General features: G+C 44.0%; 49 protein-coding genes and 3 pseudogenes (1 of these 52 running past the window's edge). 36 read left to right on the forward strand and 16 right to left on the reverse strand.

The annotated features are described in order from the left end of the window. Positions 1 to 133 precede the first annotated feature (133 nt). The 5 genes and pseudogenes from IEY42_RS05910 to IEY42_RS05925 all read left to right on the forward strand — a co-directional run bounded on the left by IEY42_RS05910 (position 134) and on the right by IEY42_RS05925 (position 3147). Positions 134 to 763 (forward strand): tetratricopeptide repeat protein, encoded by a 630-nt coding sequence (locus IEY42_RS05910; protein WP_188924390.1) that lies wholly within the window; start codon positions 134 to 136, stop codon positions 761 to 763. Between the two features lie 54 nt (positions 764 to 817). Further along, positions 818 to 976, forward strand: a pseudogene (locus tag IEY42_RS22345) (transposase); the annotation flags it as partial. Between the two features lie 90 nt (positions 977 to 1066). Continuing rightward, a pseudogene (locus IEY42_RS05915) lies at positions 1067 to 1513 on the forward strand (transposase); the annotation flags it as partial. A gap of 264 nt (positions 1514 to 1777) precedes the next feature. Then, positions 1778 to 2083, forward strand: a pseudogene (locus tag IEY42_RS05920) (transposase); the annotation flags it as partial. An 86-nt stretch (positions 2084 to 2169) separates the two neighbouring features. Then, positions 2170 to 3147 carry a transposase gene (locus IEY42_RS05925; protein WP_188924391.1) on the forward strand — a complete coding sequence of 326 codons (978 nt, stop codon included), beginning with the start codon at positions 2170 to 2172 and terminating at the stop codon, positions 3145 to 3147. 233 nt (positions 3148 to 3380) lie between these two features. Here the strand turns inward: IEY42_RS05925 and dgcS are convergent, their stop codons facing one another. After that, on the reverse strand, positions 3381 to 4265 hold the full coding sequence (gene dgcS / locus IEY42_RS05930; protein ID WP_188924392.1) for a diguanylate cyclase DgcS: 885 nt from the start codon (positions 4263 to 4265) through the stop codon (positions 3381 to 3383). Positions 4266 to 4426: 161 nt separating this feature from the next. On the opposite strand from dgcS, the gene IEY42_RS05935 reads away from it, so the two are divergent. The 5 genes from IEY42_RS05935 (at position 4427) to IEY42_RS05955 (ending at position 12524) form a co-directional block, all read left to right on the forward strand. Then, on the forward strand, positions 4427 to 6379 hold the full coding sequence (locus tag IEY42_RS05935; RefSeq protein ID WP_188924393.1) for a monovalent cation:proton antiporter family protein: 1953 nt from the start codon (positions 4427 to 4429) through the stop codon (positions 6377 to 6379). A 634-nt stretch (positions 6380 to 7013) separates the two neighbouring features. Further along, on the forward strand, positions 7014 to 8048 hold the full coding sequence (locus IEY42_RS05940) for a HupE/UreJ family protein (RefSeq protein WP_188924466.1): 1035 nt from the start codon (positions 7014 to 7016) through the stop codon (positions 8046 to 8048). Between the two features lie 138 nt (positions 8049 to 8186). Further along, positions 8187 to 8501: a hypothetical protein gene (locus IEY42_RS05945; RefSeq protein WP_188924394.1), complete on the forward strand. Its 315-nt coding sequence runs from the start codon at positions 8187 to 8189 to the stop codon at positions 8499 to 8501. 399 nt (positions 8502 to 8900) lie between these two features. Then, positions 8901 to 12107, forward strand: coding sequence for a DEAD/DEAH box helicase (locus tag IEY42_RS05950; protein WP_188924395.1), 3207 nt, complete (start codon positions 8901 to 8903; stop codon positions 12105 to 12107). Positions 12108 to 12167: 60 nt separating this feature from the next. After that, entirely contained in the window at positions 12168 to 12524 is a 357-nt protein-coding gene (locus IEY42_RS05955; protein WP_373292788.1) for a hypothetical protein, read from the forward strand. Here IEY42_RS05955 and IEY42_RS05960 read toward each other — a convergent pair. Next, positions 12521 to 13519 carry an NADH:flavin oxidoreductase gene (locus IEY42_RS05960; protein ID WP_188924396.1) on the reverse strand — a complete coding sequence of 333 codons (999 nt, stop codon included), beginning with the start codon at positions 13517 to 13519 and terminating at the stop codon, positions 12521 to 12523. The genes IEY42_RS05955 and IEY42_RS05960 overlap by 4 nt on opposite strands. Positions 13520 to 13527: 8 nt before the next feature. Beyond that, a complete protein-coding gene (locus tag IEY42_RS05965) occupies positions 13528 to 14142 on the reverse strand; it encodes a LysE family translocator (protein ID WP_188924397.1) in 615 nt (204 codons plus the stop codon). A 191-nt stretch (positions 14143 to 14333) separates the two neighbouring features. Between IEY42_RS05965 and IEY42_RS05970 the strand changes: the two genes are divergently transcribed. Then, on the forward strand, positions 14334 to 14837 hold the full coding sequence (locus tag IEY42_RS05970) for a DTW domain-containing protein (RefSeq protein WP_188924398.1): 504 nt from the start codon (positions 14334 to 14336) through the stop codon (positions 14835 to 14837). Position 14838: 1 nt separating this feature from the next. Here IEY42_RS05970 and IEY42_RS05975 read toward each other — a convergent pair whose 3' ends face one another. From IEY42_RS05975 to IEY42_RS06015, 9 genes are all read right to left on the reverse strand, one after another. After that, on the reverse strand, positions 14839 to 15561 hold the full coding sequence (locus tag IEY42_RS05975; RefSeq protein ID WP_229779940.1) for a DUF6445 family protein: 723 nt from the start codon (positions 15559 to 15561) through the stop codon (positions 14839 to 14841). 7 nt (positions 15562 to 15568) lie between these two features. After that, entirely contained in the window at positions 15569 to 17062 is a 1494-nt protein-coding gene (locus IEY42_RS05980; protein ID WP_188924399.1) for a tryptophan halogenase family protein, read from the reverse strand. A gap of 45 nt (positions 17063 to 17107) precedes the next feature. Continuing rightward, positions 17108 to 18067, reverse strand: a complete 960-nt coding sequence (locus IEY42_RS05985) for a cupin-like domain-containing protein (RefSeq protein ID WP_373292792.1) — start codon at positions 18065 to 18067, stop codon at positions 17108 to 17110. 72 nt (positions 18068 to 18139) lie between these two features. Then, on the reverse strand, positions 18140 to 18862 hold the full coding sequence (locus tag IEY42_RS05990) for a SapC family protein (RefSeq protein WP_188924401.1): 723 nt from the start codon (positions 18860 to 18862) through the stop codon (positions 18140 to 18142). 82 nt (positions 18863 to 18944) lie between these two features. After that, the gene (locus IEY42_RS05995) at positions 18945 to 20525 is read right to left on the reverse strand and encodes a tryptophan halogenase family protein (protein ID WP_188924402.1); all 1581 of its coding nucleotides are present in this window, start codon (positions 20523 to 20525) and stop codon (positions 18945 to 18947) included. Positions 20526 to 20810: 285 nt separating this feature from the next. Then, positions 20811 to 23714 (reverse strand): TonB-dependent receptor, encoded by a 2904-nt coding sequence (locus IEY42_RS06000; protein ID WP_188924403.1) that lies wholly within the window; start codon positions 23712 to 23714, stop codon positions 20811 to 20813. Between the two features lie 471 nt (positions 23715 to 24185). Next, a complete protein-coding gene (locus tag IEY42_RS06005; protein ID WP_188924404.1) occupies positions 24186 to 25187 on the reverse strand; it encodes a LacI family DNA-binding transcriptional regulator in 1002 nt (333 codons plus the stop codon). 66 nt (positions 25188 to 25253) lie between these two features. Next, entirely contained in the window at positions 25254 to 26582 is a 1329-nt protein-coding gene (locus IEY42_RS06010; protein WP_188924405.1) for a glycoside-pentoside-hexuronide (GPH):cation symporter, read from the reverse strand. Between the two features lie 87 nt (positions 26583 to 26669). Further along, the gene (locus tag IEY42_RS06015; protein WP_188924406.1) at positions 26670 to 28001 is read right to left on the reverse strand and encodes a GH1 family beta-glucosidase; all 1332 of its coding nucleotides are present in this window, start codon (positions 27999 to 28001) and stop codon (positions 26670 to 26672) included. 345 nt (positions 28002 to 28346) lie between these two features. Here IEY42_RS06015 and fucP point away from each other — a divergent pair, with 345 nt between their 5' ends. The 8 genes from fucP to IEY42_RS06055 all read left to right on the forward strand — a co-directional run bounded on the left by fucP (position 28347) and on the right by IEY42_RS06055 (position 37576). Then, complete coding sequence (fucP, locus tag IEY42_RS06020) at positions 28347 to 29660, forward strand: L-fucose:H+ symporter permease (protein WP_188924407.1); 1314 nt, start codon at positions 28347 to 28349, stop codon at positions 29658 to 29660. 9 nt (positions 29661 to 29669) lie between these two features. After that, positions 29670 to 32306, forward strand: coding sequence for a glycoside hydrolase family 3 protein (locus IEY42_RS06025; protein WP_188924408.1), 2637 nt, complete (start codon positions 29670 to 29672; stop codon positions 32304 to 32306). An 87-nt stretch (positions 32307 to 32393) separates the two neighbouring features. Further along, the gene (locus tag IEY42_RS06030) at positions 32394 to 33464 is read left to right on the forward strand and encodes a glycoside hydrolase family 16 protein (RefSeq protein ID WP_188924409.1); all 1071 of its coding nucleotides are present in this window, start codon (positions 32394 to 32396) and stop codon (positions 33462 to 33464) included. A 335-nt stretch (positions 33465 to 33799) separates the two neighbouring features. Then, positions 33800 to 34600 carry a 3'(2'),5'-bisphosphate nucleotidase CysQ gene (cysQ, locus tag IEY42_RS06035; RefSeq protein WP_188924410.1) on the forward strand — a complete coding sequence of 267 codons (801 nt, stop codon included), beginning with the start codon at positions 33800 to 33802 and terminating at the stop codon, positions 34598 to 34600. A gap of 59 nt (positions 34601 to 34659) precedes the next feature. Continuing rightward, entirely contained in the window at positions 34660 to 35565 is a 906-nt protein-coding gene (gene mak / locus IEY42_RS06040) for a fructokinase (RefSeq protein WP_188924411.1), read from the forward strand. A 137-nt stretch (positions 35566 to 35702) separates the two neighbouring features. Then, positions 35703 to 36479, forward strand: a complete 777-nt coding sequence (locus IEY42_RS06045) for an ElyC/SanA/YdcF family protein (protein ID WP_188924412.1) — start codon at positions 35703 to 35705, stop codon at positions 36477 to 36479. Then, a complete protein-coding gene (locus IEY42_RS06050) occupies positions 36480 to 37166 on the forward strand; it encodes a DUF2982 domain-containing protein (protein WP_188924413.1) in 687 nt (228 codons plus the stop codon). Between the two features lie 20 nt (positions 37167 to 37186). Next, the gene (locus IEY42_RS06055; protein ID WP_229779941.1) at positions 37187 to 37576 is read left to right on the forward strand and encodes a GFA family protein; all 390 of its coding nucleotides are present in this window, start codon (positions 37187 to 37189) and stop codon (positions 37574 to 37576) included. Positions 37577 to 37585: 9 nt separating this feature from the next. Here the strand turns inward: IEY42_RS06055 and IEY42_RS06060 are convergent, their stop codons facing one another. The 3 genes from IEY42_RS06060 to galE all read right to left on the reverse strand — a co-directional run bounded on the left by IEY42_RS06060 (position 37586) and on the right by galE (position 39645). Beyond that, the gene (locus IEY42_RS06060) at positions 37586 to 37975 is read right to left on the reverse strand and encodes a bactofilin family protein (protein WP_188924415.1); all 390 of its coding nucleotides are present in this window, start codon (positions 37973 to 37975) and stop codon (positions 37586 to 37588) included. Positions 37976 to 38072: 97 nt separating this feature from the next. Further along, positions 38073 to 38558, reverse strand: a complete 486-nt coding sequence (gene napF, locus IEY42_RS06065) for a ferredoxin-type protein NapF (RefSeq protein ID WP_188924416.1) — start codon at positions 38556 to 38558, stop codon at positions 38073 to 38075. Between the two features lie 64 nt (positions 38559 to 38622). Further along, positions 38623 to 39645 carry a UDP-glucose 4-epimerase GalE gene (galE, locus tag IEY42_RS06070; RefSeq protein ID WP_188924417.1) on the reverse strand — a complete coding sequence of 341 codons (1023 nt, stop codon included), beginning with the start codon at positions 39643 to 39645 and terminating at the stop codon, positions 38623 to 38625. A 295-nt stretch (positions 39646 to 39940) separates the two neighbouring features. Between galE and phhA the strand changes: the two genes are divergently transcribed. From phhA to ompW, 6 genes are all read left to right on the forward strand, one after another. Beyond that, complete coding sequence (gene phhA, locus IEY42_RS06075; protein ID WP_188924418.1) at positions 39941 to 40738, forward strand: phenylalanine 4-monooxygenase; 798 nt, start codon at positions 39941 to 39943, stop codon at positions 40736 to 40738. A gap of 74 nt (positions 40739 to 40812) precedes the next feature. Next, positions 40813 to 41151: a 4a-hydroxytetrahydrobiopterin dehydratase gene (locus tag IEY42_RS06080; RefSeq protein ID WP_188924419.1), complete on the forward strand. Its 339-nt coding sequence runs from the start codon at positions 40813 to 40815 to the stop codon at positions 41149 to 41151. A gap of 161 nt (positions 41152 to 41312) precedes the next feature. Next, complete coding sequence (gene tyrR / locus IEY42_RS06085) at positions 41313 to 42851, forward strand: transcriptional regulator TyrR (RefSeq protein WP_188924420.1); 1539 nt, start codon at positions 41313 to 41315, stop codon at positions 42849 to 42851. Between the two features lie 240 nt (positions 42852 to 43091). Then, positions 43092 to 44078: a fumarylacetoacetate hydrolase family protein gene (locus IEY42_RS06090; protein WP_188924421.1), complete on the forward strand. Its 987-nt coding sequence runs from the start codon at positions 43092 to 43094 to the stop codon at positions 44076 to 44078. Positions 44079 to 44193: 115 nt separating this feature from the next. After that, positions 44194 to 44844: a maleylacetoacetate isomerase gene (gene maiA, locus IEY42_RS06095; RefSeq protein WP_188924422.1), complete on the forward strand. Its 651-nt coding sequence runs from the start codon at positions 44194 to 44196 to the stop codon at positions 44842 to 44844. Positions 44845 to 45321: 477 nt separating this feature from the next. Then, the gene (gene ompW, locus IEY42_RS06100) at positions 45322 to 45969 is read left to right on the forward strand and encodes an outer membrane protein OmpW (RefSeq protein ID WP_188924423.1); all 648 of its coding nucleotides are present in this window, start codon (positions 45322 to 45324) and stop codon (positions 45967 to 45969) included. 65 nt (positions 45970 to 46034) lie between these two features. Here the strand turns inward: ompW and IEY42_RS06105 are convergent, their stop codons facing one another. Continuing rightward, positions 46035 to 46778: an SDR family NAD(P)-dependent oxidoreductase gene (locus IEY42_RS06105; RefSeq protein ID WP_188924424.1), complete on the reverse strand. Its 744-nt coding sequence runs from the start codon at positions 46776 to 46778 to the stop codon at positions 46035 to 46037. A 334-nt stretch (positions 46779 to 47112) separates the two neighbouring features. Between IEY42_RS06105 and metA the strand changes: the two genes are divergently transcribed. The 11 genes from metA to IEY42_RS06160 form a co-directional block, all read left to right on the forward strand. Continuing rightward, a complete protein-coding gene (metA, locus tag IEY42_RS06110; RefSeq protein WP_188924425.1) occupies positions 47113 to 48060 on the forward strand; it encodes a homoserine O-acetyltransferase MetA in 948 nt (315 codons plus the stop codon). Positions 48061 to 48360: 300 nt separating this feature from the next. Continuing rightward, entirely contained in the window at positions 48361 to 49551 is a 1191-nt protein-coding gene (locus IEY42_RS06115) for a thiolase family protein (RefSeq protein WP_188924426.1), read from the forward strand. Between the two features lie 164 nt (positions 49552 to 49715). Then, the gene (locus tag IEY42_RS06120) at positions 49716 to 51209 is read left to right on the forward strand and encodes a CoA-acylating methylmalonate-semialdehyde dehydrogenase (protein ID WP_188924427.1); all 1494 of its coding nucleotides are present in this window, start codon (positions 49716 to 49718) and stop codon (positions 51207 to 51209) included. Between the two features lie 193 nt (positions 51210 to 51402). Further along, positions 51403 to 52560, forward strand: coding sequence for an acyl-CoA dehydrogenase family protein (locus tag IEY42_RS06125; RefSeq protein WP_188924428.1), 1158 nt, complete (start codon positions 51403 to 51405; stop codon positions 52558 to 52560). Between the two features lie 68 nt (positions 52561 to 52628). Continuing rightward, entirely contained in the window at positions 52629 to 53411 is a 783-nt protein-coding gene (locus IEY42_RS06130; protein WP_188924469.1) for an enoyl-CoA hydratase, read from the forward strand. Next, a complete protein-coding gene (locus IEY42_RS06135) occupies positions 53411 to 54529 on the forward strand; it encodes an enoyl-CoA hydratase/isomerase family protein (protein ID WP_188924429.1) in 1119 nt (372 codons plus the stop codon). The genes IEY42_RS06130 and IEY42_RS06135 overlap by 1 nt, the downstream gene beginning before the upstream one ends. Positions 54530 to 54543: 14 nt before the next feature. Next, complete coding sequence (gene mmsB / locus IEY42_RS06140; RefSeq protein WP_188924430.1) at positions 54544 to 55443, forward strand: 3-hydroxyisobutyrate dehydrogenase; 900 nt, start codon at positions 54544 to 54546, stop codon at positions 55441 to 55443. A gap of 12 nt (positions 55444 to 55455) precedes the next feature. Continuing rightward, a complete protein-coding gene (locus IEY42_RS06145; protein WP_188924431.1) occupies positions 55456 to 56214 on the forward strand; it encodes an SDR family oxidoreductase in 759 nt (252 codons plus the stop codon). A 127-nt stretch (positions 56215 to 56341) separates the two neighbouring features. Continuing rightward, a complete protein-coding gene (locus IEY42_RS06150; RefSeq protein ID WP_188924470.1) occupies positions 56342 to 56548 on the forward strand; it encodes a hypothetical protein in 207 nt (68 codons plus the stop codon). Positions 56549 to 56571: 23 nt separating this feature from the next. Further along, entirely contained in the window at positions 56572 to 57570 is a 999-nt protein-coding gene (locus tag IEY42_RS06155; protein WP_188924432.1) for a DMT family transporter, read from the forward strand. A gap of 26 nt (positions 57571 to 57596) precedes the next feature. Continuing rightward, on the forward strand, positions 57597 to 57671 hold the 5' portion of the coding sequence (locus IEY42_RS06160) for a M14 family metallopeptidase (protein WP_188924433.1). 846 nt of this gene lie beyond the right edge of the window; only the first 75 of its 921 coding nucleotides appear in the window; its start codon is at positions 57597 to 57599; its stop codon lies beyond the right edge, outside the window.

Genomic DNA, 57671 nt, shown 5'->3' on the forward strand with positions numbered 1-57671 from the left:
CGGTGACCTTCCTACAGAGGACTTTCACCTCATTAGTTCATGCCCATGCTGGGCGTACACAAAAGTTTTCAAGCGGACACTGCCAAGAGCGGGCAGCGCCGCTTAAAACGGTGTTACATGCAAAGGAATCATCGTGTCATCTGACGATTGGTATAGAAATAAAGATTGGAACGAATCAATCGAAGAGAATTTCTACTCGAAGTTAAAGAGAGCGAGATCGCAAAGGGATCAATACCTGGTAATTCAGGCTCTAACTCTGACTGAAAGGCACCCAGAAATATCACTTCGCTTAGTAGATGAATATTTCGAATCGAGAAAAGATCAATATGATGACGTTAGAGCCTTGTTGGCAAAGGCAGATGCTCTTATCGCGCTAGATAACCTTGAAAAAGGTATTTCCGCCTACCAAGAGATACTAGAGCGAGAAAGAGATTTTCCAAATCACCAAACAGGGGTATATCTTGATTATCCATATTTGGTGGCAACAAAAAAAATTGAAAATGAGTATGCCAACGCGCTCAACGTGTTGAACGAGCACATTGATAGGCTTACTTTCCCATTAGATTATTACAAATGGCATGCTTCCAAAGCACTTATTAATAATGACGGCTCCGAAGCAAAAAAAGCGCTCGACGCAGCCGAGGTTAAAAAATCAGGTTTTAGTTTTCACCAAAACGTTGGTTTAGTAGGTAAAGAGCATGAAAGAACAATCAAGCGCCTGTGCAAAATCAGTAAAACATGGCCACCCACCCCAAGTGGATAAATATCGAACAACCAACTAGGCTTAGTTACCTTTAACTCAGACAGGTTATCTAAGATGGCCAGACCAAGACAAACTATCGTTAGCCTAGAAGATACACCTTACTATCACTGTTGTTCGCGTGTGTTGCGTAAGGCATTTCTTTGTGGAATTGATAATTCAACGGGCGAAAATTTTGAGCATCGGCGCGAATGGGTAGATGCGCGCATTCTTAAAAATAATAAAACATGGCCACCCACCCCAAGTGGATAAATATCGAACAACCAACTAGGCTTAGTTACCTTTAACTCTGACTGGTAATTTAAGATGGCCAGACCAAGACAAACTATCGTTAGCCTAGAAGATACGCCTTACTACCACTGTTGCTCACGGGTGGTACGTAAGGCATTCTTGTGTGGAATAGATAATTCAACGGGCGAAAATTTTGAGCATCGGCGTGAATGGGTAGATTCACGCATACTTGAGTTAGCGACCATCTTTGCCATAGATATTTGTGCTTATGCTGTGATGAGTAACCACTTGCATGTAGTGTTAAAGGTTGGTGCAGACAAAGCGAAACAGTGGTCAGATAAAGAAGTGCTTATACAGTGGCACAAAGGCTTTAAAGGTACGTTACTCACGCACAAATACCTAAAAGAGGAAGACCTTAATCAGTTTGAACTGCAAACGGTTAATGAGTGCATTACTGAATACCGTAAGCGCTTAATTGATATCAGTTGGTTTATGCGTTCACTCAGTGAGCCCATCGCCAGAACAGTAAAACATGGCCACCCACCCCAAGTGGATAAATATCGAACAACCAACTAGGCTTAGTTACCTTTAACTCAGACAGGTTATCTAAGATAAAGGGCCAGACCAAGACAAACTATCGTTTAAAACATGGCCACCCACCCCAAGTGGATAAATATCGAACAACCAACTAGGCTTAGTAAAATAATATGGCCACCCACCCCAAGTGGATAAATATCGAACAACCAACTAGGCTTAGTTACCTTTAACTCAGACAGGTTATCTAAGATGGCCAGACCAAGACAGACAATCGTTAGTTTAGAAGATACGCCTTACTATCACTGTTGTTCGCGTGTGGTGCGTAAGGCATTTCTTTGTGGAATTGATAATTCAACGGGCGAAAATTTTGAGCATCGGCGCGAATGGGTAGATGCGCGCATTCTTGAGTTAGCGACCATCTTTGCTATTGATATCTGTGCTTATGCTGTGATGAGTAACCACTTGCATATAGTGTTAAAGGTTGATGCAGACAAAGCGAAACAGTGGTCAGATAAAGAAGTGCTTATACAGTGGCACAAAGGCTTTAAAGGAGAAAAATAACATGGCCACCCACCCCAAGTGGATAAATATCGAACAACCAACTAGGCTTAGTTACCTTTAACTCAGACAGGTTATCTAAGATGGCCAGACCAAGACAAACTATCGTTAGCCTAGAAGATACACCTTACTATCACTGTTGTTCGCGTGTGGTGCGTAAGGCATTTCTTTGTGGAATTGATAATTCAACAGGTGATAACTTTGAGCATCGGCGCGAGTGGGTTGATTCACGCATTCTTGAATTGGCGACCATTTTTGCTATCGATATCTGTGCTTATGTCGTGATGAGTAACCATTTGCATGTAGTGTTGAAAGTCGATGCTGATAAAGCAAAACAGTGGTCAGATAAAGAAGTGCTCATTCAATGGCACAAGGGCTTTAAGGGCACGTTACTCACGCACAAATACCTTAAAGAGGAAGACCTTAACCAGTTTGAACTTCAAACGGTTAATGAATGCATTACTGAATACCGTAAGCGCTTAATTGATATCAGTTGGTTTATGCGCTCACTCAGTGAACCCATCGCCAGAATGGCCAATAAAGAAGATAAGTGTACAGGCAGATTCTGGGAAGGACGTTTTAAGTCTCAGGCACTGCTTGATGAAGCTGCAGTATTAGCTTGTATGGCTTATGTCGATTTAAACCCTGTCAGAGCCAAAATGGCCGCAACCCCAGAAACCTCTGATTACACCAGTATTCAACGACGTATACACTCCGCAATGAAAGGGGAGCAACCATCAGGACTATTACCGTTTGTGGGTAATGAGCGACTCAATATGCCTAACGGACTCATGTTCAGCGTGAAAGACTACATTGTACTGGTTGAAGATACTGGCCGCATTATTCGAGAAGATAAGCGTGGCGCAATTAGCTCAAGCAGTCAGGGCATTCTGAATAGGCTCAACATCCCTGCAGAGAATTGGCTTAAAATCACTACAGAGTTTGGTGCATTATTTAAAGGTGCTGTCGGTGCATTGCCTGCGTTAACCGAATACTGTGAGCATCTAGAGCGAAAACGACGACAAGGCGCTGCAAATTGTCAGCGCTGGCTGCAAGCTTAAGTAAACAGACTAAAAATATTGTTTATCCACTGCTTGATTGATATCAGGTCCCTAGACGTGCGCTACGTTTAGCGTTTTCCCCCCTGCAGCCTTCGTATAATCTTAAGTGGTCATATTTTTAGATTGAATTTGTCGATTTGAGCAATACGAAATACGTAGATTAGTGCTCAGATGATTAAAAATAAAAGTCGTTATGCTTATCTATACAATCATGGGTGGCAGCTTTAATGTGGTTAGTCACCTACATCGATGCGATATCCATTGCGACCTGCGGCTTTAGCGGCATACATGGCTTTATCGGCGCGGTCGTATAAGTTGTCTGCCAGTTGCTCTGGGATGGATTCGGCAATCCCTAAGCTGCATTTTATGTCGTATTCGGTTAATTGAGCATGTTTTGGCATCATGTCAATAATTCGCTGACAGACTATTTCAGCAGCTTGTGTGTCACCTTGAGTGATAATCACAAACTCGTCACCGCCAATTCTAAATGCCTGGTCGGTATTACGAATGGCTTCGTTAATTAATTCGGCAAAGCCCACTAAAACATAATCGCCAGCTTTATGGCCATGTATGTCGTTAAGTTGCTTAAATTTATCCAGGTCAATCACCACCAATGACACTTGACCTTGGTATCGATTAGCCCGTGCCAATGCTGTCACAATAGCTTGGTTATAATAATAGCGATTGCCTAAGCCTGTTAATGAGTCAAACATGGCTTGTGTAGACATGCTTTGATACTTAAGTGCATTGTTTAAGGGCTGAATCAATATCTCTTCTAATCGACTTAACGTATTTAATTGAGCCGTGCTGAGTGGAGTCGCAAGCTGATAAATCATGTTAAATTGGTCTTGTTTATCTGCAACCGTTCGTTGCAGTTCAATACCGTAATGACGTCCCCAAACAAATTTTTGTTTGTCTAGGGTCAACTGTAATCCTTTAATCGGCAAATGTTGTCCTAGAATTTTGCCGAAACAGGCAAAAACTGTCCTAGGATCTAAACTTCCATGTAGCTGTTGAATAACTTGAATAAGATCTAAATCAGAGTCCATATTCAAGTAAGCGTCTGAACGGTACCAGTAATCTTCAGGATACAACTCTGTAGCGAGTGCAAAATCCATGGTATTTTCTCCAGTACGTGACAACTAATTACTTTGTTTATAGCAATAATCGTGCCTATGAAAAAAATTCTATATTTATTAGTTGTTTGATGATTTACTGTAGAGGTTAGCTATTCGTAAATTCCCTTTCGACATTTTTTTGACAAGGAGCCTATACCGTAATGGAACACAGCATTTTTATTCATATTCTCTCAATGCTTGTGATTGCGATCGTGGCGATTGCATTATTACGCCGTATTGGTTTACCTGCCATATTGGCCTACTTGTTAACGGGTGTGGTGAGCGGCCCTAGTGGCTTTCATTGGTTTACCCAGTTGCAAATGCAGTCAGTTGCCGAACTTGGTGTCGTGTTGTTGATGTTTACCCTCGGGCTTGAGTTTTCGGTGCCGAGGCTATGGGCAATGCGCCGCACTGTGTTTGGTTTGGGTAGCGCGCAAATGATTGTGACTGCATTGGTGGCCGGTGGGGTTGCCATGTTAGTAGGGCAAAACTTAGTGGCAGCTGTGGTCATTGGCTCGGCGATTGCGTTGTCATCAACCGCCATTGTATTAAAACTGATGAATGAACAAGGCTGGTTGCGTCGGCGCCATGGTGAGTTATCGGTCAGTGTGTTGTTATTTCAAGATTTAGCCGTCGTACCCTTGTTAATTTTAATGCCGTTATTGGCCAATGATGGCACCCAAATGAGCTTTAACGCCATAGCCTGGGGGCTGTTGTCCGGTATTTTGGCCTTTTTAGGCTTAATGTCGTTTGGTAAATGGATATTGCCGCGTATTTTTGATGAAGTCGCGCGGTCACGCTCAAATGAGCTGTTTGTACTTTCAACCTTAGTGGTGGCATTAGTTACCGGCGCGTTTACCCAGTGGCTGGGGTTGTCCATGGCGTTAGGGGCATTTATTGCCGGTATGTTGTTAGGTGAGAGTCAATATCGCAGACAGTTAGAAGCCGATATTAGGCCGTTTCGTGATTTGTTGATGGGACTGTTTTTTATCTCTATAGGCATGTTGCTCGACTTTAATTTAGTGATGCAATATTGGTGGCAAGTGCTGCTTATTTTAATCAGTGTGGTGTTGGCTAAAATAGTTATTGTGTATGGTTTACTGAAACTAGTGGGCGAGAAAGCTAAAATAGCATTAAGTACCGCGATTAGTTTGGGCCAGGTGGGTGAGTTTAGCTTTGTGTTATTGGCACTGGCAGTGAATTATCAATTGCTTGAAAACGAAGTCAGTACCGTATTAGTGGCGGTCGCAGTGATCTCAATGTCGATAGCGCCATGGTTAATTCGTCACAGTGTTGATGTTGCCAAAAAGCTCACCGGCGGAAACAACAAACCACAAGATGAACCGGTAGAAATCCGTTTGCCTGTGAGTGATGATAATGATTTAGTGCTGATTTTAGGCTACGGCCGAGTGGGGCAAACCATTGCCCGATTTTTAAAAACCGAAGCCGTACCCTATATGGTGATGGACCTTGATCCAACGCGTGTGACAGAGGCTAGAGCGGCAGGAGAAAACATATACTTTGGTGATGCTTGTCGTATGGCGTTATTAAAGAAAATGGGTATTCGTCAGGCTAGCCTTGTGGTGGTGACATTTTGTGAGCCAAGGCAATCAGAAGAGTGTCTTGCGGTAGCCAGAAAGCTCGCTCCCGAAGTGAAAATTTTAGTGCGCACTCGCGATGATAGTAATTTACATGAGCTTAAAGAGGCTGGGGCGACGCAAGTTATCCCAGAGTCTCTTGAGGGCAGTTTAATGTTGGTGTCGCAGGTATTATTTAAATGCGGCGTACCATTAGCGCGGATTATTAAACGGTTAGAGTCAGAGCGTCGTAACCATTACCAGTATTTACACGGTTTTTTCTCCGGTACCGAAACCGATTTTACCCTCGACTTATTGCACGCAGTATCGTTGGCTAATGGCGCCAGTGCGGTCGGGAAAACGGTGGCGGATATTCCGTGGCAAACCTTAGATGTTGAACTAAGAGCCGTACGTCGGCGTGGTGAAGAAATCGACCCACCACCAGCGGATTGGATTTTAAGGCGTAATGATATTTTGATGCTAGTGGGCAAACCGCGCAGCATTGAAAAAGCCGAAGAGTATTTATTACAAGGCTAGGGGGCGTTCTGCGTCAATGTTTTTTATGGCTCAAAGTGACAACGCAATCCAATTGCAGATGTTATTTTGCCAACAAAGCCCCGATGCAAAACTTATTTTTTGTATGCGCGGGAATTACAGCATCACCATCAATGTCTCTAAATCTATCAATCCATTAATCAACAAGAACCGTTTGAGATAGTGCAATATTGGTCAATATGGTGATGCGATAAGGCTTGCCTGATAATGCGTTAATGCATTTTAATCAAGTGGATTGGCTGTGCGCGCTATTGAGCAGGTGTACAAAATAACCGTAAACAAGTAATTGATAAGCTAGGTGATGTGGTTAACAGAAATCCGCTGCAAGATAATGCACTCTTGCTAGATTTAGCCCCTCGCTGAAAGGCTCTTAATGATTTCTAACTCTGAACGGGTTGGCCAAAGTATACAGGCGTATATCAAGGAAAATTAACGATCGCGCTTTGCTTGAATAAGCACATTTATTGCTCAAACATGAACAAACCAAAGAGACGGTTTAAGCCGTTGCCAGTAAAAGGAATACACTGTGAATCTAACTAAGTGGTTTTTTACCGCAGCTAAAAGTGTGGTGTTGCTAAGCCTATTGATTATCAGTCACGCCAGCATTGCTCATCAAATGAGTACCAGTTATTTGTCGGTAAACTTAGATCAACAAGGGCAATTGCAGGGCGCCTGGCAAGTACGTTTTTTCGATCTTTATCAAGTGATTGATATCGACCAGAATCAAAATGGCCAGTTAACCTGGGGCGAGCTACAGCGCAATCAGCTTGCGGTAACCCAATATTTACAATCAAATTTAATCATAAGTCGCAATCAAGACTGCAAACTGGTGTTTGATGTCGCCCAGCAAGTTGACCAACATGTTAACGAAGATTATTTAGTTACATCATTTAGTGGCCAATGCCAGAGTGGTGGCGCGCTAAAAATCGATTATCAAGCTTTTTTTGATGTCGATACCGACCATAAATCAATTGTGACGATTGATACTCCCGAGTATCAATATACACGGGTTATTAGTAACGATAACCGTACATTACTGATGAATTTGACCGAGAGCTCAACCTACGACACCTTCGCTGAATATGTGTACCAAGGAATGATTCATATTTGGAAAGGCACTGATCATATTTTATTTTTATTGGCCTTATTATTAACTTGCGTGCTTATTCGCGAGCAAACAATTTGGCAAGCAATTGAAAGCCCAATAAAAATATTCAAACAAACTGCATGGATTATTACGGCATTTACCTTGGCTCACTCGGTAACTTTAACGGCCACAGCATTAGGTATTTTAGATTTTAGTAGCCATTGGGTTGAACTTGGCATTGCTTTATCGGTCTTATTTGCAGCGCTTAATAATATTTGGCCGATTGTATTGCGCCTAGGTTGGATAACTTTTGGCTTTGGTTTGTTGCACGGTATGGGTTTTGCCGGTGTGCTTGGTGAGTTGGGATTACCTGAAAATCAAAAGTTATTGGCCATTTTAGCGTTCAATTTGGGTGTTGAAGTGGGCCAATTAGCCATTTTAGCCGTAGTGTTACCCATTCTGATTTTTTGCCGCCATCAACAATGGTATCGTGTGTGGGGCATGCAAATAGGCTCGGTTGCAATTGGTATAATGGCGGTTCAATGGTCGGTAGAGCGTTTTTAAACATGCTCATTCATCTTAACGACAGCCTCATTAGTATCCGTTAAATAATATGGCCATCAGCAAATTAGCATGCAGGTGGCGTTAATATTCAATTAAATAGAGGTAGAAGTTGTATTGGTTACAATTATTGGAACAATAGTGACACTCATAGCAGCGACATTTGCTATTTATCGACTGAATAAGTGTACACACAGTATTTACCTGTATATTCAACAGCATTACCCTGATGAATACCAACACTGTGATGCGCTTGGTCGTAACGCAGGAGGAGGGCGCCACAATACGTCGTTGTTTGTCATGGAGTCTTTTAATTCTGGTAAGCTGGCAAATATTGACGACCCAGCGTTGCAACAAATGCGTCAACGTCTCAGTCGCTTGAAAGCTCTATTAATTTTATCACCAACATTGATCTTTTTAACGGTAACCATCATTGCTGAGCCTTGGACTAATTAAACGCGTCGCAAGAGGTTTAGCCTGTCCTATCGGCAGATACCTTATCATTCTAGGCACTACATTCTGTTTGCGGTGAATGGTGCGTTTACTCAGCGCTATTGATATCAAGACAAATCTCGCTTAAGCCATAACATTTGGCGCACTAGCAGTACAGTCCTGCCCTCTTTGTCAATCAATGCTAAGGCTGGCTTTTGTTAATTAACCGAGCAGAGTCATAAACGGTAAACCCTTGCTCGTTGATATTCGTATCAATCTGCATACGGCTTTTGGATTTATTCGTCGATAATTCATCGATAACCATACGCAAAAGCTAGATATTACATGTTTTCTTCCATAGAATGGTAAGTTAACTTTTTGTCAGCAGTGATAATTTCTGCTGGGTTTTTATTAGGTATATTGATGTCGGCGAAACTGTTTAATCTTCCCATTAAGCTTTCATTAGAGATGATTGCGAAATTGTTTTCGGCCACGCAAATTCAAAAAGCACAAAACTACTTGATCCAGGGTCGAGTACTTGAAGTGACTGCCAGCAGTAATAACCATGATATCGAAGCTTATGTCGAAGGCTCTGCAGATGAGCCTTACCGTCAAGAAATCACCCTCGTTAATGTAAACCACAAAATTGTAATGCGTTCGCATTGTACTTGCCCTGTGCGCACCAACTGCAAACACGTTGCCGCTGCGATGCTGGCGCTGGTGGACAAAAAGCCCGTAGAAGAGCAGCGTATCCACCAGTGGTTACGTCAGCTTGACGAGCAAAAAACGGTGACTGACTTTGAAGATGAGGAAGAAGAGAAAGACCGCATTATTTATGTGCTGTCTAGCGATCCAAACGGTATCTTTGTCGAATTTAAGCGCAGTAAACTCAATAAAAAAGGTCAATATAACAAAGGCAGTAAGCTGGCGTTAACCGATATTCGTTACAGTATGCCGTGGTGGATTGCCCCTGAAGACAAGCAAATTATTAGTTTATTACTTTCATCTAATAATCACGGTTCAAAAATCTATATCGACGGCGAAATATCCTATTTAGCCTTAACCAAAATGCTTGCGGAACAAGTGTGCTTTTGGGAAGAAAATCGTACCCCGTTAACCTGGGCAAAATCAATTGCGCCTGAGTTTATTTGGTGTGAGATGGATAAAAAGCACACACAAATGCAAATGCGCATGCCTGGTCTTGAAAACTGGGAGTTTATTGCCACCGAGCCACCATTATATGCCGAACTCGATTACCTACGCTTAGGCAAAATCGACACTGATTTATCGGCCAAAAAGCTTAGTTTATTGCAACATATGCCGCCTGTACCATTGGCTCAAGTGGACCAAATTAGCCACAAAATGCTGCAACACTTTTCGCCTAAAACTGTGCCTGTGCCAAGCGAAATTGATTTTTGCGAAATCAACGACCCACTCAAAACCAAACTGATTTTTACTCGTGAAATCTATGCCAATAATCCTGTATTGCAACCGGTGATCCGGGTTGAGCAGCATTATGGTGATGTCAGTTTTAATGCCTCATTGAAACCAGAACGTATTAGCCTGGTTAAAAAGGGCAGTGTTCAATATCAAGTGCATCGTCAAGTCGACCAAGAGCTCGCCATTTTACAAGCGTTAACTGAAGCCGGCTTAGTGACGTTTATTCCGAGTGAGTATGGTAAGCAACCTGAATACTTTTTAAGTGTTGGTTTATTGCCTGAATCGATTTTCGAATGGTCTGACTTAACTGAAAACGGCCTTGATGCATTAACGGCGTTGGGTGTAGACATTGAGTTTGAAGATGATTTTGACTTAAAAATTGTCGATGCGCAGTTAGATGTTGATTTGGTTGACGATGACGAGTCTGGCTGGTTTTCGCTGTCGCTAAGCGCCGATATTGAAGGCCAAAATGTACCGTTATTAGCCTTAGTTGCCCGTTGGCTGCAACAAAATGGTGAGCCAGCAGATGACGATGAATTACTGCTACCAGGCCCTAATGGTGGCTTTATTAAAATTAAAGCTAAAACCATTAAGCCGCTGATTTCAATCATTCAAGAGTTGTTTAATCGCAATTCAGGTGACCAAATTGCTATACCACGTAACCGTGCCCACATTCTTAATGATTTATCTGCCAGCGATGTACGTTTACTTAATGGCGAGCGGGTGCGCAACCTTGCGGCAAAACTAGCAGAGTTTAAAGGGGTAACAGAGGTTGAGTTACCAGTGGGGTTAAATGCCACGCTGCGTGATTACCAAAAACAAGGGTTTGATTGGCTGTGCTTTTTAAAAGAGTACCAACTGGGCGGTATTTTAGCCGACGACATGGGCTTAGGTAAAACCATTCAAACGCTGGCCTTTTTACTGAAAGCCAAGCAAGAAGCCAAGACGCATCGCACCAGTTTAATTGTGTGCCCAACCAGTTTGGTGGGTAACTGGCTTAAAGAAGCCAACAAATTTGCCCCGTCACTTAATGTGGTGGTTATTCATGGCAATAAACGCCAACCATTGTTAGAACAAATCGATAACTTTGATGTGGTAGTGACAACGTATCCGTTAATGCTGCGCGATGAAGCCATTTATAGCGATTATGTGTTCGACCATATCATTTTGGATGAAGCCCAGCAGATTAAAAATGCCCAGGCTAAAGTTACCCAAGTGATCAAAACCTTAAAGGGTAAATTCCGTTTGTGTTTGTCTGGCACCCCGCTTGAAAATCACCTTGGCGAACTTAAATCGTTAATGGATTTCTGTTTACCTGGGTTATTAGGTCAACACACTTACTTTAATAAAGAGTTTCGTGGCCCAATTGAAAAACAAGCGGATGTTGAGAAATCAGTATTGCTGAGTAAGCGTATTTCGCCGTTTATGTTGCGCCGCACCAAAAAAGAAGTGGTGTCTGAGCTGCCAGAGAAAACCGAGATTATTCAAACACTCGAACTCGAAAAAGATCAGCGTAATCTTTACGAGTCTATCCGTTTAGTGATGGAGAAAAAGCTGCGCGAACTGTTCGCTAAAAAAGGCGTGTCGAGTAGCCATATTGAGTTTTTAGACGCGTTATTAAAATTACGTCAAGCTTGTTGCGACCCGCGCCTTGTTAAGCTAGAACAGGCGCAGCAAGTGAAAGACAACGCTAAACTCACTTGGTTAATTCAAAACCTGCCCGAGATGATTGAAGAAGGTCGTAAAATCCTTATTTTCAGTCAATTCACCGGCATGCTGGCGCTGATTGAAGATGAGCTCAAAACCTTGAATATTAGTTACAGTAAATTAACCGGCCAAACACTCGACCGCCAACCTCAGATTGATTCTTTCCAAGAAGGTGACAACTCGGTGTTTTTAATCAGCTTAAAAGCGGGCGGCACAGGGCTTAATTTAACTGCGGCAGATACGGTTATTCATTTCGACCCATGGTGGAATCCTGCAGCAGAGCGTCAGGCAACCGATCGCGCCCACCGTATTGGTCAACTCAATCCGGTATTTGTGTACAAATTAATTGCCCAGGGCACGGTTGAAGAGAAAATTCAGGAAATGCAGCAGCATAAACAAGGTTTAGCCGACAGCATTTTATCCGATGGCACTCAAGGGCCATGGCAGGGTAACGCTGAGGATTTATTGGCGCTATTGAGTTAAAGCTTAGTCTTTAGGTGTTGATCATTTTGAGTAAACGCGAGCTAATTTGAGGTTACAGCTTTGCCATCAATGTATTATAAACGCGGTTCTGGTGCACCAAGGTCAAGACGTGGCAATCGTGCTACGCCTGCGCTGCATATGGATTACTTTGAGCAAGTGTTTGCTGAGCTGCGCCGTCATCCTGACAAAATCGCCATTGTTAGACACAACATTGCAGAATTTCAAGCACAGCCTTTTTTGAAAAAGGGGCTACACACCGCCATTGATAGACTGCTACTGGTGTTTGAAGACAGTGATGATATTGAGTTGCTCTACAGGCAGGTGATGAGTGAAGATATTGGTCAGCGGGTAAGACGCTACCCGCTGATTTTTAAAGGCATCATATCGCCGACAGTCAATGCACCAGATAATGACTAGCCTTGCATCACCTTGTGAGCAAACTCCACTGGGCCGGCCAAAATAGCTCGACCTACTGCGACTAAATCCACTTGGCTTGTGGCTAAAATGGTTTCTATGTAATCCACGCTTTCAATGCCGCCAACACCAATAACCGCCGCAGTAGTTTTGCCGGTTAACGGCGCGGCATCTTCGACTAAAAAGCCTTCGCCGCGTTTATCTTTAGGACGATTCCAGCCACCAATACCTGATGATATATTGAGTATTTCAACACCCGCAGTCACTAGCCATTGGCTCACCTGCGCCATGTCTGCATGAGTTAAACCACCAGGATATCCGTCTTGGCCCGGAATGCGAGTCATGACCGCTAACCTCGGCGCGACTTGTTTAATTTGAGTCACTATTTCAATTAATATTCTAGCGCGGTTTTCAAGATTACCGCCGTATTCATCTTCACGTTGATTGGCCAATGGCGATAACCACTGATTAATGCCATAACCGTGAGCACAATGGATTTCAACTAAATCAAAGCCGGCTTTGTCGGCCCGTATTGCAGCTGCTACAAAGTCTTGTTGCCATTGATTAATATCATCTAGTGTCACGGCCCGTGGCGTAGGTAATACACGGTCGTATGCGGGCACCGTAATACCAGAAGGCCCCATGATATCGCAGCTAATGCCAGCGCTGTCTTTACCGCCGCAATGGGTAATTTGTAAGCCGGTTTTAACGCCAGCATTATGCAGTGTACTGGCTATCTGGGTTAACCCTGGTAAACACGCATCATCGTGGGCCCCGAGTTGGTTTTTCTCACTTCGCCCAGCCAGATTCACATGGCTATATTCAACCATCACAAGGCCAGCACCCGATAGAGCTAAATTGTGATAATGGCTAAAGGTTTTGTCGGTTGCCAAACCATTTTCGTTTGCGGTTTGAGATGCCATAGGCGGTACCACTAAACGATTTTTAAAGGTTAATCCGTTGGTTAAGGTTAACGGGGTAAAACGCAGTGCAGTCATTGAAAATCCTATAGGGTAATGGCAACCAAGATGCCTGCAAGCAGCATAATACTGCCCGCAGTGCGATTAATGATGTTGGCAGCTTTGGTTGAGGTAAACACTCGTTTAGCCCCAGATGCCAGGTAAGCATAAGCGAGGTTTACCGAACCAAAAGCAGCTGTGGCGATGGTTAAAATAATGATGACATCCAACAAGTTGACTTGAGACATAGGCACAAATGCGGGGAAAAAACTCACATAAAAAATCAGCGCTTTAGGGTTACCTAAAGTAATTAAAATGCCAGTGAAAACATTTTTAGTTAAACTGGCTTTAGCCGTATCAACAAGTTGAACGCCATGTGCTGTTGCGCGCAGCATACTGATGCCAAGCCAACACAAATATAAGGCGCTGGCATATTTAATCAGTTCAAATGCAGGCCCCATTGCATTGGCTATGGCAGATAAACCAAACAGAGCCAATAAGATATACAGAAAGTCGCCAAGCAGCACTCCAATTGTCATCGCGACCCCATGAGAAAAGCCATTAGAGAATGAGCGCGACACCACTGCAAACACTGCCGGGCCTGGCACAATGGCCAAAACCAGCATGGTAAAAAATAACGCGATAATCTGTTGGTAAGCCATTAATGTTTTTCAGTTCTGTTTTTATTATGGTGGATGGCACCTGTGCCAATTGTTAGTAATTATATCTTAAGTTCATATAGAACATGGCGCGATAAAGCATCAATTATGTAATCCATTATGTCTGAAAATTAGAGGGGAGATATGTTACATTGCGTGATTATTCAGGTGTATAGAATGCGTTAGGAATTGCTGTGCAAATTATCTTATTAACCCACTCAAGAGAGTTACTTCGTGCCAGTAACACCGGCCAATTAGTGCTGCAAGTGTTAGGCGATCGCGCTCGTGTGATTGAGTGGCATCGTAAGCAGCCTGATATGGCATTACTGGCGGCCATTGAGGCTGGACGTGTGGGTTTAGTGTTTCCAACCGATGATGATTCGCTAAACGTGAGTGTAGACTCTGCAAGACTGTTAAATGCGCCTGTAAAAGATTGTGTTCCCCATCTCGACTATTTGTTGTTGCTTGACGCCACCTGGCAAGAAGCCCGTAAAATGTACAATCAAAGCCCCTATCTTAAAAGCGTAGTTAAAGTGGGATTACAGCCAACACATGCCTCTATTTATCCGCTAAGGCGAAATCAACTTGAGGGCGGGTTATGCACCGCAGAGTGCGTGGCATTATTGCTTGAAAAAGCGGGAGAACCAGAGTTAGCGCAACAACTGACTGAATGCTTAAAAGGGTTTATTGAGCGCTAGTTTACTGAAAATCGATAAAGATATTGGCGGTAAGGCGACCGGTTTTCGGGTTGGCATCGATGTCGGTATCTGGATTGACTAGGGTTGAATGCAGCAAGTTGCCGGGATAAATCACCACCCGATTTGGCCGATATGCTACCCGATGATACAAGTTGTAATGCTCATTGCTGGTAACGCAATAACGCGGACTTGATTGGGTTATTTGATCTACAAAAGGCTGTGCCTGGGTAAAGTATGAGTCAATGTTGTCGTTATTAATCCGCTCAAAACCGCTGGCGTTATGCCTAAAAAATCCAGTGTCGCCATGGGGACCGTCATTAAGGTAATGCAAAATGGCAAAGTAATATGGATTAGGTGTGTCAAAGTGGGGTAAACATTGCAGTGGTACCAGGTCTTTTGCTTGGGTGTCGATTAACGAAAATACCCCTTGTTGCGGTTTTAAGCGCCGGGTGGTTGGAATACGATACACATCGTAAATAAGCTGAAATACCGCGTTAAGCACATCGATAATATATTGCCTTGGCAGTGCAGTACGTTGACCAGGATAAAACGAGCTTTTATTCTGGTTAAATTGACTGTCATTAAGTGCGATATCAATCAACTCAGAGATATCGCCTGCAAAATTATCTATCACAATAACTGGTGTTTGTTGTTGGCCAATCAACTGCACTTGCGGCGCAATAGGATTGACCTGTATTAGTGGTTGAGTGGCTTGCGACGACATCGTTAGTTTAGCCTTGCATCGTGGTTGACTTGCAATAGTGTTGCACAAAGTCATGATGCACTGGCAGGGTATCGACTTTGCGTTTAACCGTGGCTTTAATGTTGTTTAAAAAGCTTTGCAACTCAGCGGGCTCCATTAAATCGACAATCGGGTGATATTCTTTAGGTATCAAGCCTTGCCCCATCATCACCTGTATCCACGAGCTTTCGCCAAACAGCTCATTACCGTATTTATAAACTTTGCCAGATTGACTAAACATATCAATACGATGCTGCAATGAGGCGGGAATTGGCATGTTTTTACAGTAGCGCCAAAAACGGCTGTCTTCACGGTCGGTAACCTTATAATGCAAAATAATAAAGTCGCGAATATTGTCCATTTCAATTTTGGTTTGTTGGTTAAATTCATCGACGTCAGCCTGAATGACGTCATGCGCCGGAAACAGTTGCAATAAACGCACGATACTGCGCTGGATCATATGAATGCTGGTGGACTCGAGTGGCTCTAAAAAGCCTGCTGATAAGCCAACCGCAACACAGTTTTTGTGCCAGTGCTGACGACGCGTGCCGGTTTTGAATTTAATCACGCGCGGTTGATTAATCGGTTGGCCTTCAATGTTATTGAGCAGTAACTCGGTGGCGTCGGCATCCGAAATAAATTTGCTGCAAAACACCAAGCCGTTACCTGTACGGGTTTGTAGCGGAATACGCCATTGCCAGCCCGATTGATGCGCGATAGAGCGAGTATAAGGTATAGGCTGTTGTACCGCTTCGGTTTGTACCGCTATGGCGCTGTCGCACGGTAACCAGTGGCTCCAATCTTCAAAGCCTGTATTTAGCGTTTGTTCGATCAGTAAGGCTTTAAATCCGGTGCAGTCGATAAATAAATCGCCGTCAATGATGTCGCCATTTTCAAGCTGTAACGCTTTAATATTGCCTGAATCATCATGCTGTAATACATCGGCAATTTTACCCTCAATGCGCTTCATACCGTGTTGCTCGGCAAATTTGCGTAAGAATTTGGCGTATAAACTGGCGTCCATATGGTATGCATGGTTGTAATCTTGATTGGGTAATACTGCAAAACGACCCTGGCGCGCGGCTAAATGCTCTGTGCAGTAATCGCCGATTTCACTGACCATACTTTGCTGCTTGCCTTTAAGCCAAAAGTGCTGAAAGCCACATGCCCAGCAGTCTTTGCCTAAGAATCCAAACGAGTGCAAATAGTCTTTATTGACGTCATGCCAGTTTTCGAATTGGATCCCCAGTTTAAATGTGGCATTGGTGGCGGCCATGACATCTTGCTCTTTTAAGCCTAATAATCGATGAAAAATGTGCAGGGTAGGGATGGTTGCTTCACCAACGCCGACAGTGCCGATGTCGTCAGACTCAACTAATACAATATCAAGGTTTTTGCCCATGAGTTTACTAAACGCGGCTGCGGCCATCCAACCTGCAGTACCGCCGCCAGCAATGACGACTTTTTTGATTGATTTATTCATCTCGGGCTTCCTGTTTAATATCTTAGTTTCTTGCTGTATTTAGCATTATCGTTTTAATTTATTGATTAAATCTGCACGTAACTTACGCGCATTTAACTCATCTAACGGTTTGGATAACATGCCTTTAGCTGTATCTGGGATATAACTGTCGTCTACATCATCATGATCGAAGATGTAATGGTCGAACATCGCTTTCCACGCCTGGCGCTGCGCCTTTGGTAATGAGCGAAGGCTTAACATGCTATGCAATAATGCGTTATTAGGACGACCTAAATAACCTGGCGTATCACGCCACCAGTGGGTAATGAGCACATTAATATCGTCTATGCCGCGTACATGGTGCCACCACATACTAGGGATAAATAACACATCACCCGGCATTAACTCTGCAGTTAACGCCGTATCTAACGCCTGTTGAAATTGAGGGAAACGTTCAAAATCTGGCTTATCAAAGTCCACCATGCTGATGTCTTGCCCGCCAGGAGCAAACTCCATTGGGCCAACATAAAGATTGCAGATTTGCTCTGGTGGAAACAGGGTGAAAGTGCGCTTACCCACTACGTTGCAGGCCAGGTTTAGCGGAAAGTCAAAATGGGCCGCCACTTTAGTTTTGTTGCCTAACCAAATACTGGTCAGTGGATTAATAGGCTGTAAATTAAGGCTGTTTTGCTCACCAAGCCCAGGCAGGCATTGATGAATATCAGTAGACCCCATGTAAATGCCGGTAGGATTAGCGCTGGCATTTTCTTGCTGTAAGCGGGCGAGTAGCTGATTAAAATCAAGTCGGCCAGCCTGGTAATTAAAACCATCGAGTTGCTGATTGTAAAACACTCGCCCTTGTTGCTCTGGCGCTATGTGGTAGGCGGTAACGGCATAACCTTGATAAAACTGGCGTAAATAGTCTAATGCTTTGTCGGACGATTCAAGCCCTGCTTGCACTAAAGGCCAATGACGACATAACCCTTTAAATACCATGGGTTTGTCGGCCTGTTCTATGTGCGCCATTACTTGCGCTAACGTCCAATCGCTGACGCAGTCGACGGCTGTTAATGTGTCATTGGACATCAGCGCTATTCCTTAGCCTTGAGCATTTTTAAGGTTAAGTAAATCGCGCACTGTGCTTTGTGAAGCCAGCGCCATATAAATGGCTTGCAAGTAACCTTGTTGATGCAAGGTGGCGAGCGTGTCGGCAGACAGTGTGGCTAAGGTATTTTCGTTAATGGTGTAAAAGCCAATCATTTGATGTTTTTTACCGTTGTCGAGTTCGATATCTAAGGTAAATGACTCAAGTAATTCATGCTCAATGAGCGCGTCAATAAAACGCTGGCTGTCGATAAGACCGTGATGAATAATTTCCAGCATTTCACCGACTTCATCTAATAGTGGGGTGTTACCGCCGTAAGGTAAAAATAATGCTTCGCCTTCAGTTTGACTCACTCTTGGATGATCTAAATCCACATGAATCACCCGTTGTTGACGCTCTACGCCATCTTCGCGCACGGTTTGTTGGCCGATTAAAAAGGGCTGGCGGCGCACACTGAGCGGCACATAAGAGGCATTCCAGCCTGAATCGGTTAAAAACAGGTTTTCATTTTGTGCAAACCCAAATAAGGCCACCGAATAAAATTGACCGGTAGCGGCATCTTTATGAAAGAAAATAGGGTAATGAGCCTGAATACTGCGAAACTCTTGCGGAAAAGTGACGCTAAACCACAGGTTGTCGCCTAAGGCGGCAGAGCGGCTGGTATTTACCTTTAAGTCTTTATGGTCGATGCTGTTCAATAATACGTGTTGGCTCATGTTGATGTCCTATCTTATTCGTTCAAATACAGTATGTTGTTATGGTTTTTGTAAGTGATTTTATCTATGTTAATTCTTCTCATTAAAGCTTAGGGAAACCATATTGGGCCACTTTAGCTAATAAAGCACGGTTAGTCGGTAAGCTTTTGCTCAATGCTTGAGTACGTTGTTGGTTATCGTTAAATAATCGCTGTGCAAGTTGCAACTGAGACGGTTTAACATGGCTTGGTAACTGAGTTTGAAAGCCCATCCCATAAAGCACATATTGAAAACTGGCAGCAGGGAAGAGCGCCTCTTTATAGCTAATGTCATGCTGGCTTGGCGCCTGGTAACGCCATAATTCAAGCTGTGCCTGTAAGCGTTCGGGTATTGAGTTGCTGTCACGATGGTCGCGCCAATAAGCATCAGTTTCACGTTGGCTAATAACATAGTGCAGTTTTAAAAAGTCGATAATTTGTTGCCAATGCTGCTGATAACGTAAGTTGACTCTATCTGCAATCGTATCCATTACCTGACGATTGGGCGGTAATTTCTGCGCGAGTGTAGAAGCTGTCCACTCAATTAACGCAAGGGCTGAGGCTTCTAGCGGTTCAATAAACCCTGCTGCCATTCCAATGGCAATACAATTGTTTTGCCAGCATTTAGCATGATAGCCCGGGTTAATATTGAGTTTTCGCGGCTCAAGTTGTGAGGCAAGTTCATTACTGGTGCCGTTGGCGATTACGTAATCCCGTAGCACTTGCTCAGCTTGGCTGTCATTACTGTGGCTTGATGAATACACATAACCGACCCCTTTGCGGGTAGGCAAGCCTATATCCCAAATCCAACCATTTGGCTGTGCGGTTGAGTGAGTACAAGAAGCTATCGCGGTTGCTGGGTCTTCATAAGGCACTTGCATTGCTAAAGCACTGTCGTTAAACAGCACAGATTTTTGGCATAAAAATGGTACTTGAAAATGCTTGCCTAATAGCAATGATTTAACGCCTGTACAGTCAATAAACAATTGGCCGCTTATCTCGCCATGTTGCTGGGTGATAAGCTTTTCAATGTCACCTTGTTCATTATTGACGATATGTTCAACATGATCGCTAACATGAGTCACTCCCAGTTTTTGGGTGCAATGTTCGAGCAGTAGCTGGCTGAATTTGCCCGCATTGAGATGATAACCGTAATTGTTTTGAAAATGATATTGCGCTGATGAGATGTTTTTTGGCGCTAAACCGAGCTGTGATAATACTTCCTGGCTACTGACGGCCTGCGCAAAGCTGACTTGCTCTGAGTGAGGTAACCAAAATGGGCATAAATCGAGTTCTTGATGTCCATGTGGCAGGCTAAAAGGATGCAAGTAGCTGTTTGATTTATCGACCGCGTCGGTGCGCCAATTAATAAAGCGAGAGCCTTGTTTGAAGCTGGCATCACAACGGCGAATAAAGTTATTTTCATCAATGCCTATTTTGCTCAAGGTTGAGCGCATTGAAGGCCAGGTGCCTTCACCTACACCAATGGTGGCCACATCGGGCGATTCAATTAAGGTGATGTTGAGCTTAGGAGAGTGAGCTAATACGCCCCTGTCGACATTATGCTCAGCCGCCAGTAATCCCGCGGTGATCCAACCGGCGGTGCCACCACCAACAATGACGATTTGGGTGATTGGTTTTTGCATTCTCTCTACCTACGCTTTGGACGTTATTGTTATTTTAACGGTTCTATGATGTTTTATTCGCATCAGAAACATCATAAGTAGAATTTGGTAAAATGTAAGTTGTTTCAATTATTTGTTTTACAGGGTAGCGAGTTATCCCTAAAACAAAAATAGTAACATCCTTGTTACTCAATATCTTGCAATAAAAGAGGTGGCAAAGTTTGCTCACCCCAACGACCTAAATAAAACCTTGATGTATCCCGTTCAAACTGGGGTAAGACGGGATAACATCAAGTGGGTTATCACTTAGAAAGTGTATCGTGCACCAATACTGTAGCGTGCGCCCGTTTCGGTTAGATTTAACACTTGATCGTCAGTGTATCCACGAACTCGTGTGTATTCTTCGGTAATGTTAAGTCCTTCGAAAAACACAGTTAAGCCTTCAACTTGCTCAATGTCATAACTCACTGACAAATCGATTTGCGAGTAAGCTTCAGTGTACTGTGGGAATAAACCAGTACCTTGGCTTGTTGCGCTTAAGAACTCATCGCGCCAGTTGTAAGCCACACGAGCCTGGAAACCATAGTTTTCGTACACTAATACTGCGTTAGCTGTATCACTAATACCGACAAGGGCCAAATCACTGTCAACCAAGGTGTAGTTCGCAATTACACCCAAGCCGCTTTCGCCGAAGAAGTGCTGCGCTGCAAATTCCCAACCATCAATAACAGCACTATTGGCGCTATTTGAAGGCGTAGAAATATTGAAGTTTAATAATGCATCGTTGTTATCTGCACTACCGCTAATGATTTGGTTATCAACATCTACCGCAGCATTATCAGCAAAGTTTGCGAAAATATAGTCACGTACTGCACCTGCTTCAGTTGTGCCTGTTGCAGCTACTGCGGCTTTATATAAATCACCCGATGCAGGGTTATAAATGCCGTTAGTGGTTTGGACAATTTCAGAGCTAATAAAGTTTTTAGTGTCTTTACGGAAGTAACCGACTGACACGTAGCTTGATGGCGCGTAATACCACTCAGCCGAGAAGTCGATGTTTTCAGACTCTAGCGGCAATAACGTCGGGTTACCCGCAGAACCACCACCATTAGTACGGTTAGCCAATGTGCTTAAAACGGTACCACCTTGAATCGCAGTATAATCTGGGCGACCAATGGTTTCGCTGTATGCTGCGCGTAAAATGACATCTTCTACCACTTCAATATTGAAGTTAAAGCTTGGTAATAAGTAGTCATAGTCACCTTTTTTAGTTTCAAAGACTTGCTCACCAGTTGCCGATAACGCAATCTCTGTTTCGGCAATCCAATCGGCACCATCATAACCGGCAACTGCAGCGGTTGAGGTGACATCGGTTTGTTCATAACGAAGCCCGAAATGCACATCATATGGCATACCTGCGATTTCATTATCGTAGTTGTACTGTACATAAACCGCTTGCGATTCTTCTTCAGTGTAACGGTCGGTTTCAGACGCATAGTTAGTTGATGGGCAGAAACCATTACCACAATCACCACTCACAGAAGAGGTGTAATTAGCCGCTGCGTAATCACGAACTGAGTCAAAGTCCCACATAAAAATGGTGTTTAGGATGTCAAAGTCGCCATCAGCAAGAGAGAAGTCACCGCCGTTGGCATCAAATTTGTCATGAATGGTGTCAGCTGGGAACCAGGCATCGTCTAAATCACCTGCTGAGCCAACACCGCCCCAGTCGTTACGTTGTACGTTAACAGTTTGAGAGTGGTTATTGACGTTCGTTATCGCAACACCAAAATCAATACTACCCGCATCTTCAAGGTAGTATTCACCGTCAAATTGATACTGGTCAATTTCAGACTTGTTGCGTGAGTTGGTAAATACAGAACCGGTTACCATCATATCTGCCGCGGTCACAGCGTTACCGCCACCCACTGCAAGCACGGGTAAGTCGCCGCTAAAGTCGGTTGCCGCACTGGTACGAACAAAAGCTGCTGTACTGAGTGTGTTACTCGAACCGTAAGGGCTGTTTGGTTTGTTTTCTGCTACTGAGTTGTGCGCGTCGAAAGTCAGTTTTAAGTCATCGGTGGCTTGCCACTCAATGTTGAAACCTAATGAACCACTTTCGTTACGTACGCCAGAATCACCCGCCGCCATTGATAAGTCAGCGGGTGAATCGTAGGTTTCTGAATAAATAAGTGGCGTTGCATACGGGCCGTCAGACCATACGTTTTCAGATGGAACAAAGTTAAACCATGCTGATACGTCATTGAATTGGGTGTCGATATCATTACGCATGTAGGTGTAGTCTAAGCTTGCCACTACACTGTCTACAGGGCTGTATTGCAATACTAACTGGCCGTTAGTACGGGTACGTTGTTGCTCTTCAAAACGATACACTGTGGTTTGTGGTACCGAGTAAAAGTCTTCATCACCAGGGCGGTTGATTTGGCTATCATCATTGGCCACGCCGCCCCATTCACTGTTGTCAGTAGTACCAGGGAATGTGCGCCAGCCTGTACCGACTTGAGCTTGTTGGTTACCGCTTTCACGCTCTTGGTAGCTTGCAGACAATGAAATACCAAAGGTGTCATCGGCAAAGGTATTTGAATACAAGCCAGACAGCTCTGGTGTCACTGAACCGTTATCGGTTGATTTGTCATCAACCGCTTTCACGCCCACAGTCGCTTTAAGACCAGGAGAGTTTAATGGCTTATGAGTCAAAATATTGATAGTTGAGCCGATACCACCTGTAGAATCTGATGCTTGGCTGGTTTTATGGACTTCTACACCGCTGATACTTTCAGAGGCGATGTTAGCAAAGTCAAATGAACGAGTACCGGTAGTCACTGGCATTTGACGACCATTGAGGGTGATCAAGTTGTAGTCTGGACCAAAACCACGCACAGACACTTTACTGCCTTCGCCGTTAGAGCGGTCAATCGATACACCGGTAATACGTTGTAATGACTCAGCTAAGTTGGTGTCTGGAAATTTACCAATATCTTCAGCAGAAATAGAGTCAACGACTCCACTTGATGAACGCTTAACATCCATTGATTTAATCAAACTGCCACGAATACCAGTAACCGAAATCACTTCGATATTTTCTTCGCTGGCCTCATCTGCCGCATAGGCAGGTAACATACTGCCAACACCAAGCACTAGCGATAAACTGGTCGCAAGCTTAGTTTTTGTAAATTTTGTCGTTTTCATCTAGGAAATCCCCATTGACTAGATTTTATTTCTTTCAATATTGCGAGTAGGGCGCAAATCGTTTTTGTAATTCTCCATCTGCGCTTTATTCATTATTTATAATCATTGCCTTATAAAACAGCTAATGTAAGCGCTTACATAAAGCTAGTGTAAAATGTGATAACAGTCAACAAAAACAAGTTTAAATTATTACATTTCATTAACCAACCGTGCTAGGGGAAAGTTACACCTTAAAATTTGCTATTGTTTTTATTAGATTTTATTGTTAGAGAGGTAAGTGTAAATAAATGTAAGCGCTTTCTTTTGTTGCCGCAGTTGTTACAACTTAGGCTCAGGTTTAAATGATAAATGCCAATGACATGCCGGATAGTAAATGACGAGGTTTAGGGCAAGTGCACCAATGATTATAAAAGTAAAAAACCAGCAGATGCTGGTTTTTAGGGGATAACGTATAACGCAATGCCAATCGATTTAGTCGACTTTTTTTGCCGAAGTACGAATAAATAACTCTGGTTTAAACGAACTATCAACTGCAATGTCTTGGTCATTGTAAACCTGCTGTAACACCCAGCGAGCCGCCATTTTACCCATCTCATGAATAGGGTTACTTACGGTAGATAATTTAGGGGAAATATACTGCGGGAAAGGGATGTTATCGTAACCAATAAATGAAATGTCATCGGGTACACTTAAGCCATGCTCTAAGCACACCGCAATTGCTCCAGAGGCCATTTGGTCATTAGCACATACCACAGCGGTAATGGGGTTGTTTAATGACAAAAAATGCTCCATAGCTTCACTGCCGCCAGCCTCTTTAAAATCACTCTCGTAATAAAGTGCTTCGTCAAATGGGACATTATATTGCGCTAAGGCGCGTTTATGGCCTTTTAAACGATCTCTTACATCCAGCTTAAACAGTGGCCCTGAAATATAAGCAACATGGGTATGTCCAAGCGACAAAATGTAATCGGTAGCCATAAAGCCACCGAGTTCATTTTCAAGGTAAACACAGCGCTCTTTAATGGATTCAATATAGCGGTTAATAAAGACTATTGGTGTTGGGCCTTTGCTGAGTTCAATTAAATAATCATCAGACACGGCTTCAACATCTAAAATCAACGCATCACAACCACGACTCATTAAAAATTCGACGCTGTCTTTTTCTTGGGCTTCATCACTGTGGCCAGCGGCAATAATCACGTGTTTATTGGCGCTTCGCAGTGCCGCTTCAATTTCAGTCATCATTGGGCCGTAAAACGGACCATCAAGTTGCGACACTAACACGCCAACACTATTAGAACGATTAGACGCTAAAGACTGAGCAATTGTATTGGGGCGATACCCTAAGGTTTGCATCGCATCCAATACTTTTTGCTTGGTTCTATCACTGACTTTGGTGTTGTTATTCATCACTCTAGACACCGTAGCCAGAGACACTCCCGCCATTACTGATACATCATAAATCGTTGCCATATCGCCTTTTCTTGTTAATTAATGCAAGTTAGCCTTGGAACATTGATTTGCAAGACTAACATGCTTTTATTTTGCATCTCTATTTAATTCTAAGTGAATTGCATCAACCTTTTGGTTGTCCAGTACATACCAGCGCATTACAAACGCCACCAAAATAGAGCCAATGGCAGGGTAAATGGTAAACGACAATAGTATACCTTGCTGGGTGGCTTCTGTTTGTGCGGTATCGGCTTGATAACCATAACCGGCCAACAACCAACCTGCAGCCGCGCCACCAATTGCAACACCTAGTTTGATGAAGAATATCACCGAAGAATAAATCATTCCCGTGATACGTACGCCATTTTTGTATTGACCATAATCGACCACATCGGCCATTTTTGCCCACAGTAATGGGGTTGCCATGTTGAAGGTAAAGCCCCACACGATAAACATAAAGAAGGCCAGTACCACTTGATCGCTTGGCACAAAATAACTGAGTACACATAATGTTGCGGCAAGGATTTGCAAGCTAATATAGGCTTTCACTTTACAGACGCGTTTAGCCAGCGGTTCAGCCAAAATACAACCAAAGATATTACCGACCATGCCCAGGGTGATAAACAGGGTGATGGAGTCTGGCATGTTGAGGTAATACTTAACATAGTAAATGGCTAAGCTAGTGCGTAGTACCATGCCAGATAATAAACACACCGCAGCAACAGAAAGTACCCGCCATTGATCATTTTTAAGCATGTCGCCAAAGTCTTTCTTAAAACTTGATTGCTGATCGACTGGCGGGTGAAGGCGCTCTTTGGTGCCCCAAAAACACACTAAAAACATCGCCACGCCTAAAATGCTCATTGCGGTAATCGTTAGTTGATAACCTTTTGCCTCATCACCCTGACCTAAAAACTCGACTAAAGGTAATGTCAGTCCTGACACCAGCAAGCCACCTAACATGGCGAATACAAAACGGTATGACTGCACTGATACCCGCTCTTTAGGATCAGCGGTTAATACGCCGCCCAAAGCACAGTAAGGAATGTTAATAGCGGTATAGACCATCATCAAGGCTGTGTAAGTCACAAAGGCATAAATCATTTTACCGTCTTCGGTTAAATCGGGTGTGGTAAATGCCAACACACTGATACAGCCAAAGGGCAGGGCAAACCATAACAAGTAAGGTCTGAATTTACCCCAGCGGGTATTGGTTCTGTCGGCCAGTGCGCCCATTAATGGATCGGTTACCGCATCAATTAAACGCACGGCTAAAAACATGGTGCCGACAAATGCAGGTGAAATACCGAAAATGTCGGTATAGAAAAAGGTTAAAAAAAGCATCACCGTTTGGAACACAATGTTACTGGCTGTGTCACCAAGCCCGTAGGCAATTTTCTCTTTAATACTGATCATACGTGCCTCAATAATTGTTGTTATATTTTTTAATTTGATGCGTTAAATACAATAAAGCCGCTCATTAGGAACGGCTTAACTGTAGGGTTATTTTCTGTTAGCTAATAAGTTTTTGTAGGCATAAGCGCTAGACTTAAGCGTACGCTTTTGGGTGTCATAATCAACATAGACAATACCAAAGCGTTTTAAATACCCTTCAGCCCATTCAAAGTTATCCATTAGGCTCCAGGCAAAGTAACCCACAATATTAACGCCTTGTTCTATGGCGTTATTCACAGCATTTAAGTGGGCATCATAATAAGCGAGTCTGTCTTGATCATCCACTTTACCGTCAATCAATTTATCGCCCATTGCGGCACCATTTTCGGTGATGTACATCGGCGGTAACGGATAAAGTGCATGTAATGAGGTCAATAAATCAGTGAATGATTGCGGGTAAATCTCCCAACCAATATCGGTTTTAGGATTATCAACCATATCAATTTGGCTAAAGCCTGTGACTGCATCTGCTTTGTACACAGCACGGGTATAAAAGTTGATGCCTAAAAAGTCGATGGGTTGGGCAATAATATCAAAGTCGCCTTCTTCAATAACCGGCATATCCTCTGTTGCAAAGTCGTTAATAATCTCAGGGTAGCAGCGATCAAACAGCGGCTTAATGTACCACTGATTAAAATACTGGTCAGCTTTACTGGCGGCTTGTACATCTTCGGCTGAGTCTGTGGCACTGTAACAAGGGGTAAAGTTAAGCACGATGCCGTTTTCAGTGTTTGGGCTGTTTTTTTGCAATACTTTCATGGCTAAACCATGGGCTAACAATAAATGATGCGCTGATTGACGACCATAAGATTTTTTAGCCAAACCAGGTGCGTGTACGCCAATTTCATAACCTAGATACGAGCTGCAAAAAGGCTCGTTAAATGTGGCATAAGAGTATACCCGGTCGCCAAAGGCTTGAGTGACTTTGTCGGTATAGTCAGCAAATAAGTAAGCTGTTTCACGGTTTAACCAGCCGCCATTGTCTTCAATGTGTTGTGGTAAATCCCAGTGATATAAGGTGACAAACGGTTTAATGCCGCGACGATTTAGCTCGTCTAATAAGTCAGTATAAAACTGCACGCCTTGAGTGTTTAAGCTGCCATCTTTGTGTAACACGCGAGGCCAAGAAATCGATAAACGGTATGCATCTACACCCAATGATTCAATTAAATCAATATCTTCACGCCATAGTTTTACGTGTTCGCAAGCTTGGTCGCCGTTAGAACCGTCACGTACTTTGCCTGGTGTGGCGCAAAAAGTGTCCCAAATGCACGCTAAACGTGAATCAGCTGCGCCTTCGATTTGAAATGATGCGGTTGCAACACCGTATGTGAACGCTTTTGACTGCATTTTCGAATTGGCTGGTAACATTATTTTCATATTAATTTTCACTTAGTATTGATTAAGTTTGAGTCTTTTTTTGGCAATTTATTGCCCTGAAACACCGATGATTACGCTATTGTGCCACTCACCTGTTAGATGAAAAATTCTGTTTGAACATCTAAAAATCGTTGACATCAGTTATCGATATGTTAAAAATGAAAGCGCTTACATTGAGATTAGTAATTAATGATACAAAGGTCAATATTTGATTTAGCGAATTAATCACAACAGGCCAGTAGGGGATATCGTTTACACGCGTTTATGCTGAGTGAACGATTTATGGTCATGTTTAGCTCGAGTAGTAACTAACCCAATATAACGACTTATAAATCAGGGGATGTCATGGCGACTTCACACAACCAACCAGAGTTAACTCATGTTGATTCTACTCACCAACAAGGGGATTTTCGCTTTGCATTAGTCGCGTTAACCTCGTTGTTTTTTATGTGGGGCTTTTTAACTTGCCTCAACGATATTTTAATTCCTTACTTAAAAAACATGTTTGAGCTTAATTATGCTCAAGCAATGTTAGTGCAGTTTTGTTTCTTTGGTGCTTACTTTATTGTGTCGATTCCTGCGGGCGCATTAGTGGGTAAGATTGGTTATCAAAAGGGGATTATTACCGGTCTGGTTATTGCCTGTGTCGGCTGTCTATTATTTTATCCGTCAGCCAGTTATGGCTCATACAATATGTTCTTGTTTGCTTTTTTTGTTTTAGCATCGGGCATTACCATTTTACAAGTTTCAGCCAATCCATATGTGAGTGTGCTAGGCCCTGCTGAAACCGCATCATCTCGTTTAACCTTAACCCAAGCGTTTAATTCCTTAGGCACTACGGTGGCGCCTTTCTTTGGCAGCTGGTTAATTTTATCGACAGTTGAACACGATGAAAAACTTACTGAAGTCGGTGAGGTGATTGGCCAATTATCGGTACAACAACAAGCCAGTGCTGTGCAAACACCGTATTTGATTTTGGCGGCGTCTTTATTAGCACTTGCGGTCATTTTTATGCTGTTAAAGCTTCCCCTATTGGGCAAGAAGGTGGTGACTAGCCAAAAAACGGCCAAAGGCAGTGCATGGCAATATCCTCATCTCGTATTGGGCGCTGTAGGTATTTTTGTCTATGTGGGTGCCGAAGTGGGTATTGGCAGCTTTTTGATTAGCTTTTTAACACAAGATGATATTGGTGGTTTATCTGAATCCCAAGCCGCGCAATATATTGCTTATTACTTTGGCGGTGCCATGGTGGGACGTTTTATTGGCGCAGGTGTGATGCAAAAAGTTAAAGCCGGTAAAGTGTTAGCCTTTAATGCACTGTGTGCTTGCGTATTAGTGGTCGCGGCGATGTTTAGTGCCGGCAGTGTCGCGATGTGGGCATTATTATTGGTGGGACTATGTAACTCAATTATGTTCCCAACCATTTTCAGCCTAGCGCTACAGGATTTAAAACAACATACCAGCCAAGGCTCAGGTATTTTATGTTTAGCCATTGTCGGCGGCGCGGTTTTACCGTTACTGCAAGGCATTTTGGCCGACAGTTTAGGTATTCAATTAGCGTTTATCGTGCCGTTAGTCTGTTACGGTTTCATTGGTTATTACGGTTTAGTTGGTTGCTACGCTGCGCGCCCTGCCGCTAACGTTGAGCAACAAGGATAAGGACATCACATGACAATCATTTCTATAAAAACTGAACGTAAATCAACCAAGCTCACGACGGTAAGCTACTTAAGTTTTGTTGTTTTATTGGGTCTAGGCGGTTGCGGCGAAGCGCAACAAGCCGCACCTGCTAACACGGTTACACCTGAAGCGACCACAGTAAACACTGACGCAAAAAACAACATTGATTTATGGCCGGCATTAACGCCTGCTATTGCCAAAGATGCTGAGCTTGAAGCTAACATTACCGCCTTGCTGAGCAAGATGACGGTAGAGCAAAAAGTGGCTCAGATGATCCAGCCTGAAATTCGCGATATCACCGTTGAAGATATGCGCAAGTACGGTTTTGGCTCGTATCTCAATGGCGGTGGTGCTTACCCTAATAACGATAAACATGCCACGCCAGCGGATTGGATTGCCTTAGCTGAATCGCTATATCAAGCCTCAGTTGACGACTCTGTCGATGGCATTAATATCCCGACAATGTGGGGAACTGACGCTGTACATGGACACAACAATGTCATTGGTGCCACGCTATTTCCGCACAATATTGGTCTAGGTGCGGCCAATAATCCAAAATTGATCGAACAAATTGCAGCGATAACCGCCAAAGAAGTGATGGTCACTGGTATTGATTGGGTATTTGCACCCACAGTAGCCGTTGTGAGGGATGACCGTTGGGGCCGCAGTTATGAAGGTTATTCTGAAGACCCGGCCATTGTCAGAGATTACTCATTTGCGATTGTTGAAGGGTTACAAGGCGCCGTTAATGGTGACTTTTTATCGGATCAACGCGTGCTGTCGACCGTTAAGCATTTCTTAGGTGATGGCGGCACAGAAAAGGGTATTGATCAGGGCGACAATATTGCCACTGAAAAAATGTTAGTCGATGTGCATGCTCAAGGTTATGTTGGCGGGTTAAATGCAGGCGCACAAAGTGTGATGGCCTCATTTAATAGCTGGCATGGCGAAAAAAATCATGGCAATAAATACTTACTTACCGACGTATTAAAAGACCGAATGGGTTTCGACGGTTTTGTGGTGGGGGATTGGAATGGCCATGGACAAATTCCGGGTTGTACTAATGAGTCGTGTGCTCAAGCGGCAAATGCTGGCTTAGATATCTTTATGGTGCCAACTGCTGCGTGGAAACCGTTATTTGAAAACACGGTGGCACAAGTTAACAGTGGCGAAATTAGTCAGGCTCGATTAGACGATGCAGTATCTCGTATTTTACGGGTTAAATTGAGAGCCGGTTTGTTTGAAAAGCCAAGCCCTGCTAAGCGCCCATTATCGGGTAAGACAGAGCTAATCGGCCAAGCAAGTCATCGTGAGGTTGCCCGTCAGGCGGTGCGTGAATCTTTGGTATTGCTGAAAAATAATCAAAATGTGTTGCCGCTTTCACCTAAGTTATCGGTTTTGGTGGCAGGTGATGCAGCCGACAATATCGGTAAGCAGTCGGGCGGTTGGACTATTACCTGGCAGGGTACCGACAACAAAAATGCAGATTTTCCGGGCGCAACATCTATTTACTCAGGTATTGAGCAAGCTGTCAGTCAAGCCGGTGGTCAAGCAATGCTAAGTGTTAATGGCGAGTTTACTGAGCAACAAAAGCCAGATGTCGCCATTGTAGTGTTTGGTGAAGAACCTTACGCCGAAGGCAATGGCGATATTGATAACCTTGAATATCAACGTGGCGACAAGCGCGATTTAGCTTTGCTCAAACAACTTAAAGCACAAGGCATTCCTGTGGTATCGGTATTTATCAGTGGCCGCCCAATGTGGGTGAATGCTGAATTTAACGCATCGGACGCCTTTGTTGCCGCATGGTTACCGGGCTCTGAAGGCCAGGGCATTGCCGATGTGTTGTTTACTGATGCAGACGGTAAGGTCAAACATGACTTTGGCGGTAAGTTATCGTTCTCATGGCCAGCAACGCCACAGCAAACAACGGTTAACGTGCCTTTAGCAACAGAATCAGCTGAAGTTAAAGCGCAATATCAGCCATTGATCCCATTTGGTTACGGGTTAACTTATCAATCTAAGTTCAGTGATGCTGTGGTGCTTGATAATTTATCTGAAGATAATTTAGCTGCTGAGCAAACACTAGTCGACTTGCCGTTATTTGAGCGTGCAGTTAAGTCGCCGTGGTCAATGTACATTGCTAATAGCGCAGAGCGTCAAGGATTGTCGAGCAGTGTGGCACAAAACAGCGCGTTAACGATCCGTACTATGGATCGCGTTGTGCAAGAAGATGCCCGATTGGTGTCCTTTAATGGTAGCGAGCAAGGTGTCGTTGGCTTAATCAGTAACTTCCCGCGTGACTTTAGAGCCTACAGCAATAGCGATTCAGCGTTGACCTTAAGTATAAAAGCCACTATATCACTGCAAAAGCCACTTTGGTTAGGCATGGCCTGTGAAGGTGATTGTCGCAAGCAAGTTGATATTACTCAGCAAGTGAATAGCAAGTTAGGTGAGTGGCAGAATATTAGTGTGTCATTGGCGTGTTTTGCTAGCGAGCCAATGGACTTTGGCAAAATCACTATGCCGTTCTATCTCGCGACCAGCGATAAAGTTGATGTTAGCTTCAGTGATGTAGTGATCCATACTCAGCCTGGTGAAAACACGGTTCAATGTAAAAAGTAAATTGTGTTGAGAGCTTGGCCAGACCCTAACTACACTGGTACGGTCTGGCTCAAGCCTTGTTAAATATTCAATATCATGAGTAAACTAATGACGCATTTTGCTAACAACAACTCGTTGTTACCGGGCTTAACAGCTTTAACGTTGGCTTCGTTTATTCTCTCGGGTTGTCATTCAGTTGATACCGAAAGCCAAACTCAAACCGCAACCAGCCTAGTAAATGCTGGCTGGCAAATGGTGTGGCAAGATGAGTTTGACGGCAATGCAGTGAATGCCAACAAATGGAGTTTTGCCGTTGACTGTTATGGTGGCGGCAATAATGAAGCACAGTGTTATACCGCAAGAGCTGAAAATGCTTCAGTTGCCGATGGTTTACTGACCATTACCGCGATTAAAGAGCGCTTTTCTGGCCCTGCCGTTAACGATTCTGATCCAAGCTATGAGGTGAATGACACCAGTAAAACCTTGGATTATACCTCGGCAAGATTAGTGTCAAAAAACAAAGGCGATTGGAAATACGGCCGTTTTGAAATTCGCGCAAAATTGCCCCAAGGACAAGGTACCTGGCCTGCTATTTGGATGCTGCCGACCGATTGGGTATACGGCCCCTGGGCGGGTTCTGGCGAAATCGACATTATGGAAGCGGTAAATCTTAAAGTGGTTGTTGAGGATAGCGCGCCGGTTTCAGCCGTACACGGCACACTACATTACGGCAAACAATGGCCTAATAATGTTTATACAGGTCAAGAATATCACTTAGCGAATGGTGTTAACCCTGCCGATGACTTTCATGTTTACGCCGTTGAATGGCAACAGGATGAAATACGTTGGTATGTGGATGATGTTCATTTTGCCACACAACGGTCATCTGGCTGGTATAGCCAATATATCGATAATAAGGGCGAAACAGTGAACGCGCCCAATGATGCGCCTTTTAATCAGCCTTTTCATCTGTTGCTAAATCTTGCTGTCGGTGGCGATTGGGCCGCAAACGTGCATAACAAAGGGATTGATCCTGAGGTATTTCCTCAATCAATGTTAGTGGATTATGTTCGTGTTTATCAATGCGGCGATTCACCCACCACAGGTGCAGGTTGTGAAACCATTGATGAAGATGCGCAGTTGGTATCAGGCAAAACACTTACCGACACTATTCAATAACCTTGATTATCGCGATGGTTCCCCAGTTTTTGTGGTGTTAATTATAAAGTTAATCCAGTGTTTTCTTGGGTTTGTTTACGTGGTGCAAACTGTGCAAGTGGGATTGAATACGAATGCAAAGATGCACTGTTTGCTTTGAGCAGCGCAACGCTTAGCTTAGTATCGAGCAACAAGGCAAAGTGTTACCGATTTGTTGTTTTGGTGTGAGTTTTTTAACGACCAATTTGCGCGTTTGGGTTTAACTTCAATCAAATGATTATATCAATTTACGGTGCGAACGATGGCATAATGATTATAAATGGTATCGAACCGCTATAAATTTTTAAGGAATTGATTTGTCGAACATTACATTTACAGCCGCAGATTTACACAAGATTGTTGAGCTGGCCAAAGAGGCTGGCGACGCCATTATGCAAGTATATGCCCAAGCAGATTTGGGTGTTGAAGTTAAGCAAGATGATAGTCCTGTCACTGCGGCTGATATCGCCAGTCATCATGTGATTGTTGCTGGGCTGAAGCGCCATTTTGCCGATATTGCCGTGATGAGCGAAGAAGCGGCTGATATTAGTTGGGCCGAAAGACAAGCATGGCAAACCTACTGGTTAATTGACCCACTTGATGGCACCAAAGAGTTTATTAAACGCAACGGCGAGTTTACCGTCAATATTGCGCTTATTCATCAAGGCAAAGCAGTTGCGGGGGTGGTTTACGCTCCAGTGTTGAATAAATGCTACAGCGGAGTGATTGGTCAAGGTGCCTGGCTTGAGCAAGATAGCAAGGTGACTTCGCTCGATATTAGCGAGCGCCAGATACAAACACCACCCATTGTTGTGGGCAGTCGTTCGCACGTGAGCCCAGATGTTGCTCAGTATTTAGAGCAAGTCGGCGAGCATAATATGCTCAGTGTCGGCAGTTCATTAAAGTTTTGTATGGTGGCTGAAGGCCAGGCAGATGTGTACCCAAGGCTTGGGTTAACCAGCGAATGGGACACTGCAGCCGCGCAAGCTGTTTTAGAAAGTGCAGGTGGCGTTGTGTTGGCATATCCTGCCATGACACCACTTGAATATAATCAAAAAGAAAACATTTTAAATCCATATTTTATTGCTGCGTCACCGGCGTGGTTTGCAAAAAGTTAGGTGTTACCTCACTTTGCTGATATGGAAATAACTTTACATTGATAATGGAGAAGCTAGTTATGATGCGCATGGGCGTCGATCTCGGTGGTACCAAAATTGAAATAGTGGCGTTAGCCGAAGATGGCATTGAAATATTCAGAAAGCGTATCCCTACTCCTAGAAATTATCCTGGCACCGTAGACGCTATTGTCAGCTTAGTGACTGATGCTGAAACAGCAACAAAACAAACTGGCTCAGTGGGTGTTGGCATCCCAGGTGTGGTATCGCCCTTTACCGGTTTGGTTAAAAACTCAAATTCAACCTGGATAAACGGTCACCCGTTAGATAAAGATTTAAGTGATGTTTTAAGCCGTGAAGTGCGCGTGGCCAATGATGCAAACTGTTTTGCGGTATCAGAAGCTGTCGACGGCGCTGCAGCCGGCAAAGGTGTGGTTTTTGGCGGTATTATTGGTACCGGCTGTGGTGCTGGTATTGCAATAAATGGTCGTGTGCATGCTGGTGGCAATGGCATTGGCGGCGAATGGGGGCATAACCCATTACCGTGGATGACTCCAGATGAATTCAATTCTACCACCTGTTTTTGTGGTAATCGTGATTGTATTGAAACCTTTATTTCTGGTACTGGCTTTGTACGTGATTTTCGCGAAGCGGGTGGCGATGCCACCAGTGGGATTCAAATTGCTGAAATGATGGCGCAGGGCGACCCACTAGCCACTGCCGCATTTGAGCGCTACATTGACCGTTTAGCACGTTCGTTAGCGCATGTGATTAACATGATGGACCCAGACATGATTGTATTAGGTGGCGGCGTGTCAAACATTGATGCGATTTATACAGAGTTGCCTAAAGTGTTACCTAAATATGTGGTAGGCCGTGAGTGTGAGACCCAAGTTGTGAAAAATAAATTTGGAGCATCATCAGGTGTTCGCGGCGCAGCATGGTTGTGGGGCAAAGACGAAAAGTAATCAGGCTTAGGTTTGTATCGCATTTAATATTAACGGCACTCAATAGTGCCGTTTTTGTTTTGCGTTGACTAAGTTACACTAGCGTCAATATAACTAAGTTGTTATTACCGACTGAATATAGATAGAGTGAATCATTGATGTTTTGGTTAAAAAAAGTCTTGTCGCAATTAGTGATGCCCATTCCGTTAACCGTTTTATTGCTATTAATTGCTGGGTTATTGTGGCGCAGCCAACGTCAATTGCTGCTTAAGTTCGGTAAAGTCAGTTTATCACTCGCCATTACCGTGTTGCTGTTGTGCAGTCAGTCGCAAGTCAGTTATTGGTTAACCGACTCACTAGAATCTCGTTATTCACCTAATAATCAGCTAAAAACTGGGTCATGTGTGGTGATGGTATTAGGCTCTGGGAATCTTGAAAAACCAGAATTAACAGCAGTACAACAATTATCTGCCACTGCATTAGCGCGTTTAAGTGAAGGGATAAGGCAACTGAATTTGGGACAAGGTTGCACCTTAGTGGTAAGTGGTTACAGTGGCGGCCAACAACCGACACCCCATGCCAGTATAATGGCTAACGCGGCGGTTGAGCTTGGGGTTAACCCAGCCAATATCATTAAGTTTGAACAGCCAAAAGACACTATCGAAGAAGCATACGCATTACAGCAATTAATCGGTCAGCAACCTTTTACATTGGTGACCTCTGCCACCCATATGCCACGTGCCATGAGTATTTTTACTCAATTAGGTATGCAGCCACAGCCAGCGCCAACCAATTTTATTGCTCACAAGGGCTTCTGGTGGCGTCTTGATGCTGAGCAATTACATGCATCGCAGCGCTCAATTCATGAATATGTCGGTATGTTATGGCTGAGTATTAAAGGCTTAAAGCAGCACTCTCCTAGGGAGACAATCTAAATGACCGATGAATTATCGATCAGTCCTTTTTCTAAACGCAACGGCATTACCTTAACCTTACTTGGTGCGCTAAGCATGCTTATCAGCTTGGTTATTTTTATTGGTTTTAGCACCTTATTTGCACTCGGTATGACGTTTTTTGCACTGGGTTCAGTAGGTTTAATTTTAGGTGTCGCTAAAGTGTATCAGCCTGCCGTGAGTTTTAAATTAACCGCAGAAGGCATGGCTTTTTTTCATCGTCGTGGCCAGGTGTTTATCGAATGGGATAATATTCAACGCTTTGATAATGTAAGAGTAAACCAAAATCTGCAATTAATTGAACTACCCTATATCGGCGTTAAACTTAAACAAATCAATCCGATTTTAGACTGCATTTCACCGCGTTTAGCGACCGGTTTGTTAACAGAGCAACGACCATTATTAATGACCGCAGCCACTCAAGATGAAGATTTACAAAGTCTAGAGGGGTATTTGGGCACCGAATATACGCCGTTAATCGTTAATGGCGATCGTTATCGCGGCGTGTTAGCCATGTTTGGCCACCGCTGCCAAACCTTAAATGAACAACTGGGTTATCACTTATATTTATCAACGGATAGTGTCGATCGCGACCCCAAAGAGTTTGTTAACCTGTTACGTCAATGGCAACAACAAGCCAGTGTTTCTGCAAAACAGCCATTTCAATAATGTCCGAGGGGATTATAACTATGGTGTTACAAGGAGGTTGTTTATGCGGAGCAATACGCTACCAGACGACTGACATGCCATTTGATGCTAACCATTGTCATTGTAACCAATGCCGAAAAAGTACAGGTGCGGTTGTGATGTTTAATACTGAGCAGGTGACATGGTTGCAAGGGGTGGTGACTGAGTTTGCTTCGTCTGCTCATATTCGCCGCGGCTTTTGTCAGCAATGTGGTACCACAATGACCTATCGACATGTGGATTATCCACAATATTGCACCTTATCGATAGCATCACTTGATGACCCCAATAAAGTGCAACCGACTTATCATATCTACACCAACGAACAAGTCAGCTGGCTGAACATTAATGACACTTGCCAGCGTTTCAATACTAATAAAAGCAGCGCTTAATATCAGCTTTTACCCATGTATAACTTCAGCTGTATTAGCGTCAGTATTGGCCGCTGTGGTTGAGAGAGGATCACGATGGCGATACCCTAAAAATTGGCCACCATCTAAAATTTCAATGTGTTCACAATAGGCATCGCCTTCAAAAATACCTTGTTCATGCAAGGTGATTTTTTTACAGCGTGCTTCACCTGATGATTGCCCCGCAATCATTAATTCGCGACATAAAATATCGCCTTCAACCGTGCCACTGGTTTCTATGGTGACATTGCCTTGTGCCTGAATATCGCCACTAACATGGCCAGCAATCAATACATCCCCACTGAAAATAAGTTTTCCAGTTAAGTGACATTCTTGAGCGATAAAGCTCAACGGATTTACCGGCTTTTTTTGACCAAACATCTTAGTGCCCTTGGGTATATGGCTAAATAGGGGTGCTAATATAGCGTTAAAATAAGCATAACAAAACGACAAACTGTGGGTTTTGTTAACTGACGACTTACTCGGTGGGCATCAACGTAATGGCATCCGCCGGACAAGGTGATACACATGCGCCGCAGCCAGTACAAGCATCGATATCAATCACGGGTTTTGGAACTTGGCCCACGGCCATACTAAAACTAATTGCGCGTGGCTCACAGGCATCTTTACAACTTTGGCACCAAACACCTTTAGCGGTTAAGCAGTTGTCTTTTATGCTGGCAACATTAGTCCATGGTTGTGCCAACGTGGTATCAAAAACTGGCTCTGGGCACACCTCAACGCATTGTTTGCAAAAGGTGCACTCGTCGTTGCTGAAGTCAATTTCAGGAAAACCACCTTCACCACGCTTAATAATTTGAGTTTCACACACGTTAATGCACTTATCGCAACGGGTGCAATTATCAGTAAATGCTCGTTCTGGCTTGCTCCACGGCGGGCGAATAACATTGGTTTTGCGGCGGCTAAAGAGATTGCGGCGACTTTGGTTAATACCTTGGGTCATTTATATTCCAATAACTGTATTAGTTGCTGCAGCAAATATTAGCATTAGCTGCAGCAAAAAATTGTTAAGCGCTTGGCAATTTATACCCATCAGGGTTATTTGATTGCCATTTCCAGCTGCTACTCGCCATATCTTCAACGCTATGGGTAGCACGCCAGTCTAATTGTGCAGCGGCAAAGCTTGGGTCGGCATAACAGGCGGCAATATCACCTGGGCGACGAGGGCTGATTTGATACGCAATGGTTTTGCCACAGGCTTTTTCAAATGCTTTTACCATGTCTAACACACTGTAACCAATGCCAGTACCGAGGTTATAAGTGACTAAGCCAGGTTTAGTTTGCAGCTTTTTAAGCGCTTGTAAATGGCCCACAGCTAAATCAACCACATGAATATAATCACGTACGCCAGTGCCATCAGGGGTATTGTAGTCATCGCCAAATACACTTAACTGTTCACGCTTACCTACAGCTACCTGAGCAATAAACGGCATTAAGTTGTTTGGAATATCATTTGGGTCTTCGCCAATTAAGCCGCTTTCGTGGGCGCCAACCGGATTAAAGTAGCGTAAACGGGCAATGTTCCAGCTATTATCTGACTGATATAAGTCCGCTAAAATATGCTCAACCATTAATTTTGACTGGCCGTATGGATTAGTGGCGCCAGTAGGAAAGTCTTCTTTAATGGGTAAGCTAGCAGGGTCGCCATAAACCGTTGCCGATGAGCTAAATACCAGGTTTTTAACCTTATGCTCTGCCATCACCTGGCACAAAATAATGGTACCAGTGACGTTATTTTCGTAATACTTAAGGGGTTTTGCAACAGATTCGCCAACGGCTTTTAAGCCCGCGAAATGAATAACAGATTCGATACTGTGATCGGCAAAAACTTTTTGCAGCAGTGCTTTATTGAGAATGTCACCTTGATAAAAAGTCACATCTTTACCGGTAATCTTATGAACACGTGCTAACGCTTCAACACTTGAATTTGATAAATTGTCTACGATGACCACTTCCTGTCCAGCATTTAGCAGTTCCACGACTGTGTGTGTACCAATATAGCCAGCGCCACCGGTTACCAAAATTGCCATAGTTTAATCGTCCTGTGAATAAATGAGTCATATTGCTCTACATTGTAAATTATCACAGTTCAAGTACCAGAAAAATTATTGGTATTTTTTTATAAAAAATCACTGGTCGGCTGTGCATCCATTGCGTTCAATTAACATAAAATGATCCGCTGAAAATGATGACGATTATGGGTCCTGTATTCATTTGTTTACAATTAGTACTGCATTATTGGCTGACAATAAACTGTGAAGGAGTTAACAAAAGCACAACGTTAGCACACTATGTAGAGAGTGAAGTTTACGTAAAGTGGAACCTATGACGACAGCAACAAAGTATATTGCCCATCAAGCTGATGCCCAAGGTTATATTGATTACTCCGAACATGAGAATCAATTATGGCAGCAGTTATATCAACGCCAGGTGACCAATATGCCTGGACGTGCTTGCCCTGCGTATTTGCAAGGTTTAGATGCATTAGCCATGTCGGTTGACCGCATTCCGCAACTGCCTGAAATAGACAAGGTGTTATTGGATGCAACGGGCTGGAAAACCGCAGCAGTGCCAGCATTAATCTCATTTGGACGCTTTTTTGAATTGCTCGCCAATAAAGAGTTTCCAGTGGCGACATTTATTCGCACTAAAGAAGAGTTCGATTATTTGCAAGAGCCTGATATTTTTCATGAAATATTTGGACACTGCCCATTACTCACCAACCCTTCATTTGCACATTTTTCGCATATGTATGGCCAATTAGGTCTTGCAGCAACCAAAGAGCAGCGGGTATTTTTAACGCGTTTATACTGGTTTACCATTGAATTTGGTTTAGTGCAGGCTAAAGATGAACCCTTACAAATTTATGGCGGCGGCATTTTAAGTTCGCCAGGTGAAACCATGTATGCGCTAAGCGATAAGCCTGAGCGCAGACCGTTTGATTTACTTGATGTACTGCGCACACCTTATCGCATTGATATTATGCAGCCGATTTATTACGTGATTGAAAATATTGATTACTTAGATGAAATCGCTCGTATGGACATTATGAGCATGGTGGCTCAAGCTCAGCAACTCGGCTTGTTTGCACCGAAATTTGAGCCAAAAACCAAAGCAGGTTAACGATTAAGAGCAGCAGAGCTTACCGTTCATTAAGCTGCAAGTTACACATAACCAAATTAAACCAAGGAGTAGCAATGAACGCATTAACCGAGATGAAGTGTGAAGCATGCCAAGCAGATGCCCCTAAAGTTACCGATACAGAGCTGGCAGAGCTTATCGGTATGATCCCTGATTGGGGAGTTGAGGTGCGCGATGGCATTATGCAATTAGAGCGCGTTTATAAGTTTAAAAACTTTAAGTTAGCGATGGCTTTTACCAATAAACTGGCCGACTTAGCCGAAGCTGAGTTTCATCATCCAGGTATTTTAACCGAATGGGGTAAGGTCACCGTAACCTGGTGGTCGCACTCGATTAAAGGTTTACACAAGAATGACTTCATTATGGCTGCCAAGACAGACCAGTTATTAGACTAACGATATTGACATTTATTTCAGCATGTTACGTTAACGTAACATGCTGAATAATTTGTCTGTTACAATTCTACTGTAAACTTCGCTTGCCACCGAAGCAATATCCCTCTAACGTTGTGACAAATTTCCGCAACAAAACATTAATAACTAGGGAATCGTTACATATGCGTTTGGAAGTCAGTTGTATCGATCGCGTGGGTTTAGCGAAAGACATCCTCGTCGTGCTTGAAAAACATGGCATTAACTTAATTGCCATTGATGCCAGTAATAAAGGTTTCCTATTTTTGCAATTTGCAGAAATCAGTTTCGAAACCTTACGAGAACTCATGCCGCAAATTCGAAAAGTCGAAAGCGTGCACGACGTGCGTACCGTGTCTTTTATGCCCTCTGAGCAAGAGCACTACGCCTTAAAAACATTATTGAAAACCTTGCCTGATTCGGTGTTTTCAATCGACACTAAAGGCCGTATTCGTATTGCCAATGAATCGGCACTACTCACTTTGGATATGGCTGAGCATGAAGTAGTAGAAGAATCATTAAACCACTGGGTACAAGGTTTTAATTTTGCTCGTTGGATGAGTGAAACGCCGGTATTAGCTCAAGCTACCCGTGTGCAGATTAATTCCAATGAATATTTAGCCGAAATGCTGCCGATTTATTTACCTGACGATAACGACACCACTATTTTAGCTGGTGCAGTGGTGTCACTTAAATCACCTGCCAGAGTCGGCAAGCAATTTAATGCGCTGCAAAATCAAACCACAGGTTTTGATAACGTTTTAGCGATGAGCGATAAAATGAAAGACGTGTTAAAGCAAGCCAAGCGAATGGCTCAGCTAGACGCGCCGTTATTGATCACCGGCGAAACTGGCACGGGCAAAGAGTTAATGGCCCGCGCGAGTCACGACGCAAGTATGCGCCGTGAGCACCCCTTTATTGCCATTAACTGCGCGGCATTGCCTGACAGTGTGGCTGAAGAAGAGTTGTTTGGCTTTGTTAGCAATGGCACCGTGGTTAAGCGTGGACTATTTGAAGAAGCCAAAGGCGGCACGGTATTTTTAGATGAAATTGCCGAAATGTCTAAAGCAGCACAAGTTAAACTTTTACGCTTTTTGCAAGACGGCACCTTTAGACGCATTGGCGGCGATGTAGAAGTCAGAGCGGACGTTCGCATTATCTGTTCTACTCAGAAAAACCTCGCAGAACTTTGCCAAACTGGTGAGTTTAGGGAAGATTTATATTACCGCATCCATGTGTTGAGTTATCACATGCCGTCTTTGCGTGAGCGCCGTGTGGATGTTATCCCACTTACAGAGATGTTTTTAGAGCACTATAGTCAGCAGTTATCAAGTCCGCTGCGACGTATTTCAGCCAGTTGCCGTGACTATCTGTTTACGTATGCTTGGCCTGGCAATGTTCGTCAGCTTAAAAATGCCATTTTTAGAGCCGTATCCATGTGGGATGGCTCAACAGAGTTGACCGTTGAGCAGCTTAAACTGCCGTCATATGCTGAAGGTTTTGGTTATTTTGACGAAGAGTTTGAAGGCACACTAGATGAAGCCATGAAAGACTATGAGGCGGGGTTACTGCGACGGTTATATCCCGCTTACCCAAGCACACGCCAGTTGGCGAAAAAGCTTGGAGTGTCGCATACCGCCATTGCCAATAAGCTGCGCGACTACAATATTAGCAAGAAAAAATAACGTAACGATTTAATGCCAGCTAAAGTGCTGGCATTTTGGCCATTTCAGTGCTGCAAACCAGCATTGGCAAGGTTTTTTATCGTTTGTAAATAATAATGTACAAATCACCGTTTGCATGGGTAAAGCGTGATTTGCCCCGCGCTATAGGATTTAACGACTTTGTATGGTCACAATGAATGAGCTAAGCCATTCATTCTATAGAGACTAAGTGCGAATGCCACCCAGAATTTAGGAGCACCAATGAAACTTGCAAGTTATCACAACGGACGTCGCGACGGCCAATTGATGTTAGTCAGTAAAGATTTGACCAAAGCGGTTGCAGTACCAGCCATTGCTAAAACTATGCAGCAGTTACTCGATGCTTGGGATTTATTGTATCCACAGTTAAGCGAATTATATGAAGCATTAAATGACGGTCAAATGGATAACGCCATTGCCTTTGATGAGTCGCGCTGCTTATCTCCATTGCCTCGCGCTTATCAATGGGCTGACGGCAGTGCTTATGTTAACCATGTTGAGTTGGTCCGTAAGGCTCGTGGCGCTGAAATGCCAGAATCATTTTGGACCGACCCGTTAGTGTATCAAGGCGGCTCAGACAGCTTTATTGCACCTAAAGCCGACATTGAAATGGCCAGTGAAGAATACGGTATTGATTTTGAATCAGAAATTGCCATTGTGACCGATGATGTTGCCATGGGCGTATCGACTGATAATGCCGCTAAGCACATTAAATTATTAATGTTAGTGAATGACGTGTCACTGCGTAACTTAATCCCGGGTGAACTCGGTAAAGGGTTTGGTTTTTTCCAATCTAAACCATCGAGTGCTTTTTCTCCGATAGCCATTACCCCAGATGAGTTAGGTGATAAATGGCAAGACAGTAAAGTGCATTTACCGTTAGTGACTCATTTAAACAGTGAATTATTTGGCCGCCCCAATGCTGGCGTCGACATGACATTTAATTTTAGCCAGTTAGTGTCGCATGTAGCTAAAACACGCCCACTTGCTGCTGGCGCTATTATTGGTTCAGGCACTATTTCAAACTACGACCGTAGCGCAGGTTCAAGCTGTTTAGCTGAAAAGCGCATGTTAGAAATTATTGCCGACGGCAAAGCCTCAACCCCGTTTATGCATTTTGGCGACACAGTACGCATTGAAATGTTTGACGAAAACGGCGTGAGTATTTTTGGTTCGATTGACCAAAAGGTCGTTGAATATAAAGCGTAAAGATTTTGTAGCTGTATTTTTTAGAAGGCAATAGCGCATCATCGTTATTGCCTTTTTTGTTATTAATGGCTAACTAAAACTAAAACTAAAACTAAAACTAAAAAGAGGAGAACACATGAAACTCTATGGTTATTGGCGCTCAAGCGCTGCCTATCGCGTGCGTATTGCGTTAAATTTAAAGCAGCTGTCGGCAGAGCAGATTTCAGTTCATTTGGTGAAAAATGGCGGTGAGCAGCATTCGCAGGCTTATGATCGATTAAACCCTCAACATTTAGTACCCACACTGCTTGATGAAGGGCAAGAGGACGAGCTTAATTTATCGCAATCATTAGCCATTATTGAGTACCTCGAAGAAAAATATCCACAGGAAGCCTTATTGCCGAGCAATATAGAGCATCGCGCCATAGTGCGCAGTATGGCGCAAGCCATTGCGTGTGAAATCCACCCACTCGACAATTTACGGGTACTGCAATATTTAGTGAACGACATGGGCGTGTCTGAAGCCGATAAAATGCGTTGGTATCATCATTGGATTATTGTTGGATTTACGGCATTAGAGGCACAATTAAGCCAGTATTCTGGGCGTTATTGTTTCGGTGATACGCCAACACTTGCCGACATTTGTTTGGTGCCACAAGTGTATAATGCAAAACGCTTTAATGTACCGCTTGATGATTTTCCTAATATTGTACGCATTGACCAGACGTGTAACCAACTAGCGCCTTTTGTCGATGCAGCGCCAGAACGGCAACACGATGCCAGCTAATTGAGGCGTCGTGACTTTATAAACGTTAAAATGGCACCTAACTGATGTTAGGTGCAGTACTTTAGCCCTCAAATTGTTTTGCTCTACTAGACTATTACACTGCACGAAAACATCAATTCTACGTCATCATTTGAACAAAATTAACACGCCAATTGTCATCGCTATTACCTCAATCAGTCACACAACAATCCACATAATAAAGCGATTATCCAAGTCAGTGATTTGATGTAATCGGCTTATATCTTTTACTTGCGTTACACCACAATAACCCGACTATAAAATGCATCTTTAGTCTCTTTTGGTGGTTATTTTGTGATCTAAATCAAGCTTAAGCCATCTATTTGCATACTCAAATATAGGTAGGTGCATTTGTTTGATCTAAATCAATGCTGTTAATGATTAACTTGGGTAGGTTGGCGGCAATTGTTAAGGATGTTAATGAATTACGTCTATTTATTGTTGTCATGGAGTCTGAAAATGAATAAGAAAATTACCCTAAGTTTAGTTGCTGCATCATTACTATCTGCTGGCTTATCTTTTGGTGCTGCTGCGCACCAAGCGGGCGACATTATTGTGCGTGCAGGTACTGCAACGGTATCACCTAACGAATCAAGTCCTGTGGTGGCCGGTGTCGCTGAATTCAGTGTCGATAGTGATACCCAATTAGGTCTTAACTTTGGTTATATGCTGACAGATAACATTGGCATAGAGCTTTTAGCTGCCACACCCTTTAGCCACGATGTGTCACTGGGCGAGCTAGGCGTTATCGCTAACACTAAACACTTACCGCCAACATTGGTTGCTCAATATTATTTTGGCGATGCGCAGTCTGCGCTGCGGCCATATGTTGGGGTAGGGGTTAACTTTACTAACTTTTTCGACAATGAATTTACCCAAGATGCTAAAGATTTAGGTTTAGATAATCTGTCGATGTCTAACTCTTGGGGCGTTGCGGCGCAGGTAGGGCTTGATTATCAAATTGATAAAAAATGGCTCGTGAATGCCTCTGTATGGTATGCACAAATTTCTACCGACGTGAGCTTTGATATGGGGGCTGATCATGTGGTAGTTGAAACCGATATCGACCCTTGGGTTTATATGATTAGCGTCGGTTATACCTTCTAACGACTTATATCGTAGAGACAAAAACAGGAACTCGCAGGTTCCTGTTTTGTTATATATCATCCAGATCAACCGCGTTTCTTTTTCGGTTTCCAATGACGGGTGTTGTAAATATATTCTGGTAAAAGTCGGTTTATCCACGCCACAATTCGCCAGCGTTTGGTGACATACACTCGGCGTTTACCTTTTTTAAGTGCCGTTAATATTTGCCCAGCCACTTTATCAATGGGCGACAATAATAGCTGAGTATTTAAGTGTACCGCTTTATCAAATAACCCTAATTGAATATCACTTATGGTGACAGGTAGTTTTAAACGCTGCGCATGCATACTTAACCCCTGTAAATAATTTTCGGCAAAGGCTTTAGATGCATGGTAAGCCACATTTGGGCCGCCGCGTTGACCTGCAATCGAGTTTATCGCCGCTAATTGACCATAACCTTGCTCGCACATCAATTTGAAAATACATTGGCTAGCCGCTGCAAATCCCATCACATTCACATCGATGGCGTGCTGATCTATGCTCCATGGCAGGGCTGGGTCGTAATCATTAACACCAGTATTCACAATCACCAAATGGGCGCCGTTATGGGTGGTCCAGGCTTCATTAAGCTGAGCTATCACCGCTTGTGGTTGGTCAATACTCAGTGGATACACGGCTACTTCGTCGGGAAGGCTTTCAGCAAATTGCTTGAGAGACTCGGGATCATGTACAAAAAGCACTAATGACACTTGCTGTGCCGACAATTGTTTCGCAAGGGCCTGGCTGAGCTGCGAACCCGCACCAATGATCATTGCTGTTGCGACTGACATAGTTAACCTCATAATTATCAATGGCTCATAATAGGAATAACGCCGTTTGATAACAAGAGAGAAAAAAATCAACTTAAGACGTGTAGACTTCTAGACATCCTTGTGTATGATTGATGACATCAATGATTGCTTGTGTGACTATTGCTTATATCGCGTGATATCAATGTTTAGCGTTATTTATTGATAGTGTTTATTTAAGGTAAGCTCAATAAAGTCGTCTTTTTACAGAATGTTGAAACTGTGATCGGCTAAACATATTGGTTTATAGGGCGTTGCTAATTTATCGCACAATAAACAAGCTGTCTGTGTTTAATTAATCAAAAAGGTGAGTCGTATGCCGGTTCGAATTCCAGATAATCTCCCCGCTGCAGGTATTTTAGAGTCTGAAAATATTTTCGTGATGTCTGAAACCCGTGCAGCCAATCAGGACATTCGTCCTATGCGGGTGCTGATCTTGAATTTAATGCCTAATAAAATCGAAACTGAGACACAATTATTGCGTTTACTCGGTAACACGCCATTGCAAGTCGACGTCGATTTATTACGCATTCACGACAAAGAGTCCAAACACACCTCGATTGACCATATGAATACCTTTTACCGTGATTTTGATGATGTTCGTAATAACAATTATGACGGCCTTATCATCACAGGTGCGCCGCTTGGACAAATCGATTTTAAAGATGTGGTTTACTGGGATCACATTCGCGAAATTATTGACTGGTCACAAAATCATGTCACCTCGGTACTGTTTTTATGTTGGGCAGCCCATGCTGGCTTGTATCATTTATATGGCTTAAAGCGTCAGTTGCTGCAAAACAAACGTTCAGGCGTATTTAATCACAGTCGCACTAGCGATCCACATCCGCTACTGCGTGGTTTTGACGATGAGTTTTATGCGCCGCACTCACGCTTTGCCGAAATGAATGTTGAAGAGTTACGTCAACATCCGGAGGTAGAAGTATTGGCTGACTCTGACGAAGCTGGCGCTTACATTGTGATAAGCCGCGATAATCGCAATTTGTTTGTCATGGGCCATCCTGAATATCAAAAAGCCACCCTAAATGATGAATATACTCGCGATGTTGGCCAAGGATTAAACCCAGACATTCCGCAAAATTATTATCGTAATGACGACCCAAGCCAAGACGTTATTGCACGCTGGCACAGTCACGGCAGCTTATTGGTGAGCAATTGGCTTAACTATTATGTTTACCAGTTAACGCCTTATGATTTAAATGACATGAGCGCGAAAACGCCATGGGAAAACAAAAAATCATAATCCTTGTTCAAATTAATAGCCGTAATACCCTTGGGTATTGCGGCTTTTTTATGCCTGTAGACTAAAGTGTAATGTGTTCTTAAGTTCATTTCGCCATTTAAACCCTGATGGCTTTATCGCTATTAAAACATAGGCTTACCTATAAATATCCTCATTTAAATATCAAGTGTAAATCTTCAATGACAACCTCATGAGATGAACATCACAAAATAGATCATTTTTTACTTGCTTTACGTTAGCGTCAACGTCAAAGTGGTGTGATATTGGTTTGATTTTATATGCGCAAAAAATGGAGTGGTTATGAGTACAGAGCAAACAGGTCAAGATATCGTTATTGTTGCCGCCAAGCGTACCCCTATGGGTGGCTTTCAAGGTGCACTGTCTGAGGTAGCATCTCCCGTGTTAGCCGCGACTGCGATTAAAGGCCTTTTAGCGCAAACCGGCGTATGCGGCGACAGCATTGATGAAGTGCTAATGGGCTGTGTATTACCTGCAGGTCTTGGCCAGGCGCCAGCTCGCCAAGCAACACTGGGTGCAGATTTACCATTAAGTGTTGGCGCAACTACAGTCAATAAAGTGTGTGGCTCTGGGATGAAGACCGTCATGTTAGCCCATGATTTAATTAAAGCGGGCAGCAGTAATGTGGTGATAGCAGGTGGCATGGAAAGCATGAGCCAAGCACCATATTTACTCGACAAAGCTCGTGGTGGTATGCGCATGGGGCACGGCAAGGTCATGGACCATATGTTTTTAGACGGTCTTGAAGACGCCTATACCGGCGGTGCAATGGGCACATTTGCCCAAAAAACCGCCGATGACTTTGCTCTCACGCGTGAGCAAATGGACGCCTTTGCGTTAAGTTCACTCGACAAAGCCAATGCCGCAATTAACTCTGGTGCCTTTAAAGATGAAGTGGTGCCTGTGACCATTAGTTCTCGTCGTGGTGATGTTACTGTCGACACCGATGAGCAACCGGGTAATGCCCGCCCTGAAAAAATTCCAACTCTGCGTCCAGCCTTTACTAAAGACGGCACCATTACGGCAGCAAACTCAAGCTCAATTTCAGACGGCGCCGCAGCACTAATGCTAATGACTCGCGCTAAAGCAAATGAATTAGGCTTAACCATTATGGCGACCATTAAAGGCCACACCACCCATTCACAAGAACCGTCATTGTTTACTACAGCCCCTGTGGGCGCAATGCAAAAACTGTTCGATAAAGTGCAGTGGAGCAAAGAAGACGTCGACCTTTATGAAATCAACGAAGCGTTTGCCATGGTGACTATGTTAGCAATATCTGAGCTTGGGTTAGATGCCAGCAAAGTTAACATCAATGGCGGTGCATGTGCTTTAGGTCATCCAATTGGTTGCTCAGGCGCACGCTTGTTGGTCACCTTGATTTATGCCTTAAAAGCTCAAGGGCTTAAGCGTGGTGTTGCCTCGCTTTGTATTGGCGGCGGCGAAGCCACAGCCATGGCGATTGAGGTTTAAACAGCTAGACAAGATTAAGTTAGTCAAGACCACTGTACAGGTAGAGGCAAATGCAGCCACATAACATGTGAGACTGACAACCAAAATAATCGCATCACCTGTGCAGTCACTCAATAGCAGTGAGCCTAGCTCACTAACGATATTCAAGGATCGAGGGAAGCAACATGATCACACAAGTTAAGCATTACATTGATGGCGAATTCACTCATGGCAACGGCGAGCGCAATATTGATGTGACTAACCCTGCTAACAATAGCGTTATTGCCAAAATTAACTGTGCCACGACCGCAGAAGTCGAGCTGGCGATCGACAGCGCTAAAGAAGCATTCAAAAGCTGGAAAGAAGTGCCAGTGTCAGAGCGTGCGCGCGTCATGTTGCGTTACCAACATTTATTAAAAGAACATCACGACGAGTTAGCGACCATTTTGGCGCAAGAAACCGGTAAAACCTTTGAAGATGCCAAAGGTGATGTATGGCGCGGTATTGAAGTGGCCGAACATGCCTGTAACGTTGCGTCGTTAATGATGGGCGAAACCGTTGAAAACGTCGCGCGTAATATTGACACCTACAGCTACACGCAACCACTTGGCGTGTGCGCGGGTATTACCCCGTTTAACTTCCCGGCGATGATCCCATTATGGATGTTCCCCTTATCGATTGCCTGCGGTAACACCTTTATTTTAAAACCGTCTGAACAAGACCCAATGACGCCACAGCGTTTAGTCGAATTATTTGTTGAAGCCGGCGCGCCAAAAGGTGTGTTACAGCTTATTCATGGCGACAAAACCGCAGTAGACATGTTGTTAACTGACCCCGCCATTAAAGCGATTTCGTTTGTCGGTTCAGTGGGTGTAGGCCAATACATTTACAAAACAGGTACTGACAATCTAAAACGTGTGCAAGCCTTTGCGGGTGCTAAAAACCACTGTGTGATTATGCCTGATGCAAACAAGCAACAAGTGATCAATAACATGATCGGCGCTTCAGTTGGTGCTGCGGGTCAACGTTGTATGGCCATTTCAGTGGCAGTATTTGTCGGTAAAGCCAAAGAGTGGATCCCTGAATTAAAAGAGGCGCTTGCCAAAGTGCGCCCAGGTTTGTGGGACGATAAAGACGCCGCTTACGGCCCAGTCATCAGCCCTGCAGCCAAAGAGCGCGTGTTAAAACTCATCGCCCAAGGAAAAGCGGAAGGCGCTGAATGCTTACTCGACGGTAGCGACTTTACCCTTGAAGGTTATGAGTCTGGTAACTGGGTGGGTCCAACTATGTTTACCAATGTCACCACCGACATGAGCATCTACAAAGAAGAGATTTTTGGCCCTGTACTGTGTTGTATGGAAGCTGAAACATTAGACGATGCCATTGAGCTTGTTAACAACAGCCCATACGGTAACGGCACCTCAATCTTTACCGCATCAGGCGGCGCAGCGCGTAAGTACCAGCATGAAATTGAAGTGGGTCAAGTGGGCATTAACGTGCCTATTCCTGTGCCATTACCGTTCTTTTCATTTACCGGCTGGAAAGGCAGTTTCTATGGCGACCAACACGCCTATGGCAAGCAAGCTGTGCGTTTTTGCACTGAAACCAAAACCATCACCACCCGTTGGTTTGACTCAGAAGCCGTTAGCGGTCCTAACATGAGCATTAACTTAAAATAAGTGTGCTGTGATGAGTCCCCATTTGTCGCGATGCATCATCGATATATCGCGACAATTTATGCTTAATTCAACAAGACAATCTTGACTTACACCATTGCTTTTTTGGTACACAATGGTCAAGCAACTTAAGTTGCTGTGAGCAAGTGACTAAATGACCCAAGAGTCATAATCAGACAATAAATAGGAGTCCGACATGGATTTTAATTTAAACGAAGATCAGCGCCAATTTGCTGATTTAGCCCGCCAATTTGCCGCAGATGAACTCGCTCCATTTGCCGCTAAATGGGACGAAGAACATCATTTTCCTAAAGACGTGATTCAAAAAGCCGGCGAACTGGGTTTTTGTTCATTGTATTCGCCAGAGTCAGAAGGCGGCATGGGCTTATCTCGTTTAGATGCGTCAATTATTTTTGAAGAGCTTGCCCACGGCTGTACCGCTACAACAGCCATGTTAACCATTCATAATATGGCGACCTGGATGGTGACCACCTGGGGCACCGAAACCTTGCGTAAACAATGGTCAGAAGGCTTAACCACAGGGCAACTGTTAGCCTCTTATTGCTTAACTGAGCCAGGTGCTGGCAGTGACGCGGCATCATTGCAAACTAAAGCGGTGCGTGATGGTGATGATTACCTTATTACTGGCTCAAAAATGTTTATCTCTGGTGCCGGCGAAACCGAATTATTAGTGGTGATGTGCCGTACCGGCGAAGCGGGCCCTAAAGGCATTTCTGCCATTGCGGTACCGGCTGATGCTGCTGGTGTTACTTATGGTAAAGCGGAAGATAAAATGGGTTGGAATGCTCAACCTACAAGACTCATTAGTTTTGAAAACGTGCGCGTGCCTGCCGCTAACTTACTTGGTGATGAAGGCCAGGGTTTTACTTTTGCCATGAAAGGCCTCGACGGCGGGCGCATTAACATTGCCACGTGCTCTATTGGCACCGCGCAGGCGGCATTAACGCGCGCGACACAATACATGAACGAGCGTAAGCAGTTTGGCAAACCGTTAGCGGCATTCCAGGCACTGCAATTTAAATTAGCCGACATGGCAACAGAGTTAGTTGCTGCGCGCCAAATGGTGCGATTAGCGGCATTTAAACTTGATATTCAAGACCCAGAAGCCAGTGCCTATTGCGCTATGGCCAAACGCTTTGCGACCGATGTGGGATTCCAGGTGTGTGACAGCGCGCTGCAAATTCATGGCGGTTACGGTTATATCCGTGAATATCCGCTTGAGCGTCATTTCCGTGATGTGCGCGTGCATCAGATTTTAGAAGGCACTAACGAAATTATGCGCCTTATTATTGTTCGTCGCTTGTTAGATGAGAATGCTCATCCGATTTTGTAATGGATTGAACAACTTACAATACCAAGATTTAATCACCTGCGCTTAGGTGAACATAAGGACATAGCATGATGACGACACATACAGCGATTATTGAACATATTATTGGCCATACAGCCGTTTTGACTCTCAACAACCCGCCAGCCAATACCTGGACCGCAGACAGCTTACAGTTATTGAAGCAAATCATTATTAAGCTGAATCAAAACAACGATATTTATGCCTTAGTGATCACCGGACAAGGTGAAAAGTTTTTCTCTGCAGGTGCCGATTTAAATTTATTTGCCGATGGCGATAAAGGCAATGCTGCAAGTATGGCAAAGCATTTTGGTGAAGCCTTTGAAACCCTAAGCGCGTTTCGTGGTGTGTCCATTGCCGCCATTAACGGTTACACCATGGGCGGTGGTTTAGAAGTCGCATTAGCCTGTGACTTACGCATTGCCGAAGAACAAGCGCAAATGGCGCTGCCTGAAGCCACGGTCGGTTTACTTCCTTGTGCGGGTGGCACCCAAAACCTCACCGCATTAGTGGGCGAAGGCTGGGCAAAACGCATGATTTTATGTGGTGAACGTATTGGCGCTGCTAAAGCTGAAAAAATTGGCCTAGTTGAAGAAGTGGTTGAAAAGGGTCAGGTTCTTGATGCTGCCGTTGCCTTAGCAGCCAAAGTGGCCAAACAATCACCGAGCAGTGTGAGTTTGTGTAAAACCTTAATTCAAGCTGGACGAACAATGCCGCGAACTCAAGCCCTGCCGCTTGAGCGCGAATTGTTTGTTGGGTTATTTGATACCGAAGATCAAGCTGAAGGTGTGAACGCCTTTTTACAAAAACGCCCAGCAAACTGGAGGAATCGCTAATGACTCAAGAGGTAATATTTCAAACACTCGGCACACTCTCTGGCCAATCAATTGGCATCGTGACCCTTAACATCGAAAAAGCGCTCAATGCGTTAACCCTCGATATGGTTGCCGCGATGCAAACTCAATTAACTCACTGGCAAACAGACGACAACATTGCGTGTGTGGTGCTACAAGGCGCGGGCGAAAAAGCATTTTGCGCTGGTGGTGATGTGCGTGCGATTTACCATGCCTCAATTGCCAACCCTAACAACATCACCGATGAAGCCTGCGGTTTCTTTACCCAAGAATACCAGCTTGACTACTTACTCCATCAGTTTGGCAAACCCATTTTAGTGTGGGGGGATGGCATTGTCATGGGGGGCGGCTTAGGTTTAATGGCCGGCGGCAGTCATCGTATTGTGACTGAGCGCAGTCGAATTGCCATGCCAGAAGTCACCATTGGTTTATACCCAGATGTCGGTGGCAGCTACTTTTTAAATCGTATGCCAGGCAAGACCGGGCTATTTTTAGGCCTTACCGCCTACAACATGAACGCAAGCGATGCGCTGTATGTTGAACTGGGCAATCATTATTTAACCAGTGATCAACAAGAGCCATTGTTCGATGCGATGGCAGAGCTTAATTGGAGCCAGGACTCTGAGCTCAATCATCAGTTGTTAAGTGATTTACTCACCACGATGACTGAGCCGCATTTAGCAACGCTGCCAGACAGTCCTTTACAGCAATTTCAAACTCAAATCGATTTATTAATGTCTGGCGATATTCTAGATGTGCATCATCAATTATCGACCTTAAACACTGAGCTTGAATGGCTACAACGAGCGCAGAAAACCGCGCTAGCCGGCAGCCCAATTAGTTGGCATTTAATTTTTGCTCAAGCCCAGTTAGGTACTGAGCTTAGTTTAGCGCAATGTTTCCAGTGGGAGCTTGGTGTTAGCGTGAATTGTTGCTCAATGGGTGATTTTTGCGAAGGGGTTCGGGCGTTATTGATTGATAAAGACCGCCAACCTAAATGGTTATTTAACGATGTTGAAGCCGTAGAACAAAGCCGAATTGACCAACTGACCACATCCCCGTGGAACAATGACAACCACCCATTAGCTGACTTTACTTAATAAGGATTATTATCATGGCAACTGTAGCATTTATTGGTTTAGGTAACATGGGCGGCCCAATGGCGGTCAATTTAATCAAAGCCGGCATGACAGTGACAGTATTTGATTTAAATCCGCTTGCAGTCGAAGCGTTAACCTCACAAGGTGCACTCAGTGCTAAAACCGCTTGCGGCGCAGCGGCATCAGCAGACTTTGTGATTACCATGTTGCCTGCAAGCAAACATGTTCTGGGTTTATATTTAGGCGATGCCGATAACAAAGGTTTGCTTGAGGTGGTGTCTAAACAGACCTTATTAATTGATTGCTCAACCATTGATGCCGACAGTGCTCGTATTGTGGGTGCAAAAGCTGCTGACATGGGGATCGCGTTTATGGACGCACCAGTATCGGGCGGCACAGCAGGCGCTGCAGCAGGCACCTTGACCTTTATTTGTGGTGGCTCAGAGGCGGCTTACACGCAAGCACAAACCGTGTTAACCGTCATGGGCGGTAATATTTTTCATGCGGGCGCAGTAGGGGCAGGGCAAGTTGCTAAGATTTGTAATAACATGCTGTTGTCAGTATTGATGATTGGTACCAGTGAATCAATCCAATTAGGATTAGATAATGGCTTAGATCCTAAAGTGTTGTCTGATATCATGAAAGTCAGCAGCGGCGGTAACTGGACACTCGAAAAGTACAATCCATGTCCAGATGTGATGGAAAATGTGCCGTCGTCTAAAGGGTATCAAGGCGGCTTTATGGTCGACCTCATGGTGAAGGATTTAGGCTTGTCGCAACAGGCGGCATTAACCTCTAACTCGAGTACACCGATGGGCTCACTTGCACGCAGTTTGTATGTTAATCATGCGCGTCAAGGCAATGGTAGCCGCGATTTCTCGAGTATTTTTGAACAGTTTGCAAAGAAAAAATAAAGGATTCAGTTGATGGAATTAAAAGATAAGGTTGTCGTCATTACTGGCGGAGCAGGTGGTTTAGGTCTGGCTATGGCACATGATTTAGCTGCCCAAGGTGCTAAATTGGCACTTATCGATGTTGACCAAACCAAGCTTGAACAAGCTTGTGCTGATTTAGGGGCGACAACTGAAGTACAAGGTTATGCGCTAGACATTACCGACGAAGAAGATGTGGTGGCGGGCTTTCAGTATATCGTTGAAGACTTTGGTCAGGTGAATGTGCTTATCAATAACGCGGGCATTTTACGTGACGGCTTAATGGTTAAGGCTAAAGATGGCGTTGTTACCGACCGTATGTCGTATCAGCAGTTTCAATCGGTTATCAATGTTAACTTAACCGGCAGCTTTTTATGTGGCCGTGAAGCCGCCGCCGCGATGATAGAAACCCAGCAAAATGGCGTAATTATTAATATTTCCAGCATTGCTAAATGCGGCAATATGGGCCAATCAAATTATTCAGCATCTAAAGCGGGTGTTGCAGCAATGTCGGTAGGTTGGGCGAAGGAATTAGCCCGTTACAATATCCGTAGCGCCGCAGTGGCTCCGGGTGTTATCGCCACTGAAATGACCGCAGCCATGAAGCCTGAGGCATTAGAGCGTTTAGAGAAAATGGTCCCAGTAGGGCGCTTAGGTCAACCTGAAGAAATCGCATCAACGGTTCGTTTTATCATTGAAAATGATTATGTAAACGGGCGCGTATTTGAAATTGACGGCGGGATTCGCTTATAGAACACTGCTAGTCAGTTTGTTATGATGCTGTCACGCCGAGCAATACAATGTGTATTCGCTCGGCGTGACTTTTTTATTTTTAGGGATTGATCATGTGGCTAAATTAGAACTTATATTAAAAAAAATCATGCTTACCGTGGGGATCCTAGGCGTTGTGATTATTTATGGCGGTTTTTTGTATCTGCTGTTTTCAGGGCGATCAACTGCAGCCCTGCCGTGGTTCTTACTGATTTCTCCGTGGATTTGTGTGTATTTTGGCTTGAGCCACGTACAGCAAGTGGCGGTGATTAGCTGGTTTGCGAGTAAATTCAGCTTTAGAAAGTCATCTAAATAATGCACTCTCAGTAAGGTTAACTTATGGCTTCTGCCACGCCACTATCACGCATCGCATTGACATTTTACACCTTAGTCGCCTTAATCGCGTTTGCAGCTAACTCTGTATTTAGCCGCCTTGCGTTGTCAAATGAACAGGCAGTGCCTCTCATTGACCCAAGCAGTTTTACCGCCATCAGATTAGCATCTGGTGCATTGATGTTGGCTTTGTTGATGGTACTGACATCGGCAAAAAAGCGATCAACACAAGATCTTGCAACAGAAAACCGAGCAACAAAACATACATTGCCAACACAAGCTCATGGCAGTTATTTAGCCGCGGCATTATTGTTTGTTTATGCCATTGGGTTTTCGTATGCGTATGTACTGCTCGACACCGCGACCGGAGCATTAGTATTATTTGCCGCGGTGCAAATTAGCATGATGTTTATCAGTTATTTAAAAGGTCACCGACTTAATGTGCTTGAGATAGTTGGCGCGCTAGTGGCTTTTGCAGGTTTTGGCTATTTAGTGTGGCCAAGTCTCAGCCTTGGCAGTGAAACATTATCAATAACCGGCTTAGTGCTTATGGCGATTAGTGGTTGCGCCTGGGGCGGCTATACCTTGTTAGGTAAGGGCACTGCTAACCCCTTATTTGCCACAGGTTACAATTTTATTCGCACTTTACCCTTAGTGTTGTTAATGCTTGCCAGCGTATGGTTGTTATCGATGTTAATGCCTGTCGACCCAATGCAATCAGAATCAGCAGGGCTAGCATTTCACTTAAGCACTCAAGGGATTGTACTGGCGATACTGTCTGGCGCGCTGGCCTCAGGTGTGGGCTATGCGTTATGGTATCAAGCACTTAGAGGGCTCAGTGCTAATCATGCCGCAGTATTACAACTGTCTGTGCCGGTAATAGCAGCCGTTGGCGGCGTTATCTTTGTTGGCGAGCAAATCAGTGTCCATCTTATTATTTGCACCAGTATTGTTCTGTTTGGTATTGCGCTTGTCATCTTAGCCAAAACAAAACATAAACTTTAACGAGAATTAACGATAAAAGAGGTTTCATGACAGATTCAACTGTATACCCCATCGGCACACCGGGACAAAAATGGACCGACGCCGAAAAAGCGCAATGGCTT

Origin of the sequence: Shewanella algicola (genome assembly GCF_014648035.1) — a bacterium.
Classification (GTDB): Bacteria; Pseudomonadota; Gammaproteobacteria; order Enterobacterales; family Shewanellaceae; genus Shewanella; species Shewanella algicola.

Coding starts and splice junctions, on each gene's coding strand:
- IEY42_RS05925 (WP_188924391.1), top strand. CDS start 2,170: ATGGCCAGACCAAGACAAACTATCGTTAGCCTAGAAGATACACCTTAC.
- dgcS (WP_188924392.1), bottom strand. CDS start 4,265: ATGGATTTTGCACTCGCTACAGAGTTGTATCCTGAAGATTACTGGTAC.
- IEY42_RS05935 (WP_188924393.1), top strand. CDS start 4,427: ATGGAACACAGCATTTTTATTCATATTCTCTCAATGCTTGTGATTGCG.
- IEY42_RS05940 (WP_188924466.1), top strand. CDS start 7,014: ATGAGTACCAGTTATTTGTCGGTAAACTTAGATCAACAAGGGCAATTG.
- IEY42_RS05950 (WP_188924395.1), top strand. CDS start 8,901: ATGTCGGCGAAACTGTTTAATCTTCCCATTAAGCTTTCATTAGAGATG.
- IEY42_RS05960 (WP_188924396.1), bottom strand. CDS start 13,519: ATGACTGCACTGCGTTTTACCCCGTTAACCTTAACCAACGGATTAACC.
- IEY42_RS05965 (WP_188924397.1), bottom strand. CDS start 14,142: ATGGCTTACCAACAGATTATCGCGTTATTTTTTACCATGCTGGTTTTG.
- IEY42_RS05975 (WP_229779940.1), bottom strand. CDS start 15,561: ATGTCGTCGCAAGCCACTCAACCACTAATACAGGTCAATCCTATTGCG.
- IEY42_RS05980 (WP_188924399.1), bottom strand. CDS start 17,062: ATGAATAAATCAATCAAAAAAGTCGTCATTGCTGGCGGCGGTACTGCA.
- IEY42_RS05985 (WP_373292792.1), bottom strand. CDS start 18,067: ATGGCGCACATAGAACAGGCCGACAAACCCATGGTATTTAAAGGGTTA.
- IEY42_RS05990 (WP_188924401.1), bottom strand. CDS start 18,862: ATGAGCCAACACGTATTATTGAACAGCATCGACCATAAAGACTTAAAG.
- IEY42_RS05995 (WP_188924402.1), bottom strand. CDS start 20,525: ATGCAAAAACCAATCACCCAAATCGTCATTGTTGGTGGTGGCACCGCC.
- IEY42_RS06000 (WP_188924403.1), bottom strand. CDS start 23,714: ATGAAAACGACAAAATTTACAAAAACTAAGCTTGCGACCAGTTTATCG.
- IEY42_RS06005 (WP_188924404.1), bottom strand. CDS start 25,187: ATGGCAACGATTTATGATGTATCAGTAATGGCGGGAGTGTCTCTGGCT.
- IEY42_RS06010 (WP_188924405.1), bottom strand. CDS start 26,582: ATGATCAGTATTAAAGAGAAAATTGCCTACGGGCTTGGTGACACAGCC.
- IEY42_RS06015 (WP_188924406.1), bottom strand. CDS start 28,001: ATGAAAATAATGTTACCAGCCAATTCGAAAATGCAGTCAAAAGCGTTC.
- fucP (WP_188924407.1), top strand. CDS start 28,347: ATGGCGACTTCACACAACCAACCAGAGTTAACTCATGTTGATTCTACT.
- IEY42_RS06025 (WP_188924408.1), top strand. CDS start 29,670: ATGACAATCATTTCTATAAAAACTGAACGTAAATCAACCAAGCTCACG.
- IEY42_RS06030 (WP_188924409.1), top strand. CDS start 32,394: ATGACGCATTTTGCTAACAACAACTCGTTGTTACCGGGCTTAACAGCT.
- mak (WP_188924411.1), top strand. CDS start 34,660: ATGATGCGCATGGGCGTCGATCTCGGTGGTACCAAAATTGAAATAGTG.
- IEY42_RS06045 (WP_188924412.1), top strand. CDS start 35,703: ATGTTTTGGTTAAAAAAAGTCTTGTCGCAATTAGTGATGCCCATTCCG.
- IEY42_RS06050 (WP_188924413.1), top strand. CDS start 36,480: ATGACCGATGAATTATCGATCAGTCCTTTTTCTAAACGCAACGGCATT.
- IEY42_RS06055 (WP_229779941.1), top strand. CDS start 37,187: ATGGTGTTACAAGGAGGTTGTTTATGCGGAGCAATACGCTACCAGACG.
- IEY42_RS06060 (WP_188924415.1), bottom strand. CDS start 37,975: ATGTTTGGTCAAAAAAAGCCGGTAAATCCGTTGAGCTTTATCGCTCAA.
- napF (WP_188924416.1), bottom strand. CDS start 38,558: ATGACCCAAGGTATTAACCAAAGTCGCCGCAATCTCTTTAGCCGCCGC.
- galE (WP_188924417.1), bottom strand. CDS start 39,645: ATGGCAATTTTGGTAACCGGTGGCGCTGGCTATATTGGTACACACACA.
- phhA (WP_188924418.1), top strand. CDS start 39,941: ATGACGACAGCAACAAAGTATATTGCCCATCAAGCTGATGCCCAAGGT.
- IEY42_RS06080 (WP_188924419.1), top strand. CDS start 40,813: ATGAACGCATTAACCGAGATGAAGTGTGAAGCATGCCAAGCAGATGCC.
- tyrR (WP_188924420.1), top strand. CDS start 41,313: ATGCGTTTGGAAGTCAGTTGTATCGATCGCGTGGGTTTAGCGAAAGAC.
- IEY42_RS06090 (WP_188924421.1), top strand. CDS start 43,092: ATGAAACTTGCAAGTTATCACAACGGACGTCGCGACGGCCAATTGATG.
- maiA (WP_188924422.1), top strand. CDS start 44,194: ATGAAACTCTATGGTTATTGGCGCTCAAGCGCTGCCTATCGCGTGCGT.
- ompW (WP_188924423.1), top strand. CDS start 45,322: ATGAATAAGAAAATTACCCTAAGTTTAGTTGCTGCATCATTACTATCT.
- IEY42_RS06105 (WP_188924424.1), bottom strand. CDS start 46,778: ATGTCAGTCGCAACAGCAATGATCATTGGTGCGGGTTCGCAGCTCAGC.
- metA (WP_188924425.1), top strand. CDS start 47,113: ATGCCGGTTCGAATTCCAGATAATCTCCCCGCTGCAGGTATTTTAGAG.
- IEY42_RS06115 (WP_188924426.1), top strand. CDS start 48,361: ATGAGTACAGAGCAAACAGGTCAAGATATCGTTATTGTTGCCGCCAAG.
- IEY42_RS06120 (WP_188924427.1), top strand. CDS start 49,716: ATGATCACACAAGTTAAGCATTACATTGATGGCGAATTCACTCATGGC.
- IEY42_RS06125 (WP_188924428.1), top strand. CDS start 51,403: ATGGATTTTAATTTAAACGAAGATCAGCGCCAATTTGCTGATTTAGCC.
- IEY42_RS06130 (WP_188924469.1), top strand. CDS start 52,629: ATGACGACACATACAGCGATTATTGAACATATTATTGGCCATACAGCC.
- IEY42_RS06135 (WP_188924429.1), top strand. CDS start 53,411: ATGACTCAAGAGGTAATATTTCAAACACTCGGCACACTCTCTGGCCAA.
- mmsB (WP_188924430.1), top strand. CDS start 54,544: ATGGCAACTGTAGCATTTATTGGTTTAGGTAACATGGGCGGCCCAATG.
- IEY42_RS06145 (WP_188924431.1), top strand. CDS start 55,456: ATGGAATTAAAAGATAAGGTTGTCGTCATTACTGGCGGAGCAGGTGGT.
- IEY42_RS06150 (WP_188924470.1), top strand. CDS start 56,342: ATGCTTACCGTGGGGATCCTAGGCGTTGTGATTATTTATGGCGGTTTT.
- IEY42_RS06155 (WP_188924432.1), top strand. CDS start 56,572: ATGGCTTCTGCCACGCCACTATCACGCATCGCATTGACATTTTACACC.